Below are 57,671 nucleotides of genomic sequence, written 5' to 3' on the forward strand. Positions count from 1 at the left end.
TACCTTACCTTTCCCTTGAGTTAAGCTTAAGCATTTCAATTCAAAGAGTATTTTAGAACCACTCAAAAATGGCACACTTCTTGATTGTTCCGTCTATAACGTAACCATCAACGAAGGAATGTGCGATGACCAATCAAACAGCAAAATTCCTCAATAATGAGATCAATGCCCAAAATATTTTCTCATTGTCCAAATTCAAAAAGCTTAAACTGGCCTGTCTTCTTCAAAATGACTTGCATCAGCGTCTGGCTCCCCCCTTACAGCAACAAAAAAATTGTGTTTTATCTTATGCAACCTCGTCCACAGCGCTGGAAAATATTATCGAGAAACAGGAAATTGATGCGATCATTATTGATGTGTCCTGCTGTGCAGGCTGTGGCTTTGCCTGCCTGAAACGCATTGCGAGATCAGCACAGGGAACACCCATTATTGCCATTGGTGATGATTTTGATCCCACTTACGTCCAACGCGTATTTGAAGCTGGCATAGAAGACTTAATCCCCCTGGATGAACTCACACCCAAACATCTGCTGCGTGTTGTAAGCTATGCCGTCGTGCGTCGTTCCAATCTTGAAAAAGTCCATGCTTTTGAACGTCGCCATATTGGCATTGTCGAAAATGCGACAGAAGGTATTTTCCAAACCACACCTGAGGGACGCTATATTCTCGCCAACCCGGCATTAGCCAGGCTTTATGGCTATCCAACCCCGGAAACATTAATCAAGGACCTGACCAATATTGAGACCCAGCTGTATATTGATCCACAGCGACGTCAAAAATTCACTCGCCTTTTAAAAGAAAATGACGAAGTGATTAATTTTGAAAGTCAAATCCGACGCAAGGACAAATCCAGTATCTGGATTTCAGAAAATGCACGCGCCATTCGCGATGATAAAGGGCAACTCCTCTATTTTGAAGGCTTTGTGCGTGACATCACCACACGCAAGGAAAATGAACGTCAATTACGCTATCTTGCCCAACGTGACCCCTTGACTGGTCTGCCCAACCGCGCACTTTATCAAGATCGGTTGACCGATGCGATTACATCTTGCCAATCCCCAAAAGAAAAAGTCGCGGTTCTTTTCATTGATCTTGATAATTTCAAAAAAATCAATGACACCATGGGCCACCCAGCCGGTGATCGGGTCCTGCAAAAGGTGGCTGACCGCCTCATGTCCTGTACCCATGCCAAAGATACGGTTGCACGCCTGAGCGGGGATGAATTCACCGTGATCCTCAACCATGTTACCAATATGGATATTGTCGCCAAGGTTGCCTCGCGTATTTTGGACCAGCTGGCCCAACCGTTTCATGTTGAAAATAAACAGATTTATACATCCGGCAGTATCGGCGTGTCGATTTACCCTGATAATGGGGAAACAATTGCAGAGCTGATGCAAAATGTGGATACAGCAGCCTATCATGCCAAAAAGCAAGGTCGCAATACCTATCAATTTTATACGGAAAACCTGAGCGAGCAGGCCCTGCGCCGTCTTGAAATTGAAAATGGCCTGCGTCATGCGCTGGAAAACAATGAACTCAGCCTGCATTATCAGCCCAAAATTGAACTCAAAACCCAAAAAGTCATCGGGGCCGAAGCCCTCTTGCGCTGGGAAAACACAACACTGGGCCGCGTCAGCCCAGATGAATTTATCCCTGTGGCCGAAGAAACCGGATTAATCATCCCCATCGGTGAATGGGTCTTGCGCCAAGCCTGTATCCAGACCCGCCAATGGCTTGATCAGGGGCTCACCCCCGGTCGGATTGCCGTAAACCTGTCGGCCCGACAATTTCATGCCAAAGGTCTTTTCCAATCGATTGTTGATATTCTTAACGAAACCAAACTCCCCGCACGAAACTTGGAACTGGAATTAACCGAAAGCGCCTTTGTTGAACATGTCAACGAAGCCATCGCGATTTTATCTGAAGTCGAAAAACTGGGGATCAGCTGTTCCATTGATGACTTTGGCACAGGCTATAGTTCCTTGAGCTATCTGAAAAAGTTCCCCATTTCTACCCTGAAGATTGATCGTTCCTTTATCACAGGGCTTCCCCACGATTCAGATGACATTGCCATCACGCGTGCGATTATCAGTCTCGCACAAAGTCTGGACCTGAAAATTGTTGCCGAAGGGGTCGAAGATGCCACACAGTGCACCTTTCTAAGCGCATTGAATTGTGATTATGCACAAGGTTTTCATTTCAGCAAACCGCTGGACCATGAAAGTTTTGAAAGGAAGCTACAGACCCTAAGCCATCAATAAATGACGGCGCCGTTCATACGTTTCGATCAGTTTCCATTGAACGATGGGGATATCTTTTAAAATGGAAGACGGGATCAGGCAGAATTCCAATGGTGTGTCAGCTTCGATATAATAACCAGACTTCTTGCCTGTCACGACACAGTCTTCTGCAAAGAAAGACCCTCGCCCAATCACTTCGACAAGCTTGTCCTTGCAATAGAGTTTGGCCTGCCCTTTTTTAATAATCACAAGGCCGTCTTTTTTCTTGGGCACAAATTCTTCATGCACATCAATATGATGACAGACCATTTTATCCGCAATGCGGTTTTGCGTGCTATGGGTCAGGGAATCCCCAAACAGCTGGGTTGATTGCAAAAATTCACGCCCTTCCCACAACCATAAAATATCTTCAAACAGTTTGAACTTGTCCACAACCTGACGATAAAGTTTAGCCGGGATGCGCATCGCCTTTACAAAGGTCATGGCCCGGTATGTTTCCATCACAGGTAAATGATGAAGGGCCGCAACCTCCCCAATCAAGGAACCGGCAGAAACCAGCGCATGCAGGTTACTGGATGTTTTGATCATCTCCACCGACCCTGTCAGCAATAGGAAGATATCTTCGGCCTTCTCTCCTTCCTTGATCAGAATCGTTTCCGGGTTAAAGGTTTCCACGCCGGAATTGATCAATGTGCGCAAGGCATGGGTCGGCACATTGGGTAAATAGGTCTGTAAATATTCAAAGGCATATCTGCGCGTTGATTCCTGATGGGACGGGATCAGCACATCTGTGGTGCCAAAGGGGGCACCGGACCCAATTTCACGCTGATCAGCCGTTAGGGGCAGCGATGTATGGGACAGGATAATCTTTTTGCTACGGTCTTTTTTGAAATCCTGTGCAGCCCCATGGATAAGGCCACCGCCGATATCAATTTTCTTCACATCCATCTCTTCGAGATAATGTTCCTGTACCGTATCGTAAAATTCCTGCGTCACCCCTGGTGCCTGCTCATCTTCGCTGATCATGCCTTTCAGCACATCCAGCGCAACAATATCGGCGTAATGACCATAGGTTTTATAGCCATCCGGCCCAAGAGCCCGAAACTGCAAGACAGCCGTTTCAACAGGGTGAGGGGACAAGCGTGGGCGCACTTCCAGTCCTTCCACATCGTTCCATTCATCCACTGTCAAATCATGAGGGGTGAAGAAGTCTTCAAAACGGCTTTCCTCAATGGATAACAAAGCCGCCAGTTTCTTCGCAACCGAAGCACGCACATAAGGGGCAGCATAATAATTGATCTTGCGGTCCGAACGAATAAAGGCGGGCAAGCCCGCAAAATGGTCATCATGAGAATGGGTGTGGAAAATCCCGTCAATTTCGCTAATGCCAATCCCCAAAGCTTGCAGGGTAAAACGCACATTCGGCCCCGCATCCACCAAATAGGTTTTCCCCTGAAACAGAATCACACTGGACATGGTCGGGCGGTTCACATCCCAGCCATCTCCATCACCGGAATGAATGACTGAAAAATTATCCCGAGCAACCTGATGATAGCCCAAAGGATAAGAAGCAACGTAATGATCCTGTGGCCCCAAATTCAAATCTACATGGAGCGTTTCATCGCCATAAGACACTTCAAATTTATTCAAGGCAATGCGTTTAACGAAAACCCCATTTTTGATCTCAACCGGATCATCATGAAGAACGCGGCTATCAAGCAAGGCGCTGGGATGGTGAATGGCCCCAAAGGCAAAACGCAACTTCATCCGCATCATTGTCTTGGCGTCTTCTGCGGAAGCCCCGCCTGCCATGAGTTCTTCTTCACTGACCAAACCGTAATTGCCCCGGTGGATATAATCCATCTGCGCATCAATCTGATCTTGTGCCCCGATCAAAATCGGTTTTGTCCCATCGTTATTGGGATGATTGGGGATCAAGGTTCCTTGACGATAGAGCATCTGCAAAACGGGGAATTCAGCCATATTGGTGAAACTTCCATTTTGCAAGATCACATCAGATAGCAAAATCGCATTCGGCCCGGTTTCAAAATTCCAGCCATCGCGTTCCGTGGGGACGATCAAGCCAAGTTTCATAAGATGCTTGACGCTATCAGGTGGACAGCCACACAGGATGTAAACACCTGCAGCCGGGGCTTCTACCCATTCAATCCCTGTTGAAACTTTTACTTTCCGAAGCTGAGCCATGCGCCCAATTACCCACCTGTTTATTTTTTGCCATCTCGGTAATTGTTTTATTTCAGACTAACTCTCTTTAGCCTATACGTCTATGACTGATCAAACAGAGAACCGATGTGTCTTCCCCCAGATTTCACATAAACACAGGCTGTGATATAGAGTCCGACCTAGCTTGTCCCATTGATTAAAACATCATAGTATTAACAAAAACTAAAAGCTTTGATGGAGACAAAGATGTCTGCGCAGCATACCATCGCCTATCATACGGCCCGCACGGTCGTTCTGCTGACACTTTGTTTCGGCCTGATCATCGGAAGCCTTCAGGTCATTTGGGACTATCATCAACGCATTGACAATTTCGAAGAAGAAATTCAGCATCTCATCGGTTCTGTTGAAAAAGCGGCGGTTAAGGCAGTTTATACATTTGACAGCAGTCTGGCCAAAGAAGTCGCCAACGGCCTGTTTGAATTCCCCCCTATTTCCAAAGTCGTCATCCGTGATGAACAAGAAGCCATTATGGCTACCTTGCAGCGCTTTCGAGGGGAATTGCCCAATAGCTGGATCTCAGATCATTTATTTGAACAACAATATGTCTATCACATCACCCTGCATCAGGAAAAAGACCCCGACACAGCGATTGGTCGCCTGCGCATTGATGCAACACCGCATTTTATGGCCGAAGCCTTTACCAAACGGGCATTGATCATTCTTTCTTCCACCCTGTTGCAAAGTTTCGGCATTGCGATTTTCCTTTTTTATGTTTTCCACAACAGGGTCACTCGCCCCTTGCAACAACTGGCCGATGATTTTTCAAAAATCACCCCGGAAACGCCTGATAAAAACACCCTGACCCTCAGTGAAACCATGCGTTCACATGAGTTTGAAGAAGTGACCACAGCAGGCAACAATATGCTGAAAGTCATCGGCTCCTACCTAACTGCCAAAGATACAGCAGAAGCTGACCTCAAGCGCCAGAAGAATGAGACCGAACGCTTCCTGACCATTGCTGAAGCCATTATCCTGCGTCTGGATACAAATGGAAAAATCGCCATGATCAACCAGCGCGGGCTGGACGTGATGGGCTATCAAGAAGATGAACTGATCGGCAAAGACTGGTTTGAACTTGCCATTCCCACACAAGTCCGCCAACAAGTTCGTCTTGTTTTTCAGGACCTGTTCAAACCCGGCTTGTCCTATCAACAAGGAACGGCTTCCTCTTATTTTGAAAATGATATTCTGACCAAAAACGGTCATTTGCGCCGTGTCTATTGGCATAATGCACTGGAAATGGATAAAGACGGCAATATTATCGGCGTCCTCAGTTCCGGTCAGGATATTAGTGAACGTAAAAAAGCCGAAGATGCCCTAAAAGCAACAGAAGGTAGCTTGCGCGCCATTATCGAAGCCACCTCAGAAGGTTTTAGTATTATTGATATCAAACATATGGAATTGATTGATATCAACACCGCCCTTTATGAAATGCTGGATTACAAACGTGATGAAATGCTGTTTTTTCCGTTTGAAAAATTTATCCATCCCAATGATCAAGACTTGTTGAAAAGCTATTATCAATCAGAAAACCGCCCCCCTCATGTCTCCCTTGAGTTACGCTTGCTCAAGAAAGACGGGAGCCCTGTTCCTGTGGAAATTAATGCCTCCAACCTACCGATTAGCCAAAGCGAAAGTTCCCGTAGCGTTGCCTTTATCACAGACATTTCCAAACGTCGTGATCAGGAAAAAAGCCAAAAGCTTTTGGAAAAGCAATTGCGCCAAGCCCAGAAAATGGAAACCATCGGGACGCTGGCCGGTGGCATTGCCCATGATTTCAATAATATCCTGACCCCGATTTTAGGCTATTCCTCCCTGCTGAGTTCGCGCATTCCAGACAATGACCCCAATTATGAGCGCATTGTCCAGATCGCTAAATCTGCCAAACGCGGGGCGGACATGATCAAACAAATTTTGGCATTTTCGCGCAAAAGTGAAAGTGACATGGCAAGCATTTCCCTTACCCCTATTATTAATGAAGCCATGGATTTGATGAAGGCCACAACCCCGGCCAACATTAAAATCACCCTTAAATTGGAAGACGACTGCCCTGCCGTCATCGCAGCAGACAGCCAAATTCAACAAATGATCCTGAACCTGAGTACCAATGCCGTTCAGGCTATGGATAAGGCCGGGGGAACTTTAACCATTACCCTGAAAGAGATTGAGGTTGATGAATATCTGGCAAACTCTTCCCCCAACCTGGAAGAAGGGCCTTATGTCCGCCTAAAAGTGATTGATACCGGCCATGGTATGGATGAAGAAACCGCCAGCCGTATTTTTGATCCCTTTTATACCACAAAGGAAAGCGGTAAAGGCACCGGGCTTGGCCTTGCCATGGTCCATGCCATCGTGCAGGAACATCAAGGTGACATTTTCGTTGATAGTGTTCTGGGGTTGGGAACCGTCTTCACCATCTATTTCCCAACCAGTAATGAACCCGTTGTTGGAGAAGAAACCGTCCCGGATATTGCCAGAGGCAATCACGAATGTGCGCTGGTCGTTGACGATGAAACGCTGAACACCCGCTTTTTAGAAGAGCTGTTGGAAGAAGTGGGCTATGAATATGAAAGTTTCAATCACAGCCCGGATGCCTTGAAAGCTTTCAAGTCCCAGCCCGATAAATATCAGATTATCTTAACTGACCAGACCATGCCAAAACTATCAGGTGATCAACTGGCAAAAGCCATCCGTGAAATCCGCCCCCGTATCCCAATCATTATGATGTCTGGGTATGATCAGCATGTGGGGGCAGAAAACGCTGCCGATTTCGGCGTAGATCGCTTTATTCCCAAGCCGGTCCCCATTGATGTACTTACAAAAACAATGCAGGATCTGTTGGGACGAAAAGCTTAAAGGCCACCTTCGACAACAGTCAGCCCCAGTGCATGCCAAGCCTGCATGCCACCGCGATAATAATTCAGCTTCTGGGCAGGATAACCGGCATTGATCAATGAACGAATGGCAGCTTGGGACTGACCACACCACGGGCCATTGCAATAAAGGATAAGACTTTCCGCCTTGGTACAATCCCATTTCCCCTTGCTTTTCTTACAGCCCATTTCATCCATACGGGTTGAAGCTTCCACATAAGGAATATTGACAGAGCCTGGAATTGTCCCTTTGAAATGCCATTCTTCGGTACGTGCATCCACCAACAACCCTTTTTTATCACGCAGGAATTCAACGATTTCCAGTTCCCCCACAGTTTCCACACCGTCTGCGGCCTTCATCGGTTGCACACAAAACGGTGGACAGGGGCGAGAGGTCAAGGCGAAATCGGCCATGATCTCATTTGTTGTATCTTGAACACGTTCAATGGAGATCGGTCCATCGTCGGTTTCCACAATGATATTTTTCAGCCCCTTGGCAATATTCACTTCCTTGCCAGAAGCCGCTTCCTCTGCATGGGCAGAAAGCCCAAAGCCTGCAATCACAACCCACAAGGCAACAATAAACTTATTCATCAAAAGGTCTTCCCTTATTCACTACCTAAAAATTCTGCAATCTGATCGGCCAGATCTTCACTGGCAAAATCAATAAACATATGATCGGCTTCTTCAACCGTGACAAAAGACACATTGTCCTGTTGATTTTTTTCCATTTTCCCCGGCAAATCTGCCACCACCGTATCATCACTGGCAGCAACAACAAGAACAGGCTTTTTAATCGAAGACAACAAAGTCGGCGTATCCAGCTTTGTATCAGCCGTATAATAATCGACAAAGGCATCGGCACTTACACTTGCACCTGCACAATAGATAAAGTCGATCGCTTTATTCAGATCAGCCCCTTTCCCCGCTTTCACCTTGGCCTGCATCTCCTGCAAGACAGGCCCATATCCTTTATTATAGCGTTTTTTGTAAGAGGCTTTTTCTTTTGCCTCACTCCATGTCTGCGGGGCAACCAACACCAGTTGCTTCACCAAGTCATGAGAACGTTCCGCTTCATGCCAGGCCACCTGATTGCCCCCACGAGAATGCCCAATCAAGGTCACAGAGCCTGCGCCCTTGTCTTTCAGCCAGTTCAGCCAACTGTCAATTTCATCAACAGAATCACGATGCTTATGGGTATGAGGCAGTGCACAATCATACATGCCAGACCGTTTATCCAGTCCCAGTGTTAAATTCACCGCCAAAACATTGAGTTCCCGTTCATTCAGCAACTCTCGTTGGGCGCTCACAATCGCCATATCCTTATGGGCCAAGGTGCCATGAACGAACAGAACAACACCATCGTCTTTCAAGCTTTTCCCATCAGCCAGTTCCAAGCTCCCCAAAGCGGTCAGCCCGTTTGGAAGTTTCAGCTCAACCTCTTCGGCCTGAATTGGGGATGAAAAAACAGCACAGGAAAGCATCCCGAGCAGATATGCAATTTTTTTCATAAATATCCTCCCTGATATCAGCATATGTGTTTTCTTTTATTTATTGCTAATTTATATTACTCTAATATCTTATGCGAGTCTTTCCTGTAATCAAAAAAGGATAAGCCATGCCCTTGGACGTCTCATTTCTGGCAGCATTTAGTGCGGGTCTCTTAACATTTCTGTCTCCCTGCATTTTGCCGCTGGTCCCGGCCTATCTCTGTTTCATTAGTGGAAACTCCCTTGAACAGCTGACAGCAAAAGAAAACACAACCGATTTCAATCGCTCCAATGTTCTATGGGCGGGATTTGCCTTTGTCCTTGGGCTATCAAGCATTTTCATTGCCATGGGGGCTGCGGCAACCACACTGGGCCAATTCATAGCCCAATATAAACAAACCCTGTCCATGGTTGGCGGCTCAATTATTGTGATTTTCGGCCTGCACTATATGGGGGCTTTCAAAATTGCCTTTCTCAATTTTGAAAAACGCATCCATCCCGATCAAAAACCCGCAGGCATGATCGGGGCCTTTATTCTCGGTCTTGCGTTTGGTTTTGGCTGGACCCCTTGTGTTGGCCCGGTCCTCTCCACCATCTTGATGATTGCCGGGGGCATGGGGGAATTAAGTGACGGGGTGACATTGCTTGCTGTCTATGCAGCGGGGCTAGGCATTCCCTTTATGCTGGCAGCGGCATTAAGTGCTCATTTTATGGGATTTCTGGGCAAGTTTCGCCGCCACCTTCACAAGGTGGAAATCGCCATGGGACTTTTGCTCGTCCTGACAGGTATCCTCATCCTGACCGGGAGCCTGACAGATTTGACAGGCTGGTTATTGAAAACCTTCCCGGTCTTAAATGGTCTAAATTGATGCCTTACGGTTTTTGCCCAGATTGTGCCAGTTCAACGATGTAGCGTTGAAACGGCTTACCTGTTTCATACATTTTGTCATTCACGTAATTCAACATCGCCTTGAAATGAAACGGGCGAAAAAAGCCCGGCAGGCGGGCCGCATCACGGGCCATCCCTTCTTTGCCTGTGATGTCTTCATGTAAGAACTGAACCGTCGGGGTAAAGGCAATTGCGTTTTTAGCTGCAAACTCTTTTTCCGTCATTTCCGTGCCGTCAAAATCCGTCACGTCACGATCCCCCCAGATATTCATCTGAACAACGATAAAGTTATCCTGCATATATTTTTTGATATGGTCCTGAGAGAGCGTTTTTGAGTGAAGGTCTTTGCAATAAGGGCAACCTTTTTGTTCCCAGATGATGGCAAAGCGCTTACCTTCTTCTTTTGCCATTTCAAAATCCTCGCTCATATCGAGGAAGCTCTCATGGAACCAGTCTTTGTGATAGAGGCCAAACTCATTGACTTCCGGTTCAGCTGCTTGTGCCAGTGTGCTGCTGATGACAAGCCCAAACAGCGCAAATAAAACCTTTTTCATTTTTCCAAGCTCCCAGTTTTAGGGGATGATGTAGTGCCATCCCTCAATTTTCTTCTCAATGATTTCCGCAATACCCGACGTCACCAAACGGACCCCGGGTAAAAGATCATCGGCCTTTTTCCCAATTGTTGTCATGGTATTATTACAGGCGATAAATTCGACTTCATAATCCTGCAAGGACTTCACCCGCGCCGCCGCAATGGCTGACTCTTTCAAAATTGGGCGAATACCTGGGCCATAAAACACAATGGCAATTTTCACATTATCCGTGCCATAAAACTTCTGCATGTTAATGGCATTATAATAGACATTGTTGATGTGAAATTCGTCTTTGGTGGTAACTTGCAACACAATCTTGCGGGGGTTATCCCAATCCGGTTCAGGTTCCATCACCTTGGTGTCATGAGGAAGGTCGTGACGCTCCTGCGCCTCAGCCCCTTTCCCGGTTAAAGTCAGGGCAATGATTGCGAAAACAAACAGACGAAACAGGGAAAGCATGAACGGCCACCTTATGAGTTCTTAGGATGTAATTTTCTTACGATCCAGTTTCTTGAGTTCCTGTTGAATAAATCCCCAGAAAAATTCTTCATTATACCCAAGGATACGCCCAACCTCGCGATTTTGGTCATCCATTACAATAAAGGTCGGGGTAAAACTCGGGTAGATGAGATGCTTCAAATCTTTCGGCATCCCACGATCCAGATTAACCTGTCGCAAGGGAAGGCGCTTGCCTTCTTCGGTTTTGTGATACATGGGCAAAACTTGTTCACGCCACATTTCACAATACATACATCCCGGTGAATGAACGAAAATCAAAGAGTCCGCTTTGGCTGGATTTGGAACAATCCAGGTAGCAAACAGAAGTGCACACAGCACAATCGCTTTTTTCATCATGGGCCTCACTATACAGAAAAAGGGCGAAAACCGCAAATTTGGTTTTCGCCCCCTCGCTTAATCAGATTAACGCAGTGCGTCTTCGCCTGTCGGTGTCACACCCAAGGTCGCCTTGGACGTAATATCGACGGACTTATAACAATCCTTCATACAATGCGGGTTCTTCGTATCAGGACGCGGGTCCATGAAGAAGCCCCCTTCGTTCGGCATTTTGATCGCCGCCAGCGCTTTGGCATCCATCGGCTGATCTTCATCATGAAGGCCATTTTCCACCATCAAGAAGTTGGTGATGGCATAGACTTCATCGTCTGTCAGTGACTGTGCGTTACCAAATGGCATGGCCCGTTTGATATAGTCAAAAACAGTGGAAGCATACGGCCAGTAAGACCCGATTGTCTTTTCCGGCTGCCCCGGTGAAGCTTCTTGTGACAGATGTTCCGGATCGCCACCAACCAACGGTGGGTAACGCCCGCCGCCGCCATCAGCAAATTCACCATGACATACAGCGCACTGCTCTTGGAACAGTTCTTCACCTTCCTCGTAGCCGCCACTGCCTGGGGGCAAGCCCAGGCCGTCAGGGCGCGCATCAATATCCCAGCCCGCGATTTCCGCCTTGGTCGGCTTGACACCGAAACCATATTTCAGCTCGTCACCTGCGCAAGCCGCTGTTGTTACCAACACACCGCCAAGCGCAAGGCCCATCAATGCTTTACTTACCGGAAACTTGAACATTAAGAACCTCCCCATTTTTCTGAACCAGCCATGTGTGGATGGAGTTGTTGTGATAGATCGACCATGTGCCACGGATTTCACGCAACTGATCAATTGTCGGCTGAACATTGCCTTTTTCGTCATAACAACGGCTTTGCAGCAGGGCTTCCTGACCGTTCCATTCCCAATCAAAGACGAAACGTGTCAATGCTTTATCCAAAACCTGACCTTCAAGACGAGCAGGCATCCAGTTTTTACCGCCATCAACGGAGATATCAACCCCCTTGATCTTGCCCATGCCAGACCATGCCAAACCACGGATCTGGTGATAGCCTTTACCCAGCATCGGATATTCCGGACAAGGAGACGTAATCACAGATTTCGCATCCATAAACCATGTGAAGCGACGAGATGAACCATCAGCCATCGTATCGGTATATTTGGATGTTTCTTCGCGGTGGTGCCACGGCTGATCACCAAATTCCAGACGACGGATCCATTTAACGTTCATGTTCCCTTCAAAACCCGGAACAATAAGACGCAACGGATAGCCTTGTTCAGGACGCAGCATTTCACCGTTTTGTGCGTAAGCAAGGATACAGTCATCGCCCAGTTTCTCAATCGGAATGGAACGTGACATGCCCGCAGCATCAGCACCTTCGGCCAGGACCCATTTGGCACCGGATTTCACACCCAGTTCTTCCATCAGAGTTTTAACCAATACACCTGTCCATTCACAGCAGCTCACCATACCATGGGTGAATTGCAGTTTGTCCATCTGTGCACCACGCCATTCCGCACCGGAGTTCGCCGGACATTCAACGAAGTGAATGCGCGATACCTGCGGTAGACGCATCAGGTCTTCCATGGTGTACATACGTTCGTTTTTCACCATACCATGAACGATCAGGCGGAAGTCTTCCTTCGGGATATGCGGGAAGCCACCATGGTGACGTTCAAAATGCAGGCCGTTCGGCGTAATGATGCCATGCAGGTCCTGAATCGGTGTGAAAGAAATAGAGCTTTCCCCTGTCGGTGTCAGCCACGGCACCGTGCGACGGTGAACGTTTTTCTCATATTGTGACGGGATACCATATGGTTGCGCTGTTACGCTATCGCCCAGTTCCATAGACCATGGCGGCACGTTCGGCGGCAAATGTTTCGGGTTCCCCGCTGCCAAGGCAGCACCACCGGTTGCACCAACTGTTGCAGCAGCCCCAGCGGCGATTGCGCTGCCACGCAGGAACGAACGGCGTGTCGGCTGCAATACAGCGCTTTCACGTTCCGCTTGTGCCATAACGGCTTTGCTATTTGTTTTTACGTCTTTCATGCTTTTACTTTTCCCCAGTTAAGCCCCAATAACTTTTACATTTTGGTTTTCAGGAATATTGACTGTTTTGTGATTTTTGACATAGCCAGAAACCACATCCCAGATTGCGGGCCCTTCAGTACCCTCATTCACGGAAGCCCAACCTGCGACGACATACTCTTTTGACGCCTCAATCGGTTTTCCGGTTTTCAAATGAACCATATTGGTAATGCGTTGCCCCATCGGCTTGTGAATGTCGATGGTGTAACCCATGCCGCCGATACGAACCATGTCCCCACCCTGTTGATAGAACGGGTCAGTGTTGAACAGGTTATCGGCAACATCTTCCAAGATGTCCTTGATCATTTTCCCCGTCATCTTCGAACGGTACGCGTTCGGATAGGTGATGGCGGTTTGGTTATAAATATCATCCATGGTGATCGCCCCACCCGGTGGCAGGCTTGAGCCCCAGCGGAAACCCGGCGACATGGAAATTTCTGCATCGCGGCCTTCCAGCAGCGCCTGACAGATCAAATCATCAAAGGTACCGTTGAAGTTACCGCGACGATAAAGCAGACCTTCAGAATGGCCGACCACGGTTTCGATATGTTCTTTATGCGGGCCACGGATACTATCGACCAGTGCCTGCATTTCTTCATCCGGCTTGATCACGTCAGAGAAAATCGGCATCAGCTTGAAGCTGTGATCGACAACTTTCTTGTTTTCAACTTTCAAGTCCAAACGACCCAGGAACTTCCCGTGGGACCCTGTTGCAACCATCAAGGTCTCGCCAACCTTGATCACGTTAGGCACGGCATCATGGGTGTGACCTGTCAACAACACATCAATGCCGTCAACAGTTGCCGCCAACTTGCGATCCACATCAAAACCATCGTGAGAGGCCACAACGATCAGTTCAGCGCCTTCTTTCTTGGCATCATTGATACGTTTTTGCAGTTTCTGCGGACGAATACCAAAAGACCATTCCGGCATCATGTAGCGCGGATTTGCCACAGGTGTATAAGGGAAAGCCTGACCGATCAGGGCCACTTTCACGCCACCACGTTCAAAGAAGGCGGTATGTTCAAAGACATCTTCTTCCCACTCGGTATCCTGAACGTTACCGCACAGGAACGGGAAGTTACATTTTTCCACCAGTTCCTGAACACGGTCCTGACCATAGGTGAATTCCCAGTGTGCCGTCATGGCGTCAACGCCAAGCTTGTTACACACATCCACCATATCTTCGCCTTGTGTCTGCAAAGATGTATAAGACCCCTGCCATGTATCACCGCAGTCAATCAACAAAGTGTTGTCCGGGCGTTCTTCACGGATGGACTTGATCAAGGTTGCCATTTGGGCAACACCACCAACACGGCCATATTCTTTAGACAATTGTGCAAAATCAACGGAGGTAAAGGCATAGGCATTAGCTGTGCCCGCCATCAGACCATAATGATCCAGTAATTTCTTACCTGTGATATGTGGCACCAGACCGTTTACTTCCCCAACCCCCAGGTTTACAGACGGCTCACGAAAATACAGCGGAACCAGTTGGGCGTGGATATCAGTGAAGTTCAACAAGGTCACCTGACCCTTTGTGTCAAACTTTAAAAGTTCTTCCTGTGTAACTTTCTGTGCACTCGCGGCATGCCCCAGCGAACCAACAGCAGGCACCATTGCTGCTGTGGCAGCAGCGACCTGTAAGAAATCACGTCTTGAAAGCATCAATTATAGCCTTCCAAAAATTATTAACAATTCAACCTCAAATTGACATTTGAAGCATGAGCCCCACTTTTAAGGGACGGTTTTTTAGGCCCCCCCCCTAAAAAACCGCCTTTAAAAAGAGGCTGTTAGTACAGCTTTACTTACGTACAGAGGGGGCTTCGACCGGCAGGCCGTTCCCACGCCATGTCACATAAAGTTCCAAAGCCATATATTCCGGGGAACCCGCCTTCAGCTTCGTTGCACGGATGTTGTTGTTACACCCACGAAAACGTCTGTGAAGAGAGCCCAGTTTCTGCCATTTCAAACGATAGGTCGGGAAACCATTCGCTTGTCCCTGACTCAGCAATTCAGCCCGCATATAATTACCGTTCTGGTCAACGTGACAGTGCTTACACGCCATATCCATCTGACCAACACGCGTGTTGTAATATTCCATACCCTTTTCAAAGTACTCTTTGGCCGGGCCTTCAATATCTACACGGACAGGCATACCACGGGACTGCATTTTCACCAGTGCGGTCATGCCGAGAAGCTCATCAGATTCCCATTTCCATGGTGTGGCCTGCATGCCTTCAGAACGACACAGGTTAATGCGTTTTTCCAGGTTCAACAGATCACCCACTTCCGGATCATATTTGGGATAGACAGTACCGACGCCTTTCATATCCTCAACATCACCATGGCAGGTTTGACAGGACTTGCCTGCATCCCCATCAACCTTGGACCATTCTTCCTGTGATTTCTCAACCCAGAGAAAAGCCGGGTTTTCAAAATCATCCATCTGCAATACACGCGTCTCATCACTGGCGTAAGTGATCCCGCTGCGGGCATCCCCATGTGCATATTTTTCCATGCCTTTCTCAACCGGATCGGTTTGCGGCATAATATGAACAATGTCCGACATATGGTCATCGGCAAATGCAGTGGAAACAGACAGTCCCATGATCGCACCGAACGCTAGGGCGATAGGTTTTTTATATTTTAACATCGTCATGCGATGTACCTCCCGAAAATTTTTTATATTTCTTAAGGCTTATGCCCTTCAGCATGACACCAAAGGGCACCCCCATCTCCCCCCGAAGACGAAATTAGCCCAGTTTCATTTTCGACTTTTTAGTATAGACGTCACCGTTGTCGTCATACCATTTGAACTCAAATTCACCAGCTTCTGTGACCAGCATGTCGAAGTCGATATACGGGTTTGCAGAAATAGAAGTGAACAGGTTTGCGCTCATGATTTCTTTGCCATTAAACAGGGCTTCGAATTTATTGATGATACGCTTGGGGATCTTCTTGCCGTCTTTGCCTTTACGCTGGCCAGATTCCATACGGTGGGAAATTGTTGTTTTGATTGTAACAACGTCGCCTTTTTCTGCCTTTTTCGGCGCTTTCACGCGAGGCTTAGGTGCTTTTGCCATAACTTTTTAATCCTTATAAATCTTTTAAACAGTGAAACGCGATCAGCCGCCGCAGCCGCCGATGGTTACTTTGATTTCTTTCTCACCTGTGAACGTGCGACCATCGTTCATCATAGCGACAGCGCGAACTTTTTGCGTTGTTGCCAAACGAACGCGGAATTTCACACGTGCAGAACCAGAAGCAGGTGTCAGATTAAAAGTGATAACTTCCGGAGACGGGTTGCCGTCTGCGGCGACAAAGATAGTCTTCACATATTCTTTTTCAGTCTGCGGCGCATCTACAGAAATCTCAACCGGAACAGTGTTCCCGTTTTCTGCGATTTCCGGACCGTCAACAGTCACTTTAGATGCTTTTGCACCCGCAGCTTTTACTTTCTTAAAGTACGCATCCACGTCAGCCGGTGTCGCATTGGCGTTACCTGCTAATGTCGCAGCGCCCAGTGCTGCAACCGTGCCAACACCAGCGACTTTCAAAACGTCGCGGCGGCTCAGCTTGGACTTGTCAGTTACTTGAGTCATTAAAGGCCTCTCTAATAAATTTGTGAAGGCTCCCCTTCACGATCATGGTTATTTCAGAGTCATCAAATAGGCGATGACATCTTCGAGCTCTTGCTCATTCAACATCGGCTTACCAACAAAACTCTTCTTGACCTGGTTCAGACCATGGGTTTTGTAATAAGCCATCATTGGTGTATCCGGGTTCATCAGTTTCGGATTAACAATACGCAGGCGAATTTCGCCTTCTGTCATCCGATCTGCCACACCAGCAAGATCAGGAGCAACCTGACCATGAAACTGCTGTTCCGGAATTGGTGCTGTATGACATGTCAGGCAATTACCTTTTTTGCGATGTACAAACAGCTTTTTCCCATTTGCAGGATTACCCGGCTTCCCTGTGAAAGACTTCGGAATCGAAGTGCCATCCACAATGGTATAGGGCTTTAGATTAGGTTCGCTAACACGTTCAAGGCTGCTTTCGGCCAGGGCAGACGAAGAGCCAAAGGCAAGGCTACCTACAACAACACCGCAAGTGATGCTATAGGCTACCGTGCGCTTAAAATTACGGTTACGCATATATCCTCCCAATTATATTTTGGTTCATTTTGAACCTTTCTTTTTCTATTCGAGTCCCCCCTGGCTTCCCCCAACGGCCTCGAATACTCCAACATTCTAATATTATAATACTCTAAAACTCAACAAATTTTTGCCACATCTCCAGAAACATCCAGACCTCCTTGATCTAAAAGCATTTTTAGATTTTGAGGTCTCGCCTCAATGGGCAAAGACCTGTGAAGTGCCGATAAAACACCCCATGCGATTCCTCTGGGGCGTTCAGCCAACCCTTCAAAATGGGCCAAGTCTTCACGCGGATCAATTTCAGCCAGTTTTTCACCGTTAATGACCTTAAGCCCCGGTGTTAACAAGCCGCGCAAATATCCGGTAATGGAGGCCAGAACAGGCTTGCCCCCCAACTGGCCCAACAAGTCGCCCTTTTCAACATATTGTCCAATATCCAGAGCGGTTTCAAAAACGCCTGTGCCCTCTGCCCGCACAAAACGTTCCCAGCCAATACCATTTAACTTGGGTGGTAGTGGTACCGGAGCCGAGGCACAGCCTTGGGAAATCACCTTGCCCAGGTCATCCCCCCAACAACTTTCAACCACCAGATCGACATGTTTACCAGCTTCAAAGCTCGGGCCAACGCCAATCGTCAAAGGCGCCAAACCTTTCAGTGCTTCAACCTTGGTGAATTTCTGAATACGGCCATCAATGATAAGAGAAGGCTTGGTCGCCTTGAGGGCTGCCTCAAACGGCCCGCTATATACAGCGACCTGCTTGCGCTCCTGTGCAACAGGCAACAGCTGTTCAACCCGGTCAACCTTTTGGGCACACACCCCTTGCAAAACAGCCTCCCCTTTCCATAGCGCATCACAAAAGGCCATGCGGCGGCGAATGGTTCTGGGTTGTCTGTTTTCATGGCAAATAACAACAAAGCCTGCCTGAAAAAGCTTCCAGGCAATGGCAGAGCCCACATCCCCCACACCGCGTACAATCGCGATGGGAGCATCCATGGTCCCCTGCCCTGTTGTCATTGAATATGTGCCCGTTTTGATCATGCCCAATTAAGATCTTTTGTTAATAGGTAAGGTTTGGATATAGCCCATCAAGTCCTTAATCACTTCGCTATTCAAAGAACGCCACGCAGGCATCTCTTCGGCCGGATGACCGTTGAGAATTTTATGGAGTGATTTCCAAGGGTCTTCATTTGCCACACGGCCCAACGCCTTCATTGTACGAATGGCACGGCCCTTTTCACCATGACAGTTGCCACATAGCGTTGGATAGAACTTGGTATGGTCTTTAAAGTCACTTTTGACTTTGCGTGTTTTGTCATCAATCACAGTCCCCATGTCCATTTGCCCCTCACTGACAAAGTTTGCCAGATCCAGCAGGTCTTGGTTGGACAGGATCGCCCCATATTCATGGTTATCATCCTTCAGGGTTTTAATGATTTCTTTAACAGCAGCGCCTTTTTTACCATCAATCCCCTTGATGCCTGTAAAATGCTTGCCGCTTTTATACTGACCGTCTTTCCCCCGATAATCCCAACCATGACATTCTTTACAAAGCCAGGTCTGTTTCGGTTTGACTTCCAGTTTCAAGTTGCGTGGATAGGCCGGATGAACCCCCATCGGGACTTCACGCCCGGTTTCCATGAACCAGTTGTCATAAAGGCGACCGCCACGAACAATGGAAACCAAAGACGCTGTTTCCGGCAGGCTTTGCATATAAGCCAGCAATTCCACCAGCTTTTTATCATCAAAAGCCCGCAGGGACGGCATGACGGCACCGGGATGGCCGTTAAAGATGGAATGAAGTGTCAAATAAGGTTTCTGATTGGCAAACTGTCCCAGCGAAACACCAGGCAAACTTTGACCTTCGGCCCCATGACACATGGCGCAGACCGTTTCAAAAAACGGACGCTGCGCATTGCCATCAGCCTTGGCCTTGCCGGTTTTGCGATCAATCATGGCGTCCACATCCGTCAGGCCAACAGAAATAAAACGCGCCATATCCAGAAGCTCACCCTTCTGCATATAATATTGATAATTATGATTCGCGTCATTCAAGACACTGAGGATTGTCGCCGGGTTTTCCCCGGCCATCCCCATAATGCCCTTGGTCGCACCAATCCCTTTATAATCCCAACCGTGACAGGTGACACAACGCCAGCTGGCTGCAATTTCTTCAGGGCTTTGTTTCGCCCCCCTATATTTGGGGTTCGCCTTTTTGGGTGCGCTCTCATCCAGTTCGACCATCCAGTCGTTGTAAAGGCGCCCACCACTTGAAACAGACGCATCCAAATCCGTACTGTTTGCATGTACCTGCCCGTTTTCTCCGGTTGAGTATAAAGCAGCCAGTACAGTAAAAATCGTACCCAGGCGTTTCATCATCATCTTCATTCCTACCTAGCCCTGCTTAACCTTCGTAGTCATGCGGCAGTTCGTGAACCACCCCTTTGTGACACTGGATACAGTGCTTGCCTTCTTTCATCGCCGTTGGGTGCTTGCGACGTGCACGGCGTCCCATATCTTCCAGCGACATGGCATCGAAAGAGTGACAGTTGCGGCATTCTTTTGACTGTGTGGATTCCATACGTTCCCACACCCGTTCCGCCATCTGCAAACGATGCTTTTCAAATTTCTCTTTGGTGTCAATCGTGCCAAGGATTTCATGTAAAACATCTTTGGCGGCAACCACCTTGGCAATCAATTTATCCGGATAATCTCTTGGTACGTGACAATCCGGACAGCCAACACGAACACCATATTCGTTTTTGTAGTGCAGGCTCTTTTTATATTCCTGATAAACGGTCTGTTCCATGGAATGGCAGGACACACAAAATTCCATAGAATTTGTTTTCTCAATGGCCACGCCAGCAACGATCACGACACCTAATGTCCCAAACACACCAATAGCCAAAGCCAGCTTTACGCCGCTTTTTTTCAACCAACTGAGCACAGTCGTTTTTCTCCCAAATCTGCGCTAGCCCCTCAGATTTGCGCTTTTCCCAATCTATTTCATTGAAAAGAGAGCAGTTTCCCTTCCCCCCAGAAGGGAAACCGCCTTCTTTTGCAATATCTGGATTAACCCCAGATATCGTGGCAGATGTTATCGTACCAGCCGTGTGCGTAAGCAACTTCACGCTTACGGTCTTCGGCAGACGCATCCATCGGTGACAGACCGCCAGCGCCTTTAACGCCTGCGATAATGTCTTTTTCCTTGTCGTACTTGTAAACAGCTGCAACTGAGAATGCCCAGTCATCAGCAGCGATAGAATAACAAGTGTTGACATAAGACGGTACACCAACCGGCTTGCCATTAAGCGAAGCTGCAATTGCAGCGGCTGTCACTTTACCTTGAGAGTTGGCTGCATAACCGGATTTCGGCATCTTGGTTGCGATTGCCGCATCACCGATCACGTGGACACCCGGTACTTTCTTGGATTCAAAAGTCACCTTATCCACCGGACACCAACCGGAGTCATCTGTCAGGCCAGCTGCAAATGCGATCGGCCCCGCTTTTTGCGCCGGAATGAAGTTGATCACGTCTGCACTATACTCTTCAAAGTCAGTCATGACTTTCATGTTGTCCGCATCAACACCTGTGATGTTGCCAACATCTGAGCCCTTCATCCATGTGATCATGGACTTGTCAGTGCCATAGCCATAGAATTTCTTCCAGGCTTGCTCAAACAGCCCCTTCTTGGAGAATTTATCCTTCGTATCGAGAATCACGATCTTACAGTTCGGCTTCTCTTTCTTGAAGTAGTTGGCGATCAGGCTGACACGCTCATACGGGCCAGGAGGGCAACGGAACGGGTTCGGCGGTGCCACCAGCATAAAGGTATCACCGTCTTTCATAGCTTCCAGTTGCTTGCGCAGCAGGGCCGTTTGCGGACCAGCTTTCCATGCGTGAGGCATTTTAGTCTCAGCAACCTGTGCATCCAGACCTTCATATTTTTCAAATTTGAAGTCAACGCCTGGCGCCACAACACAACGGTCATAATCGAACGTCTGACCGCCTTTGGTCATGACTTTTTTCTTTGCACCGTCAATGCCTGTTACCATGTCATGGACAACTTTCACACCAGCTTTCGCCAATGCGTCATAGCCTTGCTTGATGCCGTCCATGGAACGTTTGCCGCCCAGAACTTCGTTGCTCATAAAGCAAGTGAAGTAATTTTTGTCAGCTTCAATCAATGTCACGTCAATGGAACCATCCATCATACGCAGATAGTTGGCAACTGTTGCACCAGCAGGACCACCGCCCACGATGACAACTTTCTTGCCAGCCGCACGTGCGATGCTTGGTGCACCCATAACAGCAGCACCTGTTACAGCAGCTGCACCTGTTAATTGGAGGAAACTCCGGCGATTAAATTTCGTCATATTATTAAGTCTCCCTTACCTTACATCTTTGAGCCCATGTAATGGATAACCGCTTCATAGCCTTCCTGGCCGTGGTCTTCCATCATGGCTTTCATTTTCTTCTTCTGCTTTTTGCTCCACTCGCGATCGCCAGAGAAGAAATCAGCAACCATGAAACGCAGGTAATCTGTTGTTTGACCGGCCATTACACCGATACCATCGGCAAGATAGCCATCGTCTTCATGACATTTTTCGCAGTAATTCTGGAAAAGCTTGGCACCTTTTTTGACCAACGCAGGATCAACGTCCTGTTTGTAACGCGTAATTTTCTGATTCGCGAAATAGTCCGCCATGACTTTGATTTCCTCAGCACTATAGCCCTTAGCGATTCGGCCCATGACAGTCGATTTACGTTCACCGCTGATATAGGATTCCATAGAAGAAATGAAATAATCCTGTGTAATACCCGCGATTGTCGGTGTTGCCGGACCATGACTGGATCCTTTTGTCCCATGACAGCCAGCGCAAGGCGCAGCAAGGGTTTCAACGCTTGCCATTTCGGCAGACGCATCGTTTGAATAAGACGCCATCGCCAGCAGCCCAGCTGCCACCAATGTCGGCTTCAAAAAAGTGCGGCTCATACATGCCCCCCTTCTTATTGGTTTATGTTTTACTCCTAAGCCATAACACAGTTTTTTCGTAATTAAGTATACTTTTTTATGATGTTTTTATAATATAAATACCACACTATTTATGCAGTAGAATATCATATCTACATTTTTCTACTGTTGTTGCGCCGCGCAAAAAGTCTTTTATTTTCCGAAAGAAACCTCTTTCCTTAGATTTTTTTTAACTCCCACATCAAAAATCAAGTTGTGATTTTAGGGAAAGCACTTAAACTAAAAATAAATCAATCTGTTATCAGGCGAACAGGCGGGGAAGATGTAAATGCCCGAAACGAAAAGAACTTGGACATTACGCACCAAGCTGCTGGCGACCTACCTCTTGATCGTAGGCGTGAGTATGGTTGTTCTTTTCACCGCGTTTGAATATCGCAACTATCACAACGCCAATAAGCGCCTGCACGAACAAATCAAACAAATTGCCGAATTCCAAAGTTCCACCCTGTCTGTTCCTGTGTGGAATTTTGATGAACAATCCATTCGTCTGGCGATGAGCACACTGGCTAACAACCCCTATTTCGTCAGCGGCACATTACTGGATGACTACGGCCATGTGCTGGAACATGTGGGCGAAGAAGACATTGAACCCAACGTACCGGAATTAAAAGTCACCCGTGACATTATCTTCAGCGGCTCTGAACGCGACGAAGTGGTCGGTAAACTGATCCTTGTTTTTGATGATCAGCAAGTCCAGCAACAGGCACTGGAACGCCTTATTTTTGATAGCTTCATCCTTGTCCTTTTGGCGGCTTCCCTTGTTGGCGGAACTTTTGTCGCCTCCCAACGTCTGATCGGCAAACCCTTGGACTTGCTACTCAAGGGCATTCGTCATGCCAAGGTTTCTGATGACTATGCCCCGGTCAAATGGGAATCTTCTGATGAAATCGGTCAGGTCATCACTGCCTTTAATGACATGATGTCCCATCAGATTGAAACCGATGCCGCCTTGCGGTCTGCACGCAATGCCGCCGTTGAAGCCGAAGCACGCCTGAAAGATGCAATTGAAAATATTTCCGAAGCCTTTGTGCTGTTTGACAGTCAACAAAACCTCGTCTTGTGTAATACACGTTTCAAAGACTTCTATGAATATAGTGACGACGATATTCGCCAAGGCATTGATTATAATCGTCTGATCGAACTGGATATTGAACGCGGTGTCGTCCCCGCCGTCGATCATTTCGGCCGTTCCTACCACGATCTGCGCAGTGCCTATAACTGGGACACCAGCGGGTCCATCGAAGTCGCCCTGACCGATGGGCGCCACCTTTTGATCCGTGAACGTCCAACCCATGCCGGTGGCCGCGTAGGGATACAGACCGATATTACCGAGATCAAACGCGCAGAACGCGAACTGCGCCGCGCCCGTGACGAGCTGGAACACCGCGTAGAAGAGCGCACTCATGAATTACAGGCTGCGACAACCGATGCCAAAAAGGCCAACCGGGCCAAATCTGAATTCCTGTCACGTATGAGCCACGAGCTACGCACACCGCTAAACGGGATTTTAGGATTTGCCCAGCTCTTGCTCATGGATCAGCGCCACCCCCTGTCAGACAAACAATCTGAATATATTGAACATGTGCTTAAGGCCGGGAACCTGCTGCTGGAATTGATCAATGAAGTACTTGATCTGGCAAAAATCGAATCGGGCCGTATCAGTCTGTCCATTGAAAACATAGACCCATCTTCGGTTGTAAATGAATGTGTCGACATGATCGACGCCTATGCTGCAGAGCAAAATATCACCATTACCAGAACGGGCACAGACCACCCGGACCAATATGTCACCAGGGACTTCACCCGTTTGAAACAAGTGGTCTCCAATCTGCTGTCTAATGCGATCAAATATAATGTCGCCAATGGGCAGGTTACACTTGATAGTTCCCCAGGCCCTCATGGTTTCTGGCGCTTTACCGTAACTGATACGGGATACGGCATTGAAGAAGGCGATCAGGAAAAGCTGTTCCAGCCCTTTAACCGTCTCAATGCTGAAAATACCGATATCGAAGGCACAGGCATTGGCCTGACCATCACCAAGCACCTGATTGAAATCATGGGCGGCGACATCGGGGTAGACAGCAAACTGGGCGAAGGCTCCATTTTCTGGGTGGATATCCCGCTCTCAGACGAAGAAATTATCCGCGACCTGCCTGATATGGGAGAAGACCTTGATCATGCGCCCAAACGCCTTGATGGGCTGAGCACCATTCTGTATGTCGAAGATAATCCGGCCAATATGCGTTTGATGCGTGAACTCATCACCCAGTTGCCCCGCACTAATTTTGTTGAGGCTGGCACAGCCGAAGAAGGCTTGGAATTAATCAAGCAGGACAAACCTGACCTGGTCTTAATGGATATCAACTTACCCGGCATGGATGGCTTTGAAGCCTTTGAAGTCATGCGCGATGACCCAAAAATGTCTGATATTCCCGTCATTGCCCTGACCGCCAACGCCATGCCACGCGAAGTGGAAAAAGGCCGAGAACTGGGTTTCCGCTCCTATCTGACCAAACCAATTGATGTGGCCGCCACACTGGCAGAAATCACCCGCGTACTGGATGAAAACAGCAATTAGAGCGCCTTCCACTTAGGGGCAGGACCTATTAATTGAGGGCGTTCTTTATTTCACATCCAAAAATTCATGCACACCCTTAATCGTATCAGCCAATCCGGTACGGATAACCTCCACCCCTTCAGGAAAAGCCCCGAGCATTCGGGTCGGCGTTTGACGGTCCAGCATGACAAAGACCCCCCGATCACTTTTACGCCGCACCAATCGCCCAAACGCCTGTTTCAGGCGCAGGCGTGCAATCATCTCGTCATAAGAGCGTCCGGGAAAAGAGCGTTTGCGGGCCTTATGTAAAATGGTTGGACGCGGCCAGGGCACCCGGTCAAACACGATTAAATGTAAGGAGTCCCCCGGCACATCCACCCCATCGCGCACCGCATCAGTGCCCAGCAAACAACTGCTTTTTTCGCCACGGAAAATATCAATCAGAGTGCCAATATCCATACCATCCATATGCTGGGCCAGTAGCTGTATACCAACCCGATCAAGCGGTTCAGCCACTTTTTGATAAACCGCCCGCAATCGGTTCACCGCTGTGAACAAGCCCAGCCCACCGCCACCTGCGGCCAAAAAAAGTTCACGATAGGCCGAGGCAATTTGATCAAGGTTATCCTTGCGCACATCATCAACAATATAGACACGGGTCTGTTTGGGATAATCAAAGGGGGATTTAACCTCATGCATAATCGCAGGTTTTGCCAAATGGGAAACCCCGGTACGTGCCGCAGCGACTTTCCAGTCTGCATCCCGATCCCCACTACCATCACACAAGGTGGCTGAGGTAATCCCCACCCCATGGGATTTTTCCACCACCTCTTCAACAAAAGGCAAGGTTGGGTCCACCCAATGGCGATGCATCCCCACATCCATATCCCGCCCGTCAATGCGGTCCACAGAATACCAATCGACAAATTCAGGTGGGGTTTCATTAAACAAACTATCCAGCATAGACATCCACGCCAGCACTTGTTGAACACCACGACGATCTAGGCTGGCACAGGTCGCCTCAACGCGTTGACGGCTCGCGCTATCCAGTTCATCCGCCTCTTCATCCATCAAGGCCATCATGCCTTTGATCAAACGTTGTAAGGGGCTGCGGATTTTATCAAGCGCATTGCGCAAACGATCTGCGGCCTCTAACAATCCTTCGACTGGTTGTTCAATGCCACATTCCAGACTGAGGGGGGAATCGCTGTTATTATCGCGGGCATAGACCTGTTGGCGCATACGGCGCAAGAAATCTTCAAACGGCCCCATAGGCTCGCCACCCGATATACGCTGATGCCAACTGGGGCCGGGCAGAATACGGGCATGATGAAGAACGGCATCCAAAGCTTCTTCCATCTCGCGTCCCGTGACCAGATCATCAATGCGCGCCTTAAGGCCGCGCGCACGTGAGCGGCTGCTTTCTTCTGCACCTAACAGCCAACGGCGCAAGTCCGCCCCTTCCTGACCCGATAAATGGGCGGAAAATGCCTTATCAGCGGCATCAAAGACATGATGACCCTCATCAAACACATAGCGCGTGGGCAATAAGGCTTCTTCCATCCCGCCCAAAGCCGCCTGTATCATCACCAAGGCATGGTTGGCGACCACCAATTCTGCACGGCGTGATCGACGTACCGTTTTCTCAATGAAACATTTAGAATAATGCGAACAGCTGGAATAGACACATTCCCCACGGGTATCGGTCATATCCACCGTCAGGCGTGCGCCCAGTAACTCTTTCAACCAAGATGGGAAATCCCCGCCGATCATATCGCCATCCCGGCTCGCCAAGGCCCAACGCGCCATCAAACCCAAAGCAGGCGCATCATCGCCACGCAGACGCAAGCGCGAGACAGCCTCTTCAAAATTCAACAGGCAGAAATAGTTTTCACGCCCCTTGCGGATGACCACTTTGCGCTTTTTCTCTTTCGGGTCCTCAAACAGCTTGTCCAGTTCCCCATCAAGCTGGCGTTGCAGATTGCGTGTATAGGTGCTGATCCAAACCGCCCCCTGATTTTTCTTCGCCCAGACACTGGCAGGCGCAATATAGCCCAAGGTCTTGCCCACCCCGGTGCCCGCTTCCACCAAAGCCATGGCCGGTTCACCAGCTGCATTGGGGGCTTGAAAGGCTTCACAGATGGAAGCCGCATAATCTTTTTGTTCAATCCGTTCTTCAGCCCCTGCCCCCAATAACTGGTCCAGCTTGGCCCGTGCCTCAACAGGTTCCACAGGCAAATGTCCCGGCGGCGGCGGTGGGGCAGATTCCACCCATTCCTTGAGCTTATGCCAAATTTGCAAAGAACGTAACAACGCCCCACTGTGGGGCGCATCACCGCCCTCAGCCCCAAGAGCAGAAAGAACCAGTTGCCCCCAAGACCAGCCGCCCGCCTTCATCGCCCAGGCCATTGTCTGGAGTTCCTTGGTGGATTTCTGACGCAATTCTTTAAACAGCATCAAACAGGCTTCACGTAACGTTTCGACCTCATCTTCCAGGGATGTGGGTTCCGTAAGTCCCAAAACATCGGCCAGCCCCCGTGGGGTCGGCAAACAAAACTGTGCCGGGCGCACAAAGGCAAACAGCTCCAGAAGGTCCAAACGGGGAAAGGGGCCACACCGCAGGCGACGTGCCGTTGCAAGCGCATGGAGAACAAGAACAGGAACTTCACTGGTCGATAAACGCCGTGCTCCTTCTTTCAAGGACAAGGTTTCAATTTCCCCATCCGCTGACAACCACGCACAAGATCGCACATGGGTCACTAACACAGGGACCGCAGGCATACGAATCGGCTGTTCATCAGCTTGAGGAAATGCATTCTCGTCATACATGGGCACACAATAGCTTGCACTTTCACGAAATACCAGCGGCAATCTGGCTTTTCCCCCTTGTCATCCCGCACTTGATGCGGGATCCAGAGAAGTTTGTAACAAGACTATGGATCCCCGATCGAGGTCGGGGATGACATTGAGAGGTTTTAGCTCGAAACTATTGACGCAGACCAAGCTTGGCCTTAGTTTTGCCGACCTCGAAATTACTATTTAAGGAAATTGCAAAATGCCGTCTGATGCACCAGCACTCCATGCGCGTGAAGCCGCACATCATTCCAAAGCCTGGCCCTTTGTCGAAGCCCGCAATATCCTTAAACGCCTAAACGACAAGGTGCCGGAAAAAGGCTATGTTCTGTTTGAAACGGGCTATGGCCCCTCCGGCCTACCCCACATCGGGACATTTGGTGAAGTTGCGCGCACAACCATGGTCATGCGTGCCTTCCAAATCCTGTCTGATGGCATGCCGACAAAATTGATCGCTTTTTCTGATGATATGGATGGCCTGCGTAAAGTACCGGACAATATTCCGAATAAAGAATTGCTGGAGCCCCATCTGGGCAAGCCGCTAACAGCCGTGCCGGACCCATTTGGCACACACCCAAGCTTTGGGGAACATAACAACAATCGCCTGTGTCAGTTCCTTGACCAGTTCGGTTTTGACTATGAATTTCGCAGTGCCACACAATGTTATAAAGACGGCATGTTTGATGAAACGCTGCTGGCAATCCTGCGCAATCATGAAGAAGTCTGTAACGTCATCCGCCCGACATTGGGTGAAGAACGCCGTGCCACATACAGCCCGCTGCTGCCCGTTGATGCAGAAACAGGCAAGGTTCTGCTGGCGAAAGTCGTGGATACCAACCCGGATGCAGGTACCATGGTGTATCTGAATGAAGACGGCAAAGAAGTCGAAACCAAGGTCACAGGCGGTGCGGTGAAATGTCAATGGAAAGCGGATTGGGCCATGCGCTGGACCGCACTGGGTGTGAATTACGAAATGGCGGGTAAAGACCTGATTGATTCACAAAACCTGTCTTCTAAAATCTGTCGCGCCATTGGCGGTAAGCCGCCGGTACAGTTCACCTACGAGCTGTTCCTGGATGACAAGGGTGAAAAGATTTCCAAATCCAAGGGCAACGGCCTGTCCATGGAAGAATGGCTGCGTTATGCCCCGCCAGAAACCCTGTCTTACTTCATGTTCCAAAAGCCAAAGACAGCCAAGCGTCTGCATTTTGATGTGATCCCCAAAGCAGTTGATGAATATGTCAGCCATGTGCAGAAATTCGACACACTGGAAGATAAGAAAAAACTGGATAGCCCGGCATGGCACATCCACAATGGTCATCCCCAAGCTGACAGCCACTCACTCAGCTTCAACATGCTGTTGAACCTTGTGTCTGTTCTTCATACCGAAGACAAGAATGTCATCTGGGAATTCATCAAGACCTACAACCCGGATGCAAGTGCTGAAAACAGCCAAATGCTGGATAAACTGGTGGGTTACGCCATCAACTATTACGAAGATTTCGTCAAGCCCAACAAGAAGTTCCGCGCACCCACTGAGGCTGAACGTACGGCCCTTGAAGACCTCAAGGCGAAACTGGCGGCCCTTCCGGCTGATACAAGTGGTGAAGATGTTCAAACCGAAGTCTATACCGTGGGTAAAGAGCATAATTACGAGAACCTGCGCGAATGGTTCGGTGCCCTTTATGAAACACTTCTGGGTCAGGAAACAGGCCCACGTATGGGCTCCTTCTTCGCGCTCTACGGTCTGGATAAAAGCTGCGAGTTGATCGGTAAGGTACTAGCAGGCGAAAGTCTGGAAGGTTAAGAGAATAAAGCCCCTGTGCAAACGGGGGCTTTTCTCACAACAAAATATCACCCCCGACTTGATCGGGGGTGATATTTTGCCTTTTAAAGGTCCCCGTATGCGCGAGGACGACGGACTTACTTACCGACGTTCATAAACCACAAAACTATAGTCAGGATCACCTGCGTGGTCTTCGCGAGAGATTTCCTGCCACAAGGATGTATCCAAGGGCGGGAAATGGGCATCGGCGTCATAGGCACGATGGATTTCAGTGAAATGAATACGCGTAGCCATCGGCATGGCTTGGGCGTAGATCGTCCCGCCACCGATAATGAAAATCTCTTCACCCTTATCCTGTTTGGCAAGTTCAATAGCCTCATCCAGACTATGAACGACAGAAACACCTTCGACCGACCATGTCTCATCACGGGTGATCACTATATTCAAGCGACCGGGTAGCGGGCGCCCGATAGATTCATAGGTTTTACGCCCCATGATGATCGGTTTACCCATGGTCGTGGTCTTGAAATATTTAAAATCCTCCGGGATATGCCAGAGCATTTTATTATCTTTGCCAATGGCCCCATTTTCCGCAACGGCCACAATCATCGAGATACGCATTACACAGCCACCGGGGCTGAGATATGAGCCTGCGGGTTATAATCCACCAGCTCAAAATCATCATAGGTGAAGTCAAAGATATCTTTGACATCCGGGTTAATTTTCATGGTTGGTAAGGAACCGGGGCTACGTGAGAGCTGTAAATCCGTTTGTTCCAGATGATTAGAATAAAGATGGGCATCACCAAACGTATGGATAAATTCACCCACTTCCAAATCACAGACTTGCGCCAACATCATGGTCAGCAAGGCATAAGAAGCAATATTAAACGGGACACCAAGGAAAATATCAGCACTGCGCTGATAAAGCTGACAGGACAATTTACCGTCAGCCACATAGAACTGGAACAAACAGTGGCATGGTGGCAAGGCCATATCTTCAACATCAGACACATTCCAGGCCGATACAATCAAGCGCCGTGAGTTTGGATTATTTTTAATCTGATCAACAAGGTTGGCTATCTGGTCCACGGTGGCGCCATCCGGGGTTGGCCAACTGCGCCATTGATACCCATAAACCGGGCCAAGATCACCATTTTCATCAGCCCATTCATCCCAAATCGACACTTTATTGTCCTTGAGATACTTGATGTTGGTGTCGCCTTTCAAAAACCAGAGCAATTCATGAATGATGGAACGCAGGTGCAGTTTTTTGGTGGTCAGGCACGGAAAGCCTTTTGAAAGATCAAATCTCATTTGATAACCAAAGACACTATAGGTCCCGGTTCCTGTGCGATCACCCTTATATACGCCATTTTCACGCACATGGCGCATAAGCTCTAGATACTGCTGCATTGCTGCTCTTTTAAGCCCCTGAAATCAGAAATTCAGATTGTGTTTTTCAATCAGCTTCTCCAGCAGACCTTCCGCCTTCATTGCCTGAAGCTCACGATTGAAATCAGCCACGATCTTGTCATATCCCATCGTCTTTTTTGAGATGGTCATGTGCAATGTACGTTGTGAGAGCGGTTTGTCAAGGAAGTCAATTTTCCCACTATATTCCGGGTATTTACTGTTGAGCAAATGTTTGACAACAAAGCGGTCTTCAGGAAACAAATCAATCAGATGATTGCTAAGACGCACCAGATTGGTACGCAAATCCAAGGCCGGTTTTTTCTTGAGCTGGGCAGAACCGTCAAATTCATCCCCATAGGCATAATCGCGCACAACCCCAATGGTGTAAGGTTGCAAATCCATAAGTTTCACATAAGGGATTTTATCAATGCTGCGCTTAAACAGAACCAGATCATTGGTAAGATAGGGCCTGCCAAAGGCCATATGGCGTTCGCGTTCTTTGCTATACCATGCTGCAATAATCCCATGGTAATTGCCACTTTCCACCCCTTTCAAGGCGCGTGTCCAGGGCACAATTTGCAGGTTAACGTCATATCCGGCACGGCGAAGGGCAGTTGCAACAATATCACTTGCCAGCCCTTTATTCAGGATATTCGCCCCTGTATATGGTTCCCATTCATTAGCAACAAGACGTAAAACTTCTGGCGGCTGCGCCATCACAGCCCGAGGCAGACATAAAAACAGGCCCAACACCAGTAACCTTATGAAGGGGGACATCACCTTATTCTCCTTGGCTCAACCTTTCAAAACTTGCAGAGCCCATTTTGCAGTTTGCGCAATCACAGGATGCTCATCATCCTGCAATTTTATTATCTTTTTAGATAAATCTACCCTTTTTTGATTTGCAATTGCAATAAGAACGTTTCTAATAAAGCGATGTCTCTTAATTCGTTTTACGGGAGAAGCTCGAAAAAATTCTCTAAACCCTTGTTCATCAAGGTCTATTAGCTTTTCCAGTTGTGGTGCGATAAATTCAGCTCGCGGCTTGTAATCTTTTTCTTGTGTAGCCTTCGTAAATTTTGTCCATGGGCAAACCGCCAAACAATCATCACAGCCGTAAATGCGATTCCCCATTTGTGCGGCCAGTTCTGGAGCAATCACGCCCTCATATTCAATGGTTAAATAAGAAATGCATTTACGAGCATCTATCTTTCCATCCTCTAAAAAAGCCCCTGTCGGACACATATCCAGACAATTTGAACAGTTGCCGCAGTGGTCTTTATGGGGGGGATCAGCTTCCAGCTCCAACGTGGTGTAGATTTCGCCCAGAAATAACCAGGAACCAAAGTCACGCGACACAACGCAGGTGTGTTTTCCCTGCCACCCCAATCCGGTTTGTGCAGCCAGCGGTTTTTCCATCACCGGGGCGGTATCGACAAAGACCTTCAATTCCCCTTCCCAACGAGCCACCATTTCCCGAGCCAGTCGTTTCAGGCGCTTTTTCACCGTATCATGATAATCGCGATTTTGCGCATAACAACTGATCACCCCATGATCCGGGTTCTCCAGTAAAGCCATGGGATCATAATCCGGGCCATAGTTCATGCCCAAGACGATCACGCTTTTGGCATCTCCCCACAAGACCTGAGGATCCGCACGACGCGCCTGTGTGGTTTGCATCCATTCCATCGTGCCATACAGGCCACGGGCGTTAAATTCGACCAAATCCTTTTTATGTTGGTCTGAGGTTTCAGCCTTGCAAAAACCAATGGCATCAAACCCCATATCCAGGGCAAGTTCCGTAATCGTCTGTTTGATATCTTCCATACCATCACCATAAAACAATGGCTTTCTTATACTGTGTGGTTTGAATTTGCGCAAACAGCGCTTATCTTTAGGGCGTAAACTCAAGGAGGTCCCGATGCCCACAGACTATCTTCATGCCACTTATGCCGCCGGATGTTTCTGGGGGGTCGAAGCCCGTTTTCGTGAACAAACCGGCGTTATAGATGCCGAAGTCGGCTATATCGGTGGTCACAAGCTCAATCCAACCTATCATGAGGTTTGCACAGATACCACAGGCCATGCCGAGGCCGTACATTTAACCTATGACCCTGCCCGCGTTTCTTTCGAAGACCTGATTGAGCTGTTCTTCAACTTGCATGATCCAACAACCTTGAACCGCCAAGGCCCGGACATTGGCAGTCAATACCGCTCCGCCATTTTTTACCATGATGATGCACAAAAAGAAGCAGCTGAGAAAATCATCAGCCAGCTAAACCACGACCAAAGATTCGCAGACCCGATTATCACACAGGTTGTACCAACTTCAACTTTCTATCGCGCAGAGGAATATCACCAACGTTATTTTGATAAAATGGGACGAAAATGACCCTGTTATTTCAGGTAAAAATAGTCAAAAACGCCTATAGCGCAAATTAGACTTAATCAAATGATCGCATAACGGAAGAATAGTACAACTTATTGCACAATCCCTGCCGATTGAAGTTGCAGAAACGGCCATATAGTCATATTATTTCAAAATATTTCAGCCTTTGAGAGATTAAAGCGTATGAACGACGTAAAGCACATACTGATTGTTGAAGACGACCCGGTTGTTGCAGATGTCGTGGCGGCGTGCCTGGAAGATGCTGAGTTTGCCACCACCATCACAGACTCCGGTCAAGCGGCCTTGAATATCATTTCAGACAGCACTGTAGACCTGTGTGTCGTGGACCTTGGCCTGCCCGATATGGATGGGTTGTCCCTGACACGAGAAATCAAAAGCAGAACCAATATCGGTATTGTCATTCTCAGTGGTCGTGGGGAAACAACCGAACGGATCATTGGGCTGGAAGTCGGCGCTGATGATTATCTAGGCAAACCATTTGAACCGCGTGAGCTGCTGGCACGTGTGCGCAGTGTTATTCGACGTACCCAACCCTGCATGCCAACCCCGATTGACACACACAGCTCCCCTGCCCCTGCCTCAGAGCCGGATCATTATTTTGTTTTTGACGGCTGGAAAGTGGATGTCACTTCATTGGAAATTGTTGGGCCGGATGGTTCTCACCCCCAGCTTTCCAGCAGTGAATTCAATCTTCTCCAAGCCTTTATTGAACATCCCAACCGGGTCCTGAGCCGTGATCAGCTTCTTGATATGGTCCATGGTGATAACACCCCCGCTTTTGATCGCAGCATTGATGTGCAAATCACCCGTTTGCGCAAAAAAATTGAAAGCGACCCAAAGGCCCCAAAATTTATCAAGACCATTCGCAATCGCGGATATATGTTTACAGCCAAGGTCAGCCGCCATTAAGCGGTTCTATCCCGCCACCGGGATAAGGAGCCTTTTTCTTCCACCACAATAATTCCCCGCGCACAAAAGCTTGGGCAAGGTCGTTTTTCGGTTCCTGGAAAAATGCTTCTGCACTGGCCTGTTCCAACAAACGCCCACGATGAAGAAACATCACCTCACGCCCCAACCGTTTGGCCTGCCCCAAATCATGGGTCGTCATAATGATGGTTGTCCCGCTTTGGGCAATGGCTTCGATGGTTTCTTCAATAGAATGGGTTGCACTGGGGTCAAGGCTGGCGGTAGGTTCATCCAGAAATAACACATCCGGATTAATTGCCCAGGCCCGTGCCATGGCAAGACGTTGTTGCTCCCCAAAAGACAAGACCCGTGCAGGCTGGTCAGCCAATCTGGCCAATCCCACCCGCTTTAACACACCGTAGGCTTTTTCTTCGCGTTGGGCCGGGTCAACACCACGTAATTTTAACGCATATTCAATATTGGCCCGTGCTGTTCGGCGTAACATCACCGGGCGTTGAAACACCATCGCCTGTTTTTCACGGGTTAACTTGGAAAAAGACACATCACCATTCCAGCTGACCACCCCAGAGCTGGGTTTGAGCAAACCGTGACAAATACGCAAAAGCAAACTTTTCCCCGCCCCATTTGCCCCAAGGATCATCAAGCGCGTGCCCGCCTGAACGCTAAAATTCATATCCTTGACCAAACGCTTGCCACGGGCCTCAAAATTAACGTCCTTAATTTCAAGAGGAAGAATACTCATGCGCCAATCCTCTTTTTAGCAAATTCCCCTAACATAAAGGCTGCTGCATTCACGCTTAGAGAAAGAACCAGCAAAACAATGCCCAAGCCAAGGGCCAGCGCGAGGTCCCCCTTACTGACCTCAAGCGCAATGGCTGTCGTCATCACACGGGTGACATGATCAATATTGCCCCCTACAATCATCACAGCACCCACTTCGGCACTGGCACGACCAAAACCGGCTAAAATCGCTGTCAGCAAACTAAAACGTCCATCCCATAACAAGGTCGCAATCGAGCCGACAGGTGAACAGCCAAGAGAGAGAAGCTGCTCACGATATTCCCCCCATAACTCTTGCACAACCTGACGGGTAAGGGCGGCAATAATTGGGGTAATCAGCACAACCTGGGCAATGATCATGGCCGCAGGGGTAAAGAGAAGCCCCATCACACCAAAGGGACCAGAACGTGATAACAACAAATAGACCAACAAGCCGACAACAACGGGGGGCAATCCCATCAGGGCATTGAGAAGAATGGTCAATGGCCGTTTTCCACGAAACGGCAGCATGACAAGAGCAGCCCCCAATGGCAAACCGATCAGGGCAGAGATCACCACGGCCGTAAAACTGACCTGTAAGGAAAGGCCAACAATTTCCACAAGATCATTATCAAGCTGCGTGATCAACGTAAACGCAGCCCCCATAGCCATCCAGATTTCGTCCATGGCTTAGCCTCCGCCACGCTGAAAGGTTTTGGCCATACGGTTATATTCAGCCAAGGCAATATCTTCATCCACCCCGAAAAACCGAAAAGTAATATGTGTCACAGGCAAGGTTAACAAGGCAATACGGCGTTCGCTTTCTTCTGACAGCTCAACCTCAATACGTCCGGTCGGCGCATTTTCAATCACCACTTGGGCACCGGATTGCGCATCCCCTTTAACCGTTAAACTGGCCTGAGGAACGGCCTTGGGCAACAGGCGCAAAAAGTCCTTATGATTGGTCCCCATTTCGCGGGTGATTTCAACAAAAGCGGACACGCGCCCTTATCCTCCTGCAACCGGGGGCCAAACAGCCAGATGATCCCCATCTTCTAACATATGTGTGCCACGTGCACTGGGTTCCACATACACACCGTTGACCAGCACCAAATGGCACATTTCAGGCGGGACGTGATAATGTTCCAGTAGAACCGTCAAAGGCGTTTGTGGCTCAACAGAGACTTCTGCTTCATTTGCAGCTGTCCCAGCAGGCAGAAACTTGCCCAATTGCGCATAAAGTTTCAATGTGACTTTCATCTAATTGCGCAGGCCCTGATTTTGTGTAGAGGCAAGATAGGCTTCCATAATCCGGGTGGGGTCTTTCATCAAGCGTTCTTTCCAATCCCCCAAAGGTAGGCGACTTTGGATAAGCCCGCGCAAAACGCCAACATGATCTGTATGCCCCAGAGTCTGTGCCCCAACAAGAACATCCCCCTCAAATTCCAATCGGATATATTTGAAATCCTTTTTATCCAGAGCAATGGCCTGATCTCCGCCCTCAATCCCATCCCATTGTCCAAAGGAGGCAGAGATCAATCCCAACGTATCAAGAACGTTCATCACCAGCGAACCGTTATAGGCTGTGTCCACTCCGCCCATATTCAAAGCGGCAATCCGGCCATGTTCGGTTGCGGTGGGCTGAATGGCATGAACCGAGCGCCCCCCTGTAGAAAAATCCAGTCCTTGGGCGACATCACCTGCTGCATAAATATCATCAACCGTAGTGTGCATCTGGCGATCAATGAGGATACCGTTTTCAGCCTCAATTACCGTCCCCTCAAGAAAATCAATATTAGGGGCGACCCCGGCAGCCACCACAACCAAATGGGCCGGGATTTGATGGCCATTATCCAGATCAACCAACAAGCTATCTTCATCCGATGCCCCATTGGCTTCCAGCTTGGTAATTTTTGTGTTGGTATGAACCGATACCCCTTTTAACTGGCACCATTCTTTCAACAAGGTTCCGGCATTTTCATCCAGCATTCGCGGGACCATGCGGTCCCCCATTTCCACAACCGTCAATTTGACTTTACGAAGGGCGAGGGCTTCAAGAATGATACAGCCAATAAAGCCTGCCCCCAGCAAGACCACATGCGCCCCTTCATGGGCAAGCTCGATGATTTTACGTGCATCGGCCAACGTCCAGCAATGATGTACACCGCCCTGATCAAGCCCCTGAATGGGCGGCTTCACCGGACGTGACCCTGTTGCGACCAATAATTTATCGTAGGTTTCCACATCCCCATTGCACAGGCTGACCGTCTTGGCCCTGGCATCCACAGCCGTGGCCTGGTTTTGACGCAAGGTAATTTGCTTGTCCTTATAAAAGCTGTCAGCCCCCTTAATATGGGTGCCGCGTTCTTCAATATTGCCAACAAGGTAATAGGGAATAGCCATACGTGAATAAGGCAGTTCCGGCTCTTCACCGATCAAGATAATCTCACAATCCGGGTCATTCTTTCGCAGGGTCTCTGCTGCTACAACACCGCATGGGCCTGCGCCTAAAATCACATACTTCATGACCACTTCCTTTTTTGATGCCTCACCTCTTTGTGGAAAAGAGTATGCCTTTCATAGCCATCAAACAAGGAAATCAATTACCGCAGTGCAGCATAGCATAATCCCAAATTGGGTACAATATCAATTAAGAATGATAATCGTTATTAATTAAGTTGCAATTTACAAACATACCAATATATTCAGCCCGCAAACAATTTGGTCATGAGGAACAGATGTTAAACGGTTTAAATATAAGAAAACTCGCTATTTTTTACAGCGCCACCATTGTTTTATCAGGTCTGGTCATTTTTTCCGGTACCCATCTCCTCAAAGATAATCTGTCTTCGATACAAGGGGCCTGGGTTCAATTTGACATTGAACGTCTGGAAAAATTCCGCTTGCTGGCAGACCTTAACCGGGACCTTGGCTACAATGGCCTTATTCACGATTTCAAAAGCTACGTCTTGCGTAAAGACCGCCGCCATTTGGAAAAAGTAAACAATCGCCTGAGCAATGTCAGACAGGTTGTCAATCGTTACGCTTTGGTCGTGCAAAAAAGCCCGGAAGAAACCAAAGCCATTACAACAGTGATCAAGACAATCAATGGCTACGCACAAGCTACACAAGCCGTACAAGAACTTGCCAAGGAACGAAAAAAGGCCAAGGAAATTGATAAAGTTATCAAGATCAATGACAAGCCAGCCTTGGAGGCCATCGAATTTCTGTCCCAACGTGCACTAAGTGATGTGGGGCTGGATGCAAATCAAACCGACAGTAAGTCTGTCCTACTATCCCGCATTTACAGCGCAATGGGATATGGTGGCATGATCCACAATTTCCAGAACTTCATGCTGCGCTTTGATATAAAACACTACAATCAGATGAAAGCATCCTCCAAAATTGTCCATGACCTGTTGGCTAAATATGAGAAACTTGGCGTGAATGACGCAGAGATCAAAGCCATCAAGGACATCAAGGCCATTCTGGTTTATTACAAACGCGGCATGGCAAAGGCAAAGCGGCTCGCCAAACGGGGCTTTGCCTCACCGGAAGATATTTATCACGTTGTTAAAATCAGTGATAAAAGAGGAGTCAGAGGCTTAAATGGTCTCTCTTATGAAATCGGGCAAGCCATTGAAGCACGTGCCCAAAAACTGAAAAACAATATCAAACAGGCGGAACATCTGATCGGCATGATGATTATCGCAGTTCCCATCAGCCTGCTTGTCATCATTGCCCTGACCTATTGGGTGTTTGGTCGCCAGATTGTTAAACCCCTTTTACGCCTGTCCCAATCAACCAACACCCTTGCCCAGGGCAGTGTGGATTGTGACATTCCCGATAAAGAGCGCCGTGATGAAATTGGCGAAATTGCCAAAGCCCTTGAAATATTCAAAGGCAACATGATTGAGCGACTGAAAATGGAACAGGAAAAAGAGGAACACGAACAACAAGCTGAACGCCAGCGCAAAGCCTTTGTTGAAAAAATCCTTGCTGATTTCCAAAGTTCCGTTGGCTCGATCCTTGATAACATTACACAGCATGTACAGTTTTTGGATTCAACAGCCAATGAGCTTGGCGAACGTGCCGTTGCAGGGGGCAACCAAAGCCTGACGGTTGCCGATTCAGCATCCAACGCGGCAAACCGTGTACAAGCTGTTTCTTCGGCAGGAACACAGCTTCATTCAACCATCAACGAGATTTCCCAACAGGTTGCAAAAACCACCGATGCAATGGGCAGTACCGTCCAACGCGTGACCCATGCCTCTCAAACAGTGGGACAACTTTCTTCCACCTCACAGGAAATCGGAAATGTAGTTGAAATTATTAACGGCATTGCGGCGCAAACCAACCTTCTGGCCCTCAACGCCACAATTGAGGCTGCACGCGCAGGTGAAGCAGGCAAGGGTTTTGCGGTTGTCGCCAGTGAAGTCAAAACACTGTCCACACAAACCACCAATGCAACAGAACAGATTGCCCTGCAAATCAATGGTATTCAGTCCCAAACGCAAGGGGCGGTTGAATCTATTGATATCATTCGCAAGGAAATTGATGTTTTACAGGATGCCATCACACAGATTGCCGCCGCCATTGAAGAACAATCGGCTTCTGTCAGTGAAATTTCCAGCAATATTGACGGTGCCTCCAGCGATACGCGGGATGTGTCAGACAAAATCGGTAATGTCTCCCAAGCCAGTGCGCAATCTTGTTCAGCTGCGATTCAAGTCCTTTGGTCCATTGAAGATCTGGATAACGTCAGGGAAGAGCTGGACAAACAATCCAGCAAGTTCCTTCAACAACTCAGGGCGCATTAATCCCTAAAATCAATACCCACACCAACCTTAAAGGAGGGACCAATGGCCCTCCTTATTTTTTAAGAAAACTCTTTTGAAACTTCGCTCAGCGCCCAGTCAATCCATGGGGTGAGAAGTTTAAGGTCACTGGCCTCAATCGTGGCCCCACACCAGATACGCAACCCGACCGGTGCCTCTTTATAAGCTCCGATATCATAAGCAGCCTCTTCTGCATCCAAAACAGCAACCACTTTCTTGGCAGCCTTGGCCTGATCTCCTTCACTCAATGCCTTAAACCAGTCAGCTGTGATTTTCAGGCAAACCGATGTGTTGGAACGTGTATTTTCATCAGCTGCCAAAAACTCAACCTCAGCCGTCTGACCAACCCAGTCTTCCATCACCTGCAAATTATCCTGAGAGCGCTTGATCAAGGCTGATAAGCCACCCAGACTTTCAGCCCATTTCAAGCCATCCAGCGCATCTTCAACACACAACATGGAAGGCGTATTGATGGTAGCACCTGTAAAAATCCCTTCGATTAATTTGCCACCTTTGGTCAGGCGGAAAATTTTCGGCAAAGGCCAGTTGGGCGTATAGCTTTCCAAACGTTCAACAGCACGCGGGGACAAAACCAACATACCATGTGCCCCTTCGCCCCCCATGACTTTTTGCCAGCTATAGGTCAGCACATCCACCTTCTGCCACGGAATATCCATGGCAAATACCGCAGACGTCGCATCGACAATACTCAGCCCCTCACGATCATCTGCAATCCAGTCCCCATTGGGCACACGCACACCCGATGTAGTCCCATTCCAGGTAAAAACCACATCACGGGAAAAATCAACGGCTGATAAATCCGGTAACTCCCCATAAGGGGCATCCAGAACGCGCACATCTTCCAGCTTCAACTGGTTGGTGACATCATTCACCCAGCCTTTGCCAAAACTTTCCCACGCCAACATGTCCACACCACGTGCGCCCAACATAGACCAAAGCGACATTTCCACCGCCCCTGTATCAGAAGCCGGAACAATCCCGACACGATAATCTGCGGGAATTCCCAACACAGCCTTGGTGCGTTCAATGACCTCTGCCAGTTTGTCTTTACCAATCTTGGCACGATGAGAGCGCCCTAAGGCCGATTCCTTCAATGCCTCAAGGCTATAGCCCGGACGTTTGGAACAAGGACCGGAAGAAAAGTTCGGATTGGCAGGTTTCTGTGTTGGTTTTGGCAGGTTTGTCATCAAGGAACGCCTTATTCAGCATAAAAGAACACTAAGTATTCAGCCTTATAGCGAAAAGTCGAAAAATAGACAATAAAATGACAAGAAAGACTGAATTAGAATAAATAAAGGCTAAAAGAGATGTCGGGAACCCCCTGTAAGAATACATTCGACATGACTGTTAATATCGTCATTAGTGCCGCCAAAGAACGGGCCCAAGACGGCAAAGTCACTCTTGATGAACTGGAAGAGATCAGACAGGCCCTGACCATTGGCAATATACAGGTTGAAGCCTTTTGCCATTCCATTCACGAACGCTGTGAACATAATATTCAGCTTGATCTTTTGGTGCCGCCACGCACCAATGCCTATGGCCGGGTTATGGTTCAACCACTGGAAAAACTGTTTGACCAAAAACAACGTCGCATTTCAAACAAACAGTTAGCAAGCTATTTTCATATGCTCGATCAAATTTTAGGTCGCGAACAATATGAACAATATCACGATACAGCCAATGAGCTGATGCGCCATGAAATTGGTAAAAACGGCCCGGATTTTCATTGGGATGATTTCTTTGCCTTAGAAGCAATCCGTAAAATTCGTATCGAAACACTGGTGCGTATTGCCCATGCCTTTCACAATTTTGAACCCCGCCTTGACTGGTTCATCACCATCTTCGAAAGCTCTTTCAAAAACGGTCAAATTCAACATGATGAAGGCACATTGCAATTCACCCGACGCCAGGCCAGAGACTTTCTTCTCGCCCTTTTCTCTGAATTTGTCTTTCCCGAACATGACAAAGACCTGGGGCCATCCATTTTCCTGTCCGTAGATGAACAGCGCGAAATTTCAAAACTGATCATCAATCTACAAAAGATTAGATAAACCATAAAAAATGGGCCCCTGCTTAAACAGAGGCCCATTAAGGCGTTCATTCAGAAACCTGACAACTTAGCCAAATACACGATCAAAAATCACGTCCACACGTTTGGTGTGATAGCTGATTGAATCTTCATCCAACAGTGTTTTCAACTGATCAACCGTCAGATGCTCTGTCAGCCCCTCATCTTTAGACAAGAAGAAGAACAGGCGGTTGTCATGGTTTTGCGCTTCTTTTTCCGTCTCATCCATCACAACTTCACCATCCGGGTTATCCGGATCAATCCCGTAGGATTTCCACACACGCATGGCATTGCGCTGTACGATGCGATAGCTGTCTTCACGCGATACGTTATTTTGCGTCAGGAACAACAAAACACGCTGCGCATCATGGATGCCACCGAAGTTGTTCATGTGATCCAGCATGTTCTGCGGATAGACAACCAGTTTCTCAATGGTACCTGCCAAACGGCCAAGTGCAAAATTCAATGTCACAGTTGCATCTGGGCCAATCATCCGTTCCACAGAAGAGTGGGAAATATCACGCTCGTGCCACAGGGCAACATTTTCCAATGCCGGTGTCACAGACATGCGAACGATACGCGCCAGACCTGTCAGGTTTTCTGTCAGGATCGGGTTACGTTTGTGCGGCATGGCAGAAGAGCCTTTTTGCCCCGGTGCAAAATATTCCTGCGCTTCACGCACTTCGGTACGCTGCATGTGACGAATTTCAATAGCGATATTTTCAATAGAAGAGGCGATCATGCCCAAAACACAGAAATAATGGGCATGGCGATCACGCGGGATCACCTGTGTGGAAATTGGCTCCGGTGTCAGGCCCATTTGTTCAGCCACATATTCTTCAACACGCGGGTCAACGTTGGCGAATGTACCAACCGCACCGGAAATCGCACAAGTCGCTATCTCTTCACGTGCGCGTTCCAGGCGTTCTTTGTTACGCTTCATTTCCGCATAAAAACGTGCAAATTTCAGCCCCATCGTGACAGGCTCTGCATGGATCCCGTGGGAGCGGCCAATACAAACCATATATTTGGTTTCTTCTGCCCGCGTTTTCAAAGCTGCCAACATACGATCCATGTCTTTCAACAACAGATCAGCCGCCTGCATCATCTGTACACCGAGACATGTATCCAAAACGTCAGAAGACGTCATCCCCTGGTGCACAAAACGAGCTTCCGGACCAACATTTTCAGACAATTCCGTCAAAAAAGCGATCACGTCATGCTTGACTTCCAGCTCGATCTCATCAATGCGCGCGATCCGCTCTGGCGTATATTCCTTGTTACCTTTGTCCCAAACCACTTTGGCTGTGCCTTCAGGAACAACATTCAGCTCTTCCATTTTCGTCAAAGCATGCGCTTCAATTTCAAACCAGATGCGAAACTTATTGGCTGGTTCCCAAATATCGGTCATGGCTTTGTTGGAATAACGCGGGATCATATTATTAGTCTCCTATGGACAGTGGCGGTTTCCGGCGGTTTTTCGCAAATCCTCGCTTAAAATCGCCATCGTCAAGGTGTGTAAATGCGCTCATGAAAGTGTGTGTTCATGCACCGTGTTGGTCGCGTATTGCTTGCGCCAATTTTTGGTGTGAAAAGCATCATGCGATTGCATGGCAAAGTGTCATGCAAAAAACACGTTTCTATCATACGAAAGCGATCTACGAGACTGGTTTTTAATGATTTTCTCGGCTTGGTCAATGTTTGATAGGGGTAGATGTATAAAAACATTAAAAATCAGATGGATACTGCAACATGGCCCCACCATTAAATAAAATGAAACTCACAAACGCAAACATCTCACCGCTCGAATCCTCATTGGACCTGTACTGAAAAAGTGGCCTCACTGGAGAGCTCTCTAAACGACTAAAAGTGGCGCGATACTTGCTTGTATTCCGCGAGAACCTCCTCGTTCGGAGATATAAACTAAGATCTTCCGGGATATTGGCAATTTAAGATAGGTAAATCTTACCTATTCATTAACACGCAAGGTAGGAAAAATGTACACTGACGGGATTTACAAAAAATATTATCGACACGATTTTCTTCATCTCAGAACTTCCTTGCCCAAGGCTACAGATAAAATGGAGAGAATATAATGTCTATAGATCCCCTTCAGGCGTCCATAACTGCTGTCCAATATCGACAAAGCCAACCTCAGGGTCAGCTTCCCTCTTTTGACATAAAAGAACTCTTGGCCTCAGGAGCTATGACAAAAAAGCTCGACGATCCAACACTTGTCGAAACCTTCAGAGCCCATGCTGCACAGTTCAAAAACTTAACTCCAGCTCAAGAAGCTGAGAACCTTGAACGTACCCTGAAAACGGCACAACAACACCTATATCACGATAAAGCTAGTCATGAAGTTCACAAAGCGAGCAAGGCAATGAGGGAAGCCATGGGGCTCCTTGGCGTTTATGACACATTTGCCATAACGCGCTTGCATAATGGCGAATATCGAATTTCAGGCACGGGCCAAGATCCCGATACAGGCATGGGATTAAGTTTTGATCCGCGTGTTGCCTTGCCCAATCAGGATCTCATTGAAAAGATCATGAATGGTAAAGCCCCGAAATATGCAGAATTAAGCAAAAAAGTAATGGCGAAACTGGATGAAGTGAATGCACATTATGCCAAGGCTAATGAATTCCTTGATAAGGCAAGAGCTATTGAAACACCTTTTCCTCCCCCTTTTCCCGATGATCTTTCCTTTGGTTTTGAGGCACATACAAGCCATGTATACCTCGGAACAATGGGCGGACATCATGAGGCAGGAAAGGCACGTGCTTTGTCAAACCCCAAAGCGTTTCAGGACTGGAAAGATTCCAAGGACCCAAGCACGTTAGAAATTTGGACATACGAGCAGGTTTATGCCCTGTATTTTCGCGACACTACCTCTGTTGAGGTTCTCAATTCCATTGCGCAACACACCCAACTGAAAGAGCTTGCCATAACTGACAAAGGCTTGGAAGACGAACGCAAGGCAATTGACAAGCTCCAAGAGGATATCATTTTCTACCAAAGCAGGTTGAATGAGTTAAAGATGGCTGCAAACCAACAGAGCGATACAAGCCCCGGATAAATATGGCGGGAAGCCCTTCCTCATAGATAAAAAAACTTGTTCCGCACTGCAATATCGCTTAAGGCTAGGGTGTAAAACTCTAGGGGAAGGGCGTTCAATGAATATTATTCTCATCGGCATGCGCGGGGCTGGAAAGTCCAAAATTTCACGCCGTTTAAGCGTGTTAACCAAACGTGATGTTTTATCCTCTGACTTGCTGATTCAATATGATCATGGGGGCAAATCCATCCCTGAGATTTTATCAGACCACAATGGGGATTGGGCGGCTTTTCGTGATATGGAATATGCCACCTTGCAAAAGATATGCGCTCTGGATGGCAATATCATTGATTGCGGGGGCGGCATCATTGTTGATGTGGATAAAGACGGCAACGAAATTTATTCTGAACGAAAAATCAACCTGTTGCGTGAAAATGGCAAGATTGTCTGGCTCAAGGGTGATATCGCCCGTCTGGCTGCCAAAGTCAAAGGCGATGCACGCCGTCCTTCCCTGTCAGAAACAAAATCCGCCGAAGACGTCATGCACCGCCGCCTGCCGTTTTATGAACAAGCTGCTGATATCGTGATTGATATTGAAAACCATTCAAAAAAACAGCTCACTGAAACGGTATATGAAAAAATTCAGCCTTATCTCTGATCAGGGTCATTTTCCCCACCCATGATTTCTCTTATAGTATATCCATCGAGGGAAGGCTGAAAGACAGGCACACATGAAAAAAGTCCTTACAATTCTCACCATTTGCAGTGCAACCGTGTTAACGGCCTGTGGTGAACCTGCGCCTGCCGCCTGGAATGCCAATCTGGATATCAGCTGTAAACCCCATGACCCCTATGACAAGCTTTATGCCAGCCTGTCCCCGGAAAAATTCTGGCGTGAACAGGAATATGACATGGGGACCATGGACAAGGCCGGACGCAAAAACATTGAAATGAGCAAAATGGTGCTGGATGACAGTCGGGCACAAAAAGGCGACTATTTCCAACGCGCCCAACAGGCTGCACGTGATCTGGGCCTAACCGGTTCGGCAAAACGCAATCATGTAAAAGAAAACATGGACCGCTATAATCAAGAGGTCAAAGACATTGAAATGCGGTTAAAACAACAAGAAACCGCCTTGAACTGGGTGCGCAAATGCAAAAATGCTGTCGATACAGAATTGCGCAAACTGGGCCTTCAGCCTGTAAAATATGATCCCGAAAAACGCCCGATGTAAAATGATATTACCGACTGAACGCCTTCTTGAACTTTCTTATTGGCAGGAACTCAATCCCCACCTGTCTGTAAACGATCACCCAACCTTCAGCCCGCCCATTGCCTTTCCAACCCACCAGCTGGATGAAATTTCAGACACCATCCATCATGATGGCTATCTTCATCAAGGTCCGGTCTTTGCATCTAAATCCATTCAGGCTTTGCGTTTAGGCATTGAAAACCTTGTTCAGCACGGCTGGCCTGCAGCCTTCATTTATGTCTATGACGAGGTTTGGGACCTGTTTCATCAGCTGGATGAGTTTCTGTCTCATTTTCTGGGGGATAATTTTGGCCTGCTGCCCCATTTCTGGGCCTGGCATATTGATACGGACAGTCAAGGAGCCACATCGGGTTGGCCCCCCCATGTGGACTATCCCGGCGAATGCGCCTTTTTTGATGATTTCCTTGTCAGCCTATCTCTATGGATTCCACTGACACATGCCACACCGGAAAACGGCTGTATGAATATCCTGCCTCTATCGCGTCAAAAAGACTATGACCAGCCAGTGACGGAGCCAAGCGATATCCTGCTGCAAGATGTACGCTGCCTGCCAGCCAAGGCCGGGTCCCTTCTGGGCTGGCGTCAGGATTTATGGCACTGGTCCGGGCGTTCATCCAAATATGCCAAAGAACCGCGCATTTCCCTGTCACTGGAGTTTCAGAACAGGGCCTTTGACCCATTATGTCCGCCCCTGTTTGACCTGACCGAACCGCCCTGTGTGGAAAAGCGCATTCGCATGATTTGTGGACAGTTCGCAAAATATGACCATATGGAACGGGTTTCGCCAGAACTGGAAGAAGCCGGGCGAAAAATCGGCATTACACAGCCTTGACTCTTGAGCTATTCCTGACAAGATTAGAGACGGTGATGCGGTGCCTATAAAGGGCTGTATCCTTACGTCTTATATCCAAATTGATTGATTTGGATATAACTCTTTGATTTTACGCAAATACGTCTGCCGTAATTTTTAATCAAAATTACTCGGGATTTGCGATATATCTCGCTTTTTAAAAGGAGACACTCATGCCCCGACTGTCGGTTTTTAACAGTCCTTTACTCCTTGGCTTTGACCACTTTGAACAGGTTCTTGATCGCGTGTCCAAATCTTCTGCGGAAGGCTATCCGCCCTATAATATCGAACAACTGGCACAAAACCGCCTGCGTATTTCGCTGGCTGTCGCTGGCTTTTCCATGGATGACCTGGCGGTAACAATTGAAGATAATCAATTGATGGTCCGTGGTAAAAATACGCAAGATGACAGTGATCGCATCTTCATCCATCGCGGCATTGCTGCACGCCAGTTCCAGCGCAGCTTTGTTCTGGCCGAAGGGGTGGAAGTCACCGGGGCGCGCCTTGAAAAAGGCTTGTTGCATGTGGATCTGGAACTACCGATCCCGGAAACCCAAGTGCGCCAAATCCCCATTGAAGATATGGAACGCCCACATGTCCCGACCAATGCCAAGACCATAGACGTCAAACCCGAATAAGTATATTTCACTGTTCTTATCACCAAGTCGTGATCAAAATTATAGCAAAAACAAGCTGTTTTTTGCTATAATCCGCTGTGTGAACGGGCCTGAACAACGACAGAAGGTCACGTTGGGCAGGCTCAAGGAAAACGACGACATGGTGTCGAACAGAATGGAGGCCGCCATGACCAACTATATCTTTAGCGAAGAGCACGCTCTGATCTCTTATACGCGCGAAGAAGCTTGCAAAGCTTTTGACAACGAACGTCTGGCCTATGTGGTTGAGGAAATTGTTGAAGGCACCCCTGGCTATTCAATCTACAGCGGCAGTGGTGAACATCTCGGTCATACAGATACCCGTGACATCGCCTTTGCAACCGCTTTCCAATATGACATGCATGCACTCAGCGTTCACTAACATCGCACGATATAGACGCTGTAAAGGTCCCCCGCTTCATTTAAAGCGGGGACTTTTTTGCTCTTGGGTCAGTACTAAAACAGTTCGAGGTCGTCCTCTTCTTCCTCATTCTCCCCATACAGATCCACTTCCATGAAGTTATGAGCTGTGGCACCGGGGTTATTTTTAAGTTTTTGTACCGTATCAAAGAAATGCTCAATCTCAATCGTCAAACCTTTTGAGACTTCTTCCATCGTGCTGGACGTCCCTTTCAGGTTTTCTGCATTGGCTTCGGTTTGTGCAGCCGCCCCTTCCACTTTGGTAATGGTTTCAGACATGGCGCGTGCCTCACCGGAAGCTTGTTGCGCGTTATGACTGATTTCCTTAATCGCATTGCTTTGCTGTTCAACAGCAGTTGCAATCATTTCTGCGATTTCACTGCCTTGAGCAATGATCCGACCAATGGACTTCATGGCCTCGGTCGCCTGTTGTGTGGCACTCTGGATATTATTGACCTGACTGGCAATCTGACTGGTGGCCTGCCCTGTCTGATTGGCGAGATTTTTCACTTCACTGGCAACAACGGCAAACCCCTTGCCAGCCTCCCCCGCACGTGCGGCTTCAATGGTGGCGTTTAACGCCAGCATATTGGTTTGTCCGGCGATATCATTAATCAAATTAATCACCTGACCAATTTCATTTGAAGCCTCGCTTAACCCTGAAACAAGATGGTTGGTTTGTTCAACTTGCGAGACAGCCTGATTTGTCACATCGCGTGATTGCACCACCTTATTGGCAATCTCATCAATGGAAACATCCAGTTCTTCTGCATTTTGAGCCACCGTTTCTACATTTTGGCTGGCTTCATTTACCGCTGCGGCCACCGTATCAGCATATTCGGTAGTCTGCTGGGCATTCACAAACATGGTATTGGCCATGGACATCATATCAATCCCGACCTCTTTCATCGACGCGAGCAAAGGTATTGTGGCACAGTCAAATAAATCAATCGCATCATTTCGACGGGCTTGGCGCTCTTTGGATGCTTCTTGATGCATCTCATGATAAATAGACAGCGCAAGGTCCATATCGAGAAAAGCCGCCTTATTGACCGCATCAACAAGGGGGGCCGCTTTTGCCGGATTACGTTTACAGCCCTTCAAAATCACACGGCTTAGGCTGCTCAGAACCTTGCAATAGCCACCTAAATACCAGGTTTGTTCCAGTCCGATACGATAATGTGCAGCTGCAACCATGCGGGCACGCTCTTCATACGCCGTATCAAACTCGCCACGAAAAAGGGCTTCCCAATGGGCGAACTGTGTTTTTTTCAGGACCGGAACCCGCTCTGCTCCCCCAACCTTTTCCGCCAGAAAAGGAAAAGCAACCACATGTGCATAAAACTCTTCCAGCACACTGTCTAAATGAGGTTCCAGTAAATGCCATGCTTCACGCATGGCCGTACAGGCATGCTGGTCGATCCCTAAAAACGCCAAGCGTTCTTGAAGGGAAACCGTGGCTTGAGCCATCTGTCTGTTCCTTTGATATCTATCCCAATTGATAAATAGCAAAAATTACAGATTGTACAAAGCGTTAATGCTGAACAAGGATATTAAACTAAAGGTTAAAAGCCTTTCAATAATACTCTTTTAAAACAACTCAAGATCATCTTCACTGCCCTGTGCAGCTTCTTCTTCCAAATCTATTTTCATAAAATTGGGTTGCGTGGCATTGGGGTTATTTTTCAACTGTTGGACGGTATCAAAGAAATGTTCAATTTCAATCGTCAGACCTTTGGAAGCCCCTTCCATGCTGCTGGATGTCCCCTTTAGGTTTTCGGCATTGGCCTTGGTTTGCAAGGCGGCATTGCCGACTTTCACAATTGTCTTGGCCATCGCCGTTGTGCCTTGCGCGGCTTCATGGGCGTTATGGGAAATTTCCTGAATGGCACTGCTTTGCTGTTCCACCGCACTGGCAATGGTCTCAGCAATATCGCTGCTTTGATTAATGATCGCATTAATGCTTTCCATAGCCCCGGTTGCCTGATGGGTTGCGGTTTGAATGTTCCCCACCTGGGCTGCGATCTGGCTGGTGGCCTGTGCAGTTTGCTTGGCAAGGTTCTTAACCTCACTTGCCACAACTGCAAAGCCCTTACCCGCCTGACCGGCGCGTGCAGCCTCAATCGTTGCATTCAGGGCCAGCATATTGGTTTGTCCAGCAATATCATTGATCAGATTAACCACCTGACCAATTTCATTTGAGGCATCGCTCAAGCCAGAGACCAATTGGTTTGTGGTTTCAACCTGCGTCACAGCCTCTCCTGTGATTTGTTTGGATTGTACGACCTTATTGGCAATTTCATGAATGGCAACGGTTAACTCTTCTGCATTTTGGGCCACGGTATCCACATTTTGGCTGGCTTCATTGGCCGCTGTTGCCACCGTGTCGGCATAATCGCTGGTCTGGTTTGCGTTCATAAACATGGTGTTTGCCATGGACATCAAATCAATTCCAGCCTCTTTCATCGAACCCAAAATCGGTGTTGTGGCACAATTAAACAGTTCAATGGCTTCGTTGCGCCGCATCTGGCGATCACGTGATGCCTGAGCATGCATGTCATGGTAAATGGACAAGGCCAAATCCATATCCAGAAAGACTGCTTTATTCACCACATTAATCAATTCCGCAGCCTTGAGCGCATTGCGTTTATGGGTCTTGGCAATGATTTCGCACAAACGATTAAGAACAAGACAATAGCCCCCCATATACCAGTTTTGATCCAGCCCAATCCGGTAATGAGTTTCCCCAACGGTTCGCACACGCGCCATATAGCTCTCGTCAAATTCACCGGAAAACAAAGCCTGCCAATGGCCGCCTTGCGCTTTTTTCAATCCGGTAATGCGATCTGGAGAACCGATTTTTTCCTGTAAAATCGGTTGCGTTGTCACATGGGCATAAAATTCTTCAAGCACATAATCCAGCTGCGGTTCAATCACCCGCCATGCATCACATAAACGGGCCCGTGAAATATCATCAAGGCGCAGGAATTCCATTCTTTCCTGAATTGAGACCGGGTTTTGTGCCATCTCAGCTGTCCTTATTACTTCTAATTGCTTCGCTGGAGCGCACTCAACTTGCAATTAATAACCATTCTTAATTTCTTATAGATATCAAAAATGAAGAAGCAATTAAAGGGGAAAATCAATACAATTGTATGTCATCAAAGCATTACATGCCTACACTACGATATACCCTTCTATCAAAAAATCGCATTAGAAAGCTATTTTCTACTTTTATTTGTCTCTTCTTTACCTATAATTCATTCAAATTTTACATAAATTACGAGAATGGCAAATGACGTTACCCAGTGCCTGGACTACAGAACCCACAATCACAGCCCTTTCAGACGCCCCTATCAAAGAACAGCTGGCTGATAACGATAAGTTCCGCCTGACCCGTACCATGGGTCCGGTGCTGGATATTTTGCGCCATAAAAACACCCAAACCCCTCTTTCCGTTGCGGTATACGGCACTTGGGGCAGCGGTAAGTCCACCGCCATGCATTGGCTGGCCGAAGGGCTGGAAGAATGGAATTCCCGCATTGTTCCGTTAAATGATGATATTCCCGATACAGATCACCATTGGCCCCATGTTCTCCCGGTGAATTTCTATCCATGGAAATATTCCACCAAGGAAGATGTCTGGCGTGGCTTGATTGTCGAAATTATTCTGGCCTGCATCAAACACCGTGATAGCAACAGCAAAACCATTGGCGAAGTCATCAGCAAGTTTTCCGGTTTTCTGGGCAGTAAACTCACCACCGCACTCAGTGCCCTGAAATTAAAAGGGGAGTTAATGGGGGTCAAAGGGGAAATTGATGTCAAACAGCTGATCAAGGTTTTTGAAAATGAAGATATCAGCCCGGAAACCGCCTATCTCAATGCATTTGAGCATACTTTTGAAAAATGGGTGGGGGAATTCATAAAGCCCACAGATAATGAATGGGAAGGTCCCAAACAATATCGTCTGGTTGTGTTTATTGATGATCTGGACCGCTGCCTGCCCGATGTCGCTTTGCAGGTTCTCGAAGCCCTTAAACTCTACCTCAATATCCCCGGACTGGTCTTTGTACTGGGACTGGATGAAAGTGTCGTCAAGCAACAGATTAAAAAATACTATAAAGACCTTGGCGTTGGGGAAGAGAAATCCAAATATTATCTCGCCAAAATGTTTCAGGTCGAAGTGACCATGGACCCACATGAGGGCCTTGTCAGTAAATATGTCAAGCAACTGATCAGCGAAGAGGAATGGCGCAGCCTTGGCATTGACCCTAACGGCTTGGAAAAAGATATTTTCATTAATGTCATTCGCCATCTGGGCGAACATTCCCCCCGTGAAACCAAGCGTCTGGTTAATTCTACACTGATGCAGGCCCGTGGTGCACAGATGATCCTGAAAGATTTCCCCGACCCCAGTGTTGAACTCAGCGTAACACAAGCCATTCAAATTCATCTGATCGAAGAGGTCTTGCGCCGCAATTACCCAGACCAAAACAAGTGGTTGAGACGACGTGACACCCAAACCTTCTTTATCAACTGGGCGGCTGAAATCAGTGAGGAAGACAGCGAACCCTACGAATATAAAGAAACAGACATCGAAGCCAAGCTGCGTAAAGACTCACTCTTGCAACAGCTGATGGGGATTACTCCTTTCCCCGAAGCAAAACAGCTTGAATCTCTGCAATCAAGTGCAAAAATTGATACGGACCTGAAAGCGCGTATTGAAGAACAAATTGACATGTCCTGGGAAGACGCTGAAGAAAACGACTTTAAGGATATTACCACACTCAACTTTAGAAATGCGTCTTTTGAAAATTGGGCTGCTTTATTCAAACTTAAATACTTAGAAGAACTGACTTTATGGGGCAGTAATTTCGCAGCCTTTGAAAAGCTTAGGAATTTCCCATACCTAACAGTACTCGACTTGGATGAATGCCTGATTTCAGATGGTCGTATACTGACAGAACTCCCCAAGCTCAAACGTCTCTATATTCGCAGAAGTCATATTCAGAATTTAGATTTCCTGCAACAAATGCCGTACTTGCGAACTCTTGGCTTTTCTGAGCATGTCACAATAAAAGCCGATACATTCAGTGCGTCAAAAAATCTGGTCTCTCTGAATCTATCAAACATCGTTACAAAAGATCTAAACTTTTTAGAGCAACTCCCACATGTCACACGAATATTCTTAAGCCGTTCCAAGGTTCAAGATTATTCACAGATCAAATATCTAAAGAACCTACGTCTTTTAAGACTTGGTTCCAGTTCAATATCAGACATTACTCCCCTTCAGGATTTACATAATCTACAGAAATGTACATTACCTAAAAAGTTTGAAGATGATCCAATTTGTGAAATCATTCGAGACAACAATCCCGATATTGAACTAGAGTTTAGGGGCTAAACAGAAAAAGCCCTTCCGCAATATCATGCGGAAGGGCTTTTCTTTTGGTTCGGATAGGCTGTTGACTTATTCGCCAGCCGCCATGTAATCCGGCATCCAGTTTTCGTGCAGGTCTTTAAGTTCTGCAACACCAACAGATTCACCGCCAAGGATCACATCTGTGCCCCCGGTTCTACCGATGATGTTGGCTGTGACGCCCGCTTTACCTGCTTTGATCACAAAAGCATCAGCCTGATCAGCAGGAACCGTCACAATATAGCGGCCCTGGTCTTCACCAAACAGCCATGCATAGGCATGTTCCACATTGGTTGGAATTTCAATATCACAACCAATGTTACCTGCCATCGCCATTTCAGTGACAGCCACGGCAATACCGCCATCAGAAATATCGTGACAGGTATTCACCCCGCCCAAAATTTCATCGCGCACGAAATTACCGTTTTTCAGCTCAACATCCAGATTTACCGGCGGTGGTGCACCTTCTTCACGGCCACACAGGATTTCAAGGTAGCGTGACGCCCCGAGCCAACCTGTTGTTTCACCGATCACAACAATCGCCTGATTATCTTCTTTAAACGCCACAGTTGCCGCATCATCCACATTCTGGATCAAGCCAACCGCACCCAATGTCGGTGTCGGCAAAATGCCTGTCCCGTTGGTTTCGTTATACAAAGACACGTTACCGGAAACGATTGGATATGTGAGTGCACGACATGCCTCGCCAATCCCTTCGATACAGCCCACAATCTGACCCATGATTTCCGGGCGTTCCGGATTGCCAAAGTTCAGGTTATCGGTCACAGCCATCGGTTTTGCACCCACGGCTGTGATGTTACGATAAGTTTCCGCAACGATTTGCTTACCGCCTTCATGCGGGTCCTGGTAGCAATAACGCGGTGTACAGTCAGATGTTACAGCCACACCTTTGGTGGAACCATGCACACGAACGATGGCAGAATCACCACCCGGACGGGCAACCGTATCGCCCATAACCATATGGTCATACTGTTCCCAAATCCAGCGCTTGGAGGCAAAGTTCGGATGACCAATCAGTGTTTTAAGCGCATCAATACGGCCCACACCACTTTCCACATCACCCGCTTTCACAACAGCCGGCTTTTCGGTTTTCACCCACGGGCGGTCATATTCAGGGGAGGCCAGTGCCAGCGGATCAATCGGCAGATCGCCAACCACTTCACCATGCCATTTCAGAACCATATTGCCCGTATCGGTCAGCTTACCGATCACGGCAAAATCAAGGTCCCATTTGTCCATCACAGCCTTGGCAACATCTTCCATACCCGGCTTCAAGATCACCAGCATACGCTCTTGTGATTCTGACAGCATCAGTTCGTAAGGTGTCATGCCTTCTTCGCGCATGGGGACTTGGTCAAGCTCCAGCTCAACACCCACGCCGCCTTTAGAGGCCATTTCGAAAGAAGAAGACGTCAGACCCGCAGCACCCATATCCTGAATGGCAACGATAGAGCCTGTTTTCATCAGCTCAAGAGTGGCTTCGATCAACAGTTTTTCCGTGAACGGGTCACCCACCTGTACAGTTGGACGCTTCTCTTCTGAATCCTCAGTAAATTCGGCAGAGGCCATAGTCGCCCCGTGGATACCGTCACGGCCTGTTTTGGAACCGAAATACACAACCGGGTTACCCACACCAGCCGCAGCAGAATAGAAGATGTTATTCTTATCCGCCAAGCCAACAGCCATGGCGTTTACCAGGTTGTTGCCGTTGTAAGACTTGTGGAATTCACATTCCCCGGCCACTGTTGGGACACCTACACAGTTACCGTAACCGGAAATCCCTTCAACAACACCGCTGACAAGGTGACGTGTTTTTTCATGGTCCGTGTCACCGAAACGCAGGGCGTTTAGGTTACAGATCGGGCGCGCGCCCATAGTGAATACATCACGCAAGATACCGCCAACACCTGTTGCCGCGCCTTGATAAGGCTCGATATAAGACGGGTGGTTGTGAGATTCCATTTTAAAGATGATGGCATCGTCATCGCCGATATCAATGATACCTGCATTTTCACCCGGACCACAGATGACCCATGGGGCTTCTGTCGGCAGGGTTTTCAGCCATTTTTTGGACGATTTGTAAGAACAGTGTTCTGACCACATGACAGAGAAAATGCCAAGCTCGTTCAGGTTCGGCTCACGGCCCATAATCTCAAGGCAGAGCTTCCATTCGTCTTCGGAAAGACCGTGTTCAGCGACGATTTCAGGTGTGATCTGGCTCATGACAGCGCCTCCACAAGTGCATCAAACATCGGCTTACCATCTGTCCCACCCAGCTGTGCATCCACCAGACGCTCAGGGTGCGGCATCATGCCGAGTACGTTTTTATTTTCGTTGAAGATACCCGCAATGTTGTTGCGTGAACCATTGATGTTCGCTTCATCGGTGACATTACCCGCTTCATCGCAATAACGGAAAGCCACCTGGCCATTACCTTCAATGGCTGCCAATGTTTCATCATCGGCAAAGAAGTTACCGTCATGGTGGGCCACCGGAATGCGGATGGTCTGACCAGCACTATATTTATTAGTAAAGGCTGTATCTGCGTTTTCCACCTTCAGGTTTACATCTTTACAGATGAAACGCAGTTTGGCGTTGCGCATCAACACACCCGGCAAAAGACCAGCTTCTGTCAGGATTTGGAAACCGTTACAAACACCGAGAACGCGCACGCCTTGTTCTGCTTTTTTCACCACTTCACGCATGATCGGTGAATGGGCAGACATGGCGCCACAACGCAGGTAGTCCCCGTAAGAGAACCCGCCCGGTACGGCGATAAAATCAACGTCCGGCAATTCCGTTTCTTTGTGCCAGACCATCTCAGGGGCAGTCCCTAAGGAATGTTCAATCCCGACCAGCATATCGCGGTCACAGTTTGAACCCGGAAAAACAATTACAGCGGCTTTCATGGAAAGACCTTTTCCCTCTTGTGTCCCCCTGCGAAGGCAGGGGCCTAGGTTCCTGCTTTCACAGGAACACAATTCTTAATTACTCAACGATTTCAACGTCGAAGTTTTCGATCACTGTGTTGGCCAGCAGTTGCTTACACATGTTTTCGATATTCTCTTTGGTCTTTTCCGCTTCGTCGTTCAGTTCCAGCTCGATATATTTACCGATACGAACTTCGCCAACACCTGCGAAACCAAGGGTACCGAGGGCATGTTCAACCGCCTTGCCTTGTGGGTCAAGAACGCCGTTTTTAAGGGTCACGTGGACTTTAGCTTTCACTGTGCTTTTCCTTCACTAGATTTAAAGCAAGAAAAAGGCCCAGAAATCGGGCCTTTTGAGAGTCAAAATTATTGTACGGTATCCGGGCCTTTGTGGTCACCGGGGCCATCACCTTCGGGCTCAATGCCAAGACGACGGGCTACTTCCTGATAGGCTTCACCGACACCGCCAAGGTCTTGACGGAAACGGTCTTTATCCATTTTCTCACCGGTTTCTGCATCCCACAGGCGGCAGTTGTCCGGGCTGAATTCATCGGCTAAAACCAGACGCATCTGATCACCTTCATAAACGCGACCAAATTCCAGTTTGAAATCCACCAGTTGGATACCAATGGCGGCAAACATACCAGACAGGAAATCATTGATGCGCAGCGCCATGCCGGTCATCTCTTCCAGTTCCATCGGGTTTGCCCAGCCAAATGCGGTGATATGCTCTTCAGACACGATCGGGTCACCCAGTGCATCGTCTTTATAATAATATTCAACGATAGAGCGCGGCAGGCGTGTGCCGTCTTCGATCCCGAGTCGCTTGGTCAACGAGCCTGTTGCGATGTTACGCACGACCACTTCCAACGGCACAATCTCACACTGGCGCACCAGCTGTTCGCGCATATTAAGGCGGCGAATAAAATGTGTTGGAATGCCAA

General features: G+C 48.1%; 52 protein-coding genes (1 of these 52 running past the window's edge). 16 read left to right on the forward strand and 36 right to left on the reverse strand.

Annotated features, from left to right (window positions below; genetic code table 11):
• Positions 1-125: 125 nt before the first annotated feature.
• Positions 126-2,264 carry an EAL domain-containing protein gene (locus E4K71_RS12090; protein WP_135079913.1) on the forward strand — a complete coding sequence of 713 codons (2,139 nt, stop codon included), beginning with the start codon at positions 126-128 and terminating at the stop codon, positions 2,262-2,264.
• On the opposite strand, the gene E4K71_RS12095 is transcribed toward E4K71_RS12090, so the two are convergent.
• The gene (locus tag E4K71_RS12095; protein WP_135079915.1) at positions 2,250-4,448 is read right to left on the reverse strand and encodes a cyclic nucleotide-binding domain-containing protein; all 2,199 of its coding nucleotides are present in this window, start codon (positions 4,446-4,448) and stop codon (positions 2,250-2,252) included. The genes E4K71_RS12090 and E4K71_RS12095 overlap by 15 nt on opposite strands.
• A 225-nt stretch (positions 4,449-4,673) precedes the next feature.
• Between E4K71_RS12095 and E4K71_RS12100 the strand changes: the two genes are divergently transcribed.
• Positions 4,674-7,343 carry a PAS domain S-box protein gene (locus E4K71_RS12100; protein ID WP_167730505.1) on the forward strand — a complete coding sequence of 890 codons (2,670 nt, stop codon included), beginning with the start codon at positions 4,674-4,676 and terminating at the stop codon, positions 7,341-7,343.
• On the opposite strand, the gene E4K71_RS12105 is transcribed toward E4K71_RS12100, so the two are convergent.
• Both E4K71_RS12105 and E4K71_RS12110 read right to left on the reverse strand, forming a co-directional pair.
• Positions 7,340-7,954, reverse strand: coding sequence for a rhodanese-like domain-containing protein (locus tag E4K71_RS12105; RefSeq protein WP_135079919.1), 615 nt, complete (start codon positions 7,952-7,954; stop codon positions 7,340-7,342). The genes E4K71_RS12100 and E4K71_RS12105 overlap by 4 nt on opposite strands.
• A 14-nt stretch (positions 7,955-7,968) precedes the next feature.
• Positions 7,969-8,871, reverse strand: a complete 903-nt coding sequence (locus E4K71_RS12110) for an alpha/beta hydrolase (protein ID WP_167730507.1) — start codon at positions 8,869-8,871, stop codon at positions 7,969-7,971.
• 107 nt (positions 8,872-8,978) lie between these two features.
• On the opposite strand from E4K71_RS12110, the gene E4K71_RS12115 reads away from it, so the two are divergent.
• On the forward strand, positions 8,979-9,719 hold the full coding sequence (locus tag E4K71_RS12115) for a cytochrome c biogenesis protein CcdA (RefSeq protein WP_135079923.1): 741 nt from the start codon (positions 8,979-8,981) through the stop codon (positions 9,717-9,719).
• 4 nt (positions 9,720-9,723) lie between these two features.
• On the opposite strand, the gene E4K71_RS12120 is transcribed toward E4K71_RS12115, so the two are convergent.
• The 15 genes from E4K71_RS12120 to E4K71_RS12190 all read right to left on the reverse strand — a co-directional run bounded on the left by E4K71_RS12120 (position 9,724) and on the right by E4K71_RS12190 (position 22,426).
• Positions 9,724-10,293: a thioredoxin family protein gene (locus E4K71_RS12120; protein ID WP_135079925.1), complete on the reverse strand. Its 570-nt coding sequence runs from the start codon at positions 10,291-10,293 to the stop codon at positions 9,724-9,726.
• A gap of 18 nt (positions 10,294-10,311) precedes the next feature.
• Entirely contained in the window at positions 10,312-10,791 is a 480-nt protein-coding gene (locus E4K71_RS12125) for a DsrE family protein (protein WP_135079927.1), read from the reverse strand.
• Between the two features lie 21 nt (positions 10,792-10,812).
• Positions 10,813-11,187 (reverse strand): hypothetical protein, encoded by a 375-nt coding sequence (locus E4K71_RS12130; RefSeq protein ID WP_135079929.1) that lies wholly within the window; start codon positions 11,185-11,187, stop codon positions 10,813-10,815.
• A 66-nt stretch (positions 11,188-11,253) separates the two neighbouring features.
• A complete protein-coding gene (locus E4K71_RS12135; protein ID WP_167730510.1) occupies positions 11,254-11,919 on the reverse strand; it encodes a cytochrome c in 666 nt (221 codons plus the stop codon).
• Positions 11,897-13,228 carry a sulfite dehydrogenase gene (soxC, locus tag E4K71_RS12140; protein WP_240796802.1) on the reverse strand — a complete coding sequence of 444 codons (1,332 nt, stop codon included), beginning with the start codon at positions 13,226-13,228 and terminating at the stop codon, positions 11,897-11,899. Before soxC ends, E4K71_RS12135 begins: the two co-directional genes overlap by 23 nt.
• Before the next feature lie 18 nt (positions 13,229-13,246).
• Positions 13,247-14,935, reverse strand: coding sequence for a thiosulfohydrolase SoxB (gene soxB / locus E4K71_RS12145; RefSeq protein ID WP_135079933.1), 1,689 nt, complete (start codon positions 14,933-14,935; stop codon positions 13,247-13,249).
• 136 nt (positions 14,936-15,071) lie between these two features.
• A complete protein-coding gene (gene soxA, locus E4K71_RS12150) occupies positions 15,072-15,929 on the reverse strand; it encodes a sulfur oxidation c-type cytochrome SoxA (RefSeq protein WP_135079935.1) in 858 nt (285 codons plus the stop codon).
• Between the two features lie 94 nt (positions 15,930-16,023).
• Entirely contained in the window at positions 16,024-16,353 is a 330-nt protein-coding gene (soxZ, locus tag E4K71_RS12155; protein WP_135079937.1) for a thiosulfate oxidation carrier complex protein SoxZ, read from the reverse strand.
• A gap of 42 nt (positions 16,354-16,395) precedes the next feature.
• Positions 16,396-16,872 (reverse strand): thiosulfate oxidation carrier protein SoxY, encoded by a 477-nt coding sequence (gene soxY / locus E4K71_RS12160; RefSeq protein WP_135079939.1) that lies wholly within the window; start codon positions 16,870-16,872, stop codon positions 16,396-16,398.
• Positions 16,873-16,920: 48 nt separating this feature from the next.
• On the reverse strand, positions 16,921-17,427 hold the full coding sequence (gene soxX, locus E4K71_RS12165; protein ID WP_135079941.1) for a sulfur oxidation c-type cytochrome SoxX: 507 nt from the start codon (positions 17,425-17,427) through the stop codon (positions 16,921-16,923).
• Between the two features lie 119 nt (positions 17,428-17,546).
• Entirely contained in the window at positions 17,547-18,425 is an 879-nt protein-coding gene (locus E4K71_RS12170; protein WP_135079943.1) for a hypothetical protein, read from the reverse strand.
• A gap of 51 nt (positions 18,426-18,476) precedes the next feature.
• The gene (locus tag E4K71_RS12175; protein ID WP_167730512.1) at positions 18,477-19,811 is read right to left on the reverse strand and encodes a c-type cytochrome; all 1,335 of its coding nucleotides are present in this window, start codon (positions 19,809-19,811) and stop codon (positions 18,477-18,479) included.
• A gap of 22 nt (positions 19,812-19,833) precedes the next feature.
• Positions 19,834-20,376: a NapC/NirT family cytochrome c gene (locus E4K71_RS12180; protein WP_240796803.1), complete on the reverse strand. Its 543-nt coding sequence runs from the start codon at positions 20,374-20,376 to the stop codon at positions 19,834-19,836.
• A 125-nt stretch (positions 20,377-20,501) separates the two neighbouring features.
• Entirely contained in the window at positions 20,502-21,806 is a 1,305-nt protein-coding gene (locus E4K71_RS12185) for an NAD(P)/FAD-dependent oxidoreductase (RefSeq protein ID WP_135079947.1), read from the reverse strand.
• A 20-nt stretch (positions 21,807-21,826) separates the two neighbouring features.
• Positions 21,827-22,426 (reverse strand): cytochrome c, encoded by a 600-nt coding sequence (locus E4K71_RS12190; protein ID WP_135079950.1) that lies wholly within the window; start codon positions 22,424-22,426, stop codon positions 21,827-21,829.
• A 307-nt stretch (positions 22,427-22,733) separates the two neighbouring features.
• On the opposite strand from E4K71_RS12190, the gene E4K71_RS12195 reads away from it, so the two are divergent.
• The gene (locus E4K71_RS12195) at positions 22,734-25,043 is read left to right on the forward strand and encodes an ATP-binding protein (protein WP_135079952.1); all 2,310 of its coding nucleotides are present in this window, start codon (positions 22,734-22,736) and stop codon (positions 25,041-25,043) included.
• Between the two features lie 45 nt (positions 25,044-25,088).
• Here E4K71_RS12195 and E4K71_RS12200 read toward each other — a convergent pair whose 3' ends face one another.
• A complete protein-coding gene (locus tag E4K71_RS12200) occupies positions 25,089-27,893 on the reverse strand; it encodes an ATP-dependent DNA helicase (RefSeq protein ID WP_346504499.1) in 2,805 nt (934 codons plus the stop codon).
• Positions 27,894-28,077: 184 nt separating this feature from the next.
• Between E4K71_RS12200 and E4K71_RS12205 the strand changes: the two genes are divergently transcribed.
• Positions 28,078-29,682, forward strand: a complete 1,605-nt coding sequence (locus E4K71_RS12205) for a lysine--tRNA ligase (RefSeq protein ID WP_135079954.1) — start codon at positions 28,078-28,080, stop codon at positions 29,680-29,682.
• Positions 29,683-29,802: 120 nt separating this feature from the next.
• Here the strand turns inward: E4K71_RS12205 and E4K71_RS12210 are convergent, their stop codons facing one another.
• From E4K71_RS12210 to queG, 4 genes are read right to left on the reverse strand one after another with little or no spacing between them, the layout of a single operon-like run.
• On the reverse strand, positions 29,803-30,282 hold the full coding sequence (locus E4K71_RS12210; RefSeq protein ID WP_135079956.1) for a dihydrofolate reductase: 480 nt from the start codon (positions 30,280-30,282) through the stop codon (positions 29,803-29,805).
• Positions 30,282-31,076: a thymidylate synthase gene (locus tag E4K71_RS12215; RefSeq protein WP_135079958.1), complete on the reverse strand. Its 795-nt coding sequence runs from the start codon at positions 31,074-31,076 to the stop codon at positions 30,282-30,284. Before E4K71_RS12215 ends, E4K71_RS12210 begins: the two co-directional genes overlap by 1 nt.
• Before the next feature lie 24 nt (positions 31,077-31,100).
• A complete protein-coding gene (locus E4K71_RS12220; RefSeq protein ID WP_135079960.1) occupies positions 31,101-31,853 on the reverse strand; it encodes a transporter substrate-binding domain-containing protein in 753 nt (250 codons plus the stop codon).
• An 18-nt stretch (positions 31,854-31,871) separates the two neighbouring features.
• Positions 31,872-32,903 carry a tRNA epoxyqueuosine(34) reductase QueG gene (gene queG, locus E4K71_RS12225; protein ID WP_135079962.1) on the reverse strand — a complete coding sequence of 344 codons (1,032 nt, stop codon included), beginning with the start codon at positions 32,901-32,903 and terminating at the stop codon, positions 31,872-31,874.
• A 94-nt stretch (positions 32,904-32,997) separates the two neighbouring features.
• On the opposite strand from queG, the gene msrA reads away from it, so the two are divergent.
• A complete protein-coding gene (gene msrA, locus E4K71_RS12230) occupies positions 32,998-33,468 on the forward strand; it encodes a peptide-methionine (S)-S-oxide reductase MsrA (protein WP_135079964.1) in 471 nt (156 codons plus the stop codon).
• A gap of 180 nt (positions 33,469-33,648) precedes the next feature.
• Positions 33,649-34,395, forward strand: coding sequence for a response regulator transcription factor (locus E4K71_RS12235; RefSeq protein ID WP_135079966.1), 747 nt, complete (start codon positions 33,649-33,651; stop codon positions 34,393-34,395).
• On the opposite strand, the gene E4K71_RS12240 is transcribed toward E4K71_RS12235, so the two are convergent.
• The 5 genes from E4K71_RS12240 to E4K71_RS12260 are packed head-to-tail and all read right to left on the reverse strand — an operon-like array spanning position 34,382 to position 37,698.
• Positions 34,382-35,155 carry a phosphate ABC transporter ATP-binding protein gene (locus E4K71_RS12240; protein WP_135079968.1) on the reverse strand — a complete coding sequence of 258 codons (774 nt, stop codon included), beginning with the start codon at positions 35,153-35,155 and terminating at the stop codon, positions 34,382-34,384. The genes E4K71_RS12235 and E4K71_RS12240 overlap by 14 nt on opposite strands.
• Complete coding sequence (locus tag E4K71_RS12245; RefSeq protein ID WP_135079970.1) at positions 35,152-35,859, reverse strand: ABC transporter permease; 708 nt, start codon at positions 35,857-35,859, stop codon at positions 35,152-35,154. The genes E4K71_RS12240 and E4K71_RS12245 overlap by 4 nt, the downstream gene beginning before the upstream one ends.
• A gap of 3 nt (positions 35,860-35,862) precedes the next feature.
• A complete protein-coding gene (locus tag E4K71_RS12250; protein WP_135079972.1) occupies positions 35,863-36,174 on the reverse strand; it encodes a hypothetical protein in 312 nt (103 codons plus the stop codon).
• Between the two features lie 6 nt (positions 36,175-36,180).
• Complete coding sequence (locus tag E4K71_RS12255) at positions 36,181-36,432, reverse strand: MoaD/ThiS family protein (protein ID WP_135079974.1); 252 nt, start codon at positions 36,430-36,432, stop codon at positions 36,181-36,183.
• Positions 36,433-37,698 (reverse strand): FAD-dependent oxidoreductase, encoded by a 1,266-nt coding sequence (locus tag E4K71_RS12260; RefSeq protein ID WP_135079976.1) that lies wholly within the window; start codon positions 37,696-37,698, stop codon positions 36,433-36,435.
• Positions 37,699-37,910: 212 nt separating this feature from the next.
• Between E4K71_RS12260 and E4K71_RS12265 the strand changes: the two genes are divergently transcribed.
• Positions 37,911-39,992, forward strand: a complete 2,082-nt coding sequence (locus E4K71_RS12265) for a methyl-accepting chemotaxis protein (RefSeq protein WP_135079978.1) — start codon at positions 37,911-37,913, stop codon at positions 39,990-39,992.
• Between the two features lie 59 nt (positions 39,993-40,051).
• On the opposite strand, the gene E4K71_RS12270 is transcribed toward E4K71_RS12265, so the two are convergent.
• Positions 40,052-41,218, reverse strand: a complete 1,167-nt coding sequence (locus E4K71_RS12270; protein WP_135079980.1) for a phosphoserine transaminase — start codon at positions 41,216-41,218, stop codon at positions 40,052-40,054.
• 120 nt (positions 41,219-41,338) lie between these two features.
• Between E4K71_RS12270 and E4K71_RS12275 the strand changes: the two genes are divergently transcribed.
• Positions 41,339-42,082, forward strand: a complete 744-nt coding sequence (locus E4K71_RS12275) for a hypothetical protein (RefSeq protein WP_135079982.1) — start codon at positions 41,339-41,341, stop codon at positions 42,080-42,082.
• Positions 42,083-42,148: 66 nt separating this feature from the next.
• Here the strand turns inward: E4K71_RS12275 and purB are convergent, their stop codons facing one another.
• Positions 42,149-43,537, reverse strand: coding sequence for an adenylosuccinate lyase (purB, locus tag E4K71_RS12280; protein ID WP_135079984.1), 1,389 nt, complete (start codon positions 43,535-43,537; stop codon positions 42,149-42,151).
• 768 nt (positions 43,538-44,305) lie between these two features.
• Between purB and E4K71_RS12285 the strand changes: the two genes are divergently transcribed.
• The 6 genes from E4K71_RS12285 (at position 44,306) to E4K71_RS12310 (ending at position 48,319) form a co-directional block, all read left to right on the forward strand.
• Positions 44,306-45,178, forward strand: a complete 873-nt coding sequence (locus E4K71_RS12285; RefSeq protein WP_135079986.1) for a hypothetical protein — start codon at positions 44,306-44,308, stop codon at positions 45,176-45,178.
• 97 nt (positions 45,179-45,275) lie between these two features.
• The gene (locus tag E4K71_RS12290) at positions 45,276-45,815 is read left to right on the forward strand and encodes a shikimate kinase (RefSeq protein ID WP_135079988.1); all 540 of its coding nucleotides are present in this window, start codon (positions 45,276-45,278) and stop codon (positions 45,813-45,815) included.
• Positions 45,816-45,888: 73 nt separating this feature from the next.
• Positions 45,889-46,392, forward strand: a complete 504-nt coding sequence (locus E4K71_RS12295) for a hypothetical protein (protein WP_135079990.1) — start codon at positions 45,889-45,891, stop codon at positions 46,390-46,392.
• 1 nt (position 46,393) lies between these two features.
• Complete coding sequence (locus E4K71_RS12300) at positions 46,394-47,263, forward strand: phytanoyl-CoA dioxygenase family protein (protein WP_167730514.1); 870 nt, start codon at positions 46,394-46,396, stop codon at positions 47,261-47,263.
• Positions 47,264-47,454: 191 nt separating this feature from the next.
• Positions 47,455-47,919 (forward strand): Hsp20 family protein, encoded by a 465-nt coding sequence (locus E4K71_RS12305; RefSeq protein ID WP_135079994.1) that lies wholly within the window; start codon positions 47,455-47,457, stop codon positions 47,917-47,919.
• Positions 47,920-48,058: 139 nt separating this feature from the next.
• The gene (locus E4K71_RS12310) at positions 48,059-48,319 is read left to right on the forward strand and encodes a DUF1150 family protein (protein ID WP_135079996.1); all 261 of its coding nucleotides are present in this window, start codon (positions 48,059-48,061) and stop codon (positions 48,317-48,319) included.
• 74 nt (positions 48,320-48,393) lie between these two features.
• Here E4K71_RS12310 and E4K71_RS12315 read toward each other — a convergent pair whose 3' ends face one another.
• Complete coding sequence (locus E4K71_RS12315) at positions 48,394-49,827, reverse strand: globin-coupled sensor protein (RefSeq protein WP_135079998.1); 1,434 nt, start codon at positions 49,825-49,827, stop codon at positions 48,394-48,396.
• Between the two features lie 120 nt (positions 49,828-49,947).
• Positions 49,948-51,384 carry a globin-coupled sensor protein gene (locus E4K71_RS12320; protein WP_135080000.1) on the reverse strand — a complete coding sequence of 479 codons (1,437 nt, stop codon included), beginning with the start codon at positions 51,382-51,384 and terminating at the stop codon, positions 49,948-49,950.
• A gap of 268 nt (positions 51,385-51,652) precedes the next feature.
• Between E4K71_RS12320 and E4K71_RS12325 the strand changes: the two genes are divergently transcribed.
• Positions 51,653-53,761 carry a P-loop NTPase fold protein gene (locus E4K71_RS12325; protein WP_135080002.1) on the forward strand — a complete coding sequence of 703 codons (2,109 nt, stop codon included), beginning with the start codon at positions 51,653-51,655 and terminating at the stop codon, positions 53,759-53,761.
• Between the two features lie 66 nt (positions 53,762-53,827).
• Here the strand turns inward: E4K71_RS12325 and purL are convergent, their stop codons facing one another.
• From purL to purC, 4 genes are all read right to left on the reverse strand, one after another.
• Complete coding sequence (gene purL / locus E4K71_RS12330) at positions 53,828-56,020, reverse strand: phosphoribosylformylglycinamidine synthase subunit PurL (protein WP_135080004.1); 2,193 nt, start codon at positions 56,018-56,020, stop codon at positions 53,828-53,830.
• Positions 56,017-56,706, reverse strand: coding sequence for a phosphoribosylformylglycinamidine synthase subunit PurQ (gene purQ, locus E4K71_RS12335; protein WP_135080006.1), 690 nt, complete (start codon positions 56,704-56,706; stop codon positions 56,017-56,019). The genes purL and purQ overlap by 4 nt, the downstream gene beginning before the upstream one ends.
• Positions 56,707-56,785: 79 nt before the next feature.
• Entirely contained in the window at positions 56,786-57,025 is a 240-nt protein-coding gene (purS, locus tag E4K71_RS12340; protein WP_135080008.1) for a phosphoribosylformylglycinamidine synthase subunit PurS, read from the reverse strand.
• 68 nt (positions 57,026-57,093) lie between these two features.
• Positions 57,094-57,671 carry the 3' portion of a phosphoribosylaminoimidazolesuccinocarboxamide synthase gene (purC, locus tag E4K71_RS12345; protein WP_135080010.1) on the reverse strand. 190 nt of this gene lie beyond the right edge of the window, so the window shows 578 of its 768 coding nt (coding positions 191-768); the start codon falls outside the window, past its right edge; the stop codon is at positions 57,094-57,096.

It is taken from the genome of Terasakiella sp. SH-1 (genome assembly GCF_004564135.1).
Classification (GTDB): Bacteria; Pseudomonadota; Alphaproteobacteria; order Rhodospirillales; family Terasakiellaceae; genus Terasakiella.

What these genes read in the sequence shown, in the direction of transcription:
- E4K71_RS12115 (WP_135079923.1), top strand. Translation starts at nt 8,979, where the DNA reads ATGCCCTTGGACGTCTCATTTCTGGCAGCATTTAGTGCGGGTCTCTTA.
- E4K71_RS12205 (WP_135079954.1), top strand. Translation starts at nt 28,078, where the DNA reads ATGCCGTCTGATGCACCAGCACTCCATGCGCGTGAAGCCGCACATCAT.
- E4K71_RS12135 (WP_167730510.1), bottom strand. Translation starts at nt 11,919, where the DNA reads ATGTTCAAGTTTCCGGTAAGTAAAGCATTGATGGGCCTTGCGCTTGGC.
- E4K71_RS12120 (WP_135079925.1), bottom strand. Translation starts at nt 10,293, where the DNA reads ATGAAAAAGGTTTTATTTGCGCTGTTTGGGCTTGTCATCAGCAGCACA.
- E4K71_RS12275 (WP_135079982.1), top strand. Translation starts at nt 41,339, where the DNA reads ATGTCGGGAACCCCCTGTAAGAATACATTCGACATGACTGTTAATATC.
- purQ (WP_135080006.1), bottom strand. Translation starts at nt 56,706, where the DNA reads ATGAAAGCCGCTGTAATTGTTTTTCCGGGTTCAAACTGTGACCGCGAT.
- E4K71_RS12305 (WP_135079994.1), top strand. Translation starts at nt 47,455, where the DNA reads ATGCCCCGACTGTCGGTTTTTAACAGTCCTTTACTCCTTGGCTTTGAC.
- E4K71_RS12110 (WP_167730507.1), bottom strand. Translation starts at nt 8,871, where the DNA reads ATGAAAAAAATTGCATATCTGCTCGGGATGCTTTCCTGTGCTGTTTTT.
- purB (WP_135079984.1), bottom strand. Translation starts at nt 43,537, where the DNA reads ATGATCCCGCGTTATTCCAACAAAGCCATGACCGATATTTGGGAACCA.
- E4K71_RS12290 (WP_135079988.1), top strand. Translation starts at nt 45,276, where the DNA reads ATGAATATTATTCTCATCGGCATGCGCGGGGCTGGAAAGTCCAAAATT.
- E4K71_RS12245 (WP_135079970.1), bottom strand. Translation starts at nt 35,859, where the DNA reads ATGGACGAAATCTGGATGGCTATGGGGGCTGCGTTTACGTTGATCACG.
- E4K71_RS12310 (WP_135079996.1), top strand. Translation starts at nt 48,059, where the DNA reads ATGGTGTCGAACAGAATGGAGGCCGCCATGACCAACTATATCTTTAGC.
- E4K71_RS12195 (WP_135079952.1), top strand. Translation starts at nt 22,734, where the DNA reads ATGCCCGAAACGAAAAGAACTTGGACATTACGCACCAAGCTGCTGGCG.
- E4K71_RS12100 (WP_167730505.1), top strand. Translation starts at nt 4,674, where the DNA reads ATGTCTGCGCAGCATACCATCGCCTATCATACGGCCCGCACGGTCGTT.
- E4K71_RS12300 (WP_167730514.1), top strand. Translation starts at nt 46,394, where the DNA reads ATGATATTACCGACTGAACGCCTTCTTGAACTTTCTTATTGGCAGGAA.
- E4K71_RS12325 (WP_135080002.1), top strand. Translation starts at nt 51,653, where the DNA reads ATGACGTTACCCAGTGCCTGGACTACAGAACCCACAATCACAGCCCTT.
- E4K71_RS12130 (WP_135079929.1), bottom strand. Translation starts at nt 11,187, where the DNA reads ATGATGAAAAAAGCGATTGTGCTGTGTGCACTTCTGTTTGCTACCTGG.
- soxB (WP_135079933.1), bottom strand. Translation starts at nt 14,935, where the DNA reads ATGCTTTCAAGACGTGATTTCTTACAGGTCGCTGCTGCCACAGCAGCA.
- soxX (WP_135079941.1), bottom strand. Translation starts at nt 17,427, where the DNA reads ATGCGTAACCGTAATTTTAAGCGCACGGTAGCCTATAGCATCACTTGC.
- E4K71_RS12125 (WP_135079927.1), bottom strand. Translation starts at nt 10,791, where the DNA reads ATGCTTTCCCTGTTTCGTCTGTTTGTTTTCGCAATCATTGCCCTGACT.
- soxY (WP_135079939.1), bottom strand. Translation starts at nt 16,872, where the DNA reads ATGACTCAAGTAACTGACAAGTCCAAGCTGAGCCGCCGCGACGTTTTG.
- E4K71_RS12215 (WP_135079958.1), bottom strand. Translation starts at nt 31,076, where the DNA reads ATGCAGCAGTATCTAGAGCTTATGCGCCATGTGCGTGAAAATGGCGTA.
- E4K71_RS12090 (WP_135079913.1), top strand. Translation starts at nt 126, where the DNA reads ATGACCAATCAAACAGCAAAATTCCTCAATAATGAGATCAATGCCCAA.
- E4K71_RS12185 (WP_135079947.1), bottom strand. Translation starts at nt 21,806, where the DNA reads ATGACGAAATTTAATCGCCGGAGTTTCCTCCAATTAACAGGTGCAGCT.
- soxA (WP_135079935.1), bottom strand. Translation starts at nt 15,929, where the DNA reads ATGACGATGTTAAAATATAAAAAACCTATCGCCCTAGCGTTCGGTGCG.
- E4K71_RS12260 (WP_135079976.1), bottom strand. Translation starts at nt 37,698, where the DNA reads ATGAAGTATGTGATTTTAGGCGCAGGCCCATGCGGTGTTGTAGCAGCA.
- msrA (WP_135079964.1), top strand. Translation starts at nt 32,998, where the DNA reads ATGCCCACAGACTATCTTCATGCCACTTATGCCGCCGGATGTTTCTGG.
- E4K71_RS12295 (WP_135079990.1), top strand. Translation starts at nt 45,889, where the DNA reads ATGAAAAAAGTCCTTACAATTCTCACCATTTGCAGTGCAACCGTGTTA.
- E4K71_RS12190 (WP_135079950.1), bottom strand. Translation starts at nt 22,426, where the DNA reads ATGAGCCGCACTTTTTTGAAGCCGACATTGGTGGCAGCTGGGCTGCTG.
- E4K71_RS12220 (WP_135079960.1), bottom strand. Translation starts at nt 31,853, where the DNA reads ATGTCCCCCTTCATAAGGTTACTGGTGTTGGGCCTGTTTTTATGTCTG.
- E4K71_RS12270 (WP_135079980.1), bottom strand. Translation starts at nt 41,218, where the DNA reads ATGACAAACCTGCCAAAACCAACACAGAAACCTGCCAATCCGAACTTT.
- E4K71_RS12320 (WP_135080000.1), bottom strand. Translation starts at nt 51,384, where the DNA reads ATGGCACAAAACCCGGTCTCAATTCAGGAAAGAATGGAATTCCTGCGC.
- E4K71_RS12240 (WP_135079968.1), bottom strand. Translation starts at nt 35,155, where the DNA reads ATGAGTATTCTTCCTCTTGAAATTAAGGACGTTAATTTTGAGGCCCGT.
- soxZ (WP_135079937.1), bottom strand. Translation starts at nt 16,353, where the DNA reads ATGGCAAAAGCACCTAAGCCTCGCGTGAAAGCGCCGAAAAAGGCAGAA.
- E4K71_RS12175 (WP_167730512.1), bottom strand. Translation starts at nt 19,811, where the DNA reads ATGATGATGAAACGCCTGGGTACGATTTTTACTGTACTGGCTGCTTTA.
- E4K71_RS12170 (WP_135079943.1), bottom strand. Translation starts at nt 18,425, where the DNA reads ATGGATGCTCCCATCGCGATTGTACGCGGTGTGGGGGATGTGGGCTCT.
- E4K71_RS12210 (WP_135079956.1), bottom strand. Translation starts at nt 30,282, where the DNA reads ATGCGTATCTCGATGATTGTGGCCGTTGCGGAAAATGGGGCCATTGGC.
- purL (WP_135080004.1), bottom strand. Translation starts at nt 56,020, where the DNA reads ATGAGCCAGATCACACCTGAAATCGTCGCTGAACACGGTCTTTCCGAA.
- soxC (WP_240796802.1), bottom strand. Translation starts at nt 13,228, where the DNA reads ATGAAAGACGTAAAAACAAATAGCAAAGCCGTTATGGCACAAGCGGAA.
- E4K71_RS12095 (WP_135079915.1), bottom strand. Translation starts at nt 4,448, where the DNA reads ATGGCTCAGCTTCGGAAAGTAAAAGTTTCAACAGGGATTGAATGGGTA.
- E4K71_RS12265 (WP_135079978.1), top strand. Translation starts at nt 37,911, where the DNA reads ATGTTAAACGGTTTAAATATAAGAAAACTCGCTATTTTTTACAGCGCC.
- E4K71_RS12235 (WP_135079966.1), top strand. Translation starts at nt 33,649, where the DNA reads ATGAACGACGTAAAGCACATACTGATTGTTGAAGACGACCCGGTTGTT.
- E4K71_RS12315 (WP_135079998.1), bottom strand. Translation starts at nt 49,827, where the DNA reads ATGGCTCAAGCCACGGTTTCCCTTCAAGAACGCTTGGCGTTTTTAGGG.
- E4K71_RS12285 (WP_135079986.1), top strand. Translation starts at nt 44,306, where the DNA reads ATGACAAAAAAGCTCGACGATCCAACACTTGTCGAAACCTTCAGAGCC.
- E4K71_RS12105 (WP_135079919.1), bottom strand. Translation starts at nt 7,954, where the DNA reads ATGAATAAGTTTATTGTTGCCTTGTGGGTTGTGATTGCAGGCTTTGGG.
- queG (WP_135079962.1), bottom strand. Translation starts at nt 32,903, where the DNA reads ATGGAAGATATCAAACAGACGATTACGGAACTTGCCCTGGATATGGGG.
- E4K71_RS12255 (WP_135079974.1), bottom strand. Translation starts at nt 36,432, where the DNA reads ATGAAAGTCACATTGAAACTTTATGCGCAATTGGGCAAGTTTCTGCCT.